This window comes from Lentzea sp. NPDC058450 (assembly GCF_042721395.1).
Taxonomy (GTDB): Bacteria; Actinomycetota; Actinomycetes; order Mycobacteriales; family Pseudonocardiaceae; genus Lentzea.
In genome coordinates this window covers 68,393-124,183 of the sequence record NZ_JBHXLO010000005.1, presented here as the reverse complement: position 1 = coordinate 124,183, position 55,791 = coordinate 68,393, and the positions used below count along the sequence as shown (strand labels likewise).

The following is a 55,791-nucleotide window of genomic DNA, read 5'->3' as shown; positions in this document are numbered from 1 at the left end:
CTTCTTCTTCCCGCCGCCCTCGCGGGCGCCGTCGACATGGCCCTGAGCGGCACGTTCGTACTGGCCACGATCGTGTTCCTGCTCGTCCTCGCGGGTGTCGAGATCTTCGCGGACGCCATCGGCATCGTGCTCGCCGCGAGCATCACCGCCCGCGCCACCGCGTGGTTGCGGCGGCGCCTCACCCAGCAGCTGCTCACCCTCGGTCACCCCCCGAAGTTCGCCGCCGGAGACGCCGTCAGCCGCGTCACAGGCGACTGCGGCAACGCCGGCACCATCGCGACGACCGTGATCGGTCTCGTCGTCACCGTCGTGTCCTCGGTCGGCTCGGTGATCGCGCTCGCGCTGCTGGACTGGCGGCTCGCCGCGGTGTTCCTGGTCAGCGCTCCCCTGGCCGGCTACCTCGTCCGCACGCACATGCGCCTCACCGCCGACGACGTCCTGGCGTACCAGGAGATCTCCGGTGAAGTCTCCGCACGACTCCTCGACTCGGTGTCCGGTCTGCGCACGATCGCGTCCGCCGGCATCGCCGACCGCGAGGCCGGCCGCGTGCTGGAGCCGCTCCCCCGGCTCGCCGCGGCGGGCGCCGGCATGTGGCGCACCCAGGCCAAGATGATGTGGCGAGCCGGGCTCCTACTGCCCGCCGTCGAGGTCGCGGTGCTCGCCGCCGCCGGTTTCGGGGTCATGCAAGGACGACTGAGCACCGGTGACGTGCTGGCCGCCCTCGGTTACGCGGCGCTCGGCATGGGGATCGTCGGCCAGATGACCCAGCTGACCGTGCTGGAACGGACCAGGGCCAGCGCCGCCAGGATCGCCGAGGTCCTGGACACCGAGGCTCCGCGACGCCCGCGGCCCCAGCGCTCCAACGGCGTCATCGAACTCCGGAACGTCCGCGTCGAGGGCGCCCTGCACGGCGTGAACCTGATGATCCCGGCCGGTACGTTCGTCGCGGTCGTCGGCAGTTCCGGCGCGGGCAAGTCGACGCTCGCGGCCGTGCTCGGCGGACTGTCCGCTGTGGACTCCGGCGAGGTCTCGGGCCACGACTCCGTCGGCTACGCCTTCGAACGCCCGGCGCTGCTCGGCACGACGGTCGGCCGTTCCATCGGCTACGGAACGGACTCCGACGAGGTCCAGGTGCGCGACGCCGCCGTCGCCGCCCAGGTCCACGACGTGCTGATCCGGCTGCCGCAGGGCTACGAGACGCCGATGGCCGACGCCCCGCTGTCCGGCGGTGAGGCGCAACGGATCGGGCTCGCCCGCGCGATCGTCCGCGATCCCGACGTGCTCGTGCTCGACGACGCCACCGCCAGTCTGGACACCGTGACCGAGGCCAAAGTGGACAAGGCGCTCACGACCGCGCTGCCCGGACGCACCAGGATCGTGGTCACGCACCGGCCCGCGACGGCCTCCCGGGCGGACTTCGTGGTGTGGCTGGAGAAGGGCCGGATCAGGGGCACGGGCTCGCACCGTGCGCTGTGGCACAACGAGGACTACCGCGCCGTGTTCACCGGGGGCGAGTGATGCGTTTCTACCTCTCCACGCTGGCAGGACACCGCAAGGGCGTGCTGGTCCTGCTCGGCTGGTCGATGCTCGAAGGCATCCCGGCGTTCTTCGGCGGCAGGCTCGTCGGCAGTGCCGTCGACCGGGGTTTCGCCGCGGGGAAGCCGCTGGCCGGCGTGCTGTGGCTGCTGTCGTTCGCGGTGCTCGCGGTGGTCGGGGCGTGGGGGCAGCGGCAGGTGTTCGCCCGGCTCGGCGAGGTCGTCGAACCGATGCGCGACGCACTGGTCACGCGCGTGGTCAAGGGCGTGCTGAACGACCCGTCGCACCGCCGCACCCCGGACGCCAGCGCGGTGGCCATGATCACGCGGCACGTGGAGGTCGTCCGGGACGCCACGGCGGGTGTGCTGGTGCAGGCGCGTGCCCTTCTGGTCACCACGATCGCCGCGCTCGTCGGTCTCGCGACCACCGCGGCGGCGTTGATCTGGCTCGTAGTGCTGCCGATCGTGGCGGCGTTGCTGCTCTTCGGGATGATGCTGCCCTCACTCGCCAAACGGCAGCGCGACGTCGTGATGGCCGACGAGAGCACCGCCGAGGCGTCCGGTTCGGTGCTCACCGGACTGCGCGACGTCGCCGCCTGCCAGGCGTCCGACGAGGCCTACCGCGACATCGCGAAGCAGATCAACCGGCAGGCCAGGGCCACGACCACGGTCGCCTGGGCGAACTCGTTGCGCGCCACGGTGATCGCGATCGGCGGCTTCACCCCGGTCGTGCTGCTGGTGGCGTTCGCTCCCCCGCTGGTCGCGTCCGGGCAGCTCACGACGGGTGCGGTGCTGGCGGCCGTCGTCTACCTGACCAACAGCGTGAACCCCGCGCTGCACGGCCTGGCCCGCACCACCAGCACGGTCGTGATGCGGTTGATGGTCGCCCTCAAACGACTTCAGGAGGCCGCCCCCCGCACGGATCAGAAGCCGGGCACCGAAACGCCGTCCAACGGCACCTTCGTGCTGCAGGACGTCACGTTCGGCTGGAGCCCCGAGTCGGAACCGGTGCTGCGCGGCCTGTCGCTGAACCTGCGTCCCGGCGACCACCTGGCCGTGGTCGGCCCGTCCGGCATCGGCAAGTCCACAATGGCCAGTCTGCTGACCGGTCTGATGCCGCCGGGCCACGGCTGTGTGCTGTTCGGCGGAGTCCCGGTGGACCGGGTGGCGCCGGCGATCCGCCACCACTCGATCGCGTTGATCCCGCAGGAGACGTACCTGTTCACGGGCACCGTGCGGGAGAATCTCGCACTTCTCGCACCGTGGGCGAACGACGAGGACCTGATAGCCGCGGCCACAATGGTTGGCGCCAAACCACTTCTGGACGGGCTGGGTGGCCTCAACGCGTCGATCGGCCACGGCGGTGAGGGACTTTCCGCTGGTGAGGCGCAACTTCTGGCGCTCGCACGGGTCTACGTCACGTCCGCGGGAGTGGTCATCCTGGACGAGGCGACCTCGCACCTGGACCCCGCCGCGGAGGCGCGCGTCGAACGGGCTTTCGCGCAGCGGAACGGAATCCTGGTGGTGATCGCGCACCGGCTGAGCTCGGCGTTGCGGGCGAACCGGGTGCTGGTCATGGACGGCGGGAAGCCGTTGCTCGGCTCCCACGAGCAACTGCTCCGCTCGTCCGCGCTCTACGGACAGCTGATGCTCGCGTGGGATCCCACGCACCGGAAAGAAACCCCGCTGCCCAAACGGTGAGCGGGGGTCCACTCCGGACTAAACAGCGCGTTCAGCCGACACGGTGCAGCCAGGTGACCGGTGCTCCGTCGCCCGCGCGGCGGAACGGTTCCAGCGCGTCGTCCCACGCCGCACCGAGAAGTTCGTCGACACCATGAGCGAAGGACTCACCGCCTCTGGCCCGCACAGCCAGAGAACGCAGCTGGTCCTCGTTCACGACGATGTCGCCGTTGGCCGACGTACGCGCGTGCCACAGGCCCAGAACGGGCGCGAAGCAGAAGCGTTCGCCGTCCTGACCGGAGGAGGGTTCCTCCGTGACCTCGAAGCGAAGCATCGGCCACGCGCGCAGCGCAGCAACGAGCTTGGCGCCGGTGCCGGCGTCTCCGGTCCATGCGCATTCAGCGCGCAACTGGCCTGGTGCCGCGGGTTGCGCTGCCCACCTGAGGTCTACCCGGACACCGAGGGTGCCCGAGATCGCCCACTCGACGTGCGGACAGACCGCAGACGGCGACGAGTGGACGTAAACCACGCCACTGGTGCTGCCACGGGTGCTCACTGCTGACCTCCGCTACTCGACGAGGGACGTCTTCCCCTACGCCTTTGCCGAGAGTGAGGTGATCACCGCGAAACCCGTTCGCTGCATTCTGCCTCGACTTGAGGCATGTCCGCCATAAGAACCAGCTCGATCATCACCCGACCGGGGCAGATACAGGTCTTAAGTCCCGATCTCCCGGCCGAGTGATGCGTGATCGTGATCTACAGAGCGTTTACCGCGGCCACCACGTCGACTAGCCCGGTGCCCTTGTCGAACGACGAGGTGTACGGGCCCGCCGGCACGTAACCGGTGCCGTACTTGTGGGCCGTCGACTTCAGCGCCCGTTCGATGTCGGCGGGGGTCGCGGAAGGCTTGGCCTGGAACAGCTGCGCGACGATGCCCGCGATGTGCGGGGCCGCCATCGACGTGCCGCTGATCGTGTTGAACGTGCCGAGATCCAGCAGGCCAGGGCCGTTCTGCGGCTTCAGGCCGGTCGCGCAGATCGGCAGGTAGAGCCGGCACGACGAGGTGATGTTCTCGCCCGGCGCGGAGATGTCCGGCCACGTCGCGGAGTTCGTCGCGAGACCCCGCGAGGAGAAGTCGGACACGGCGCCGTCGCGGGTGCCGGTCTCCTGGTCGTTGTAGGACGCCACGGAGATCACGCCGGGGGTCGGGTCGGTGCCCGGCGGGTTGGACAGGTTCGCGGACCCGTCGCCGCCGTCGTTGCCGTTCGCCCAGACCACGACGACGCCCTCGGCCACGAGCTGTCGTTGCAGCTTGACAGTGACCGACTCAGGGTCGAACGCACCGCCGCCAGACGGACCATAGGAGTTGTTGATCACCTTGATCGGCGGGCAGGTGGAGGCGGGCACCCCGGCGCCGCACGGGGCGTTGTGGTTCTCCAGCACCCAGTTCAGCGCCGCGTCCGCGCCGAGGATCAGGATCGCCGCGCCGGTCGAGATCACGACGCCCTTCGCACCGGGTGCCGCGCCGCGGATGACGGGGCCGCCGCCGGTCGTCTGCACGTCGCCGCCGATCGCGATGCCGGTGACGTGGGTGCCGTGGCCGCCCAGCGACGTGGTGTCGGTGTCGAGGAAGTTCGGCACCGGCACGATGCAGTTCGTCTGCGTGGAGCCGTCCAGACACAGGCTCTTGAGGTTGCGGACGATCCGGCCTCCGAACGACGGGTGCGTCGGGTCGACGCCGGAGTCGATCACCGCGACCGACACGCCCGCGCCGGTCAGGCCGAGGCTGTTGCGGGCGTCCAGGCCGCGCGTGGCGGTGTGCGAGGTGGAGCCGAGGAACTTGATCGGCTGCTGGACCTCGACGCGCGTCACGCCCGTTTTGGCCCTGGCGGAGGAGATCCGCGCGGAGTCACCCCGCGCGGCGACGACGCCGATCTTGCGGAAGCTGGTGAGCTTCTGCAGCCCCGCGGCCTCGACCGCCGCTTCGGCTGCGGCGATGTCGGTTCCGTGGACGTAGACGGTGGAGGTCGGCGCGGCCGTCGCGACAGGGGAAGCGACGGCCACCAGGAGCACAGCGAGCAGTGCAGCGCGTTTGTACATGGACCCTCCGTGAACATTGGCAGGCAATCCATCTAACGAGTGATCCACATAACGGTGACGGCGATCACGCAATGTCTCGACCGAGTGCGTTTGGCCGACCCCGGACCGCTACGGTGTCCCCCCGTGCGGAAAGGTAGGGACTCGTGCGGCTGATCCGTCTGGGCGCTGAACCTTCGGCCATTGGGGCGGACGTCCGTGCCGCCCTCACGGCGTGCGGCGTGGGCACCGAGGTCCTGGGTGGCGTGGCGCTGGTCGGCGTCCAACCGCCGGACTGCCCCGTGCCTCTCGACGCGATCGTCGTGCTGCCCAAGGGCGTTCTGGTGATCGTCGGCGTCGACCTCCCCGACCCGGCGGTGAAGCTCGAGGCGCCGCTCGGCGGGCAGTGGAAGATCGACGGCTGGCCGCTCGTGTCGCAGGACGGTGCGCCCAACCCGGCGACCGAGGCCGTGGCGGCGGCGACGGCGGTGGCGCAACGCATCCAGGCGATGCGCGCGGAACCGCTCCCGGTGAGCACGGTCGTGGCCGTCGGCCCGTTCGTGAGCCAGGTCGTGCAGCCGACGGTCGACCTCAACCGCGGCGTGCGGGTGCTGCACCCCAAACCGTCCACTTTGCTCAGTGCGGCGCGCGAGCTCGCGACGTCGACGGTGCCGTGCACGGCCGACCACGCCGTGAAGCTGCTCGCGATCCTGCAGACCACCGGCACGCCACCGGACGCGCGGTCGCTGCTGTCGGAGGGGTTCCCCGACGCGGTGTCCGACCTGGCGTCCGCGAACACGATGCTGATCCCGAAGTCGACGATCAAGCCGTTGATCGCGCGCAAACGCTTGCCCGGCAAGCTGACCTGGCCGTACCTCGCGGGCGCCGCACTGGTCGCGTTGATCCTCGTGGTGTGGCTGGTGGTGGCGTTGCCCGGCGACGACAAGCCGGCCGACGCGACCCCCGCGCCGACTTCGGCGCAGCCGACGACGGTGGTCGTGGACGGCACGAACTTCGTGCCGAAGGACATGAAGAAGGACGCGGACTGCCAGACGCAGGCGTTCGGCGACGTGAAGGCGTGGCTGATCGCGAACGACTGCGGTGTGCTGCTGCGCGCCACCTACGAGACGACGGTCCAGGGCAAGCAGGCCACGGTGATGGTCGCGGACATGGACCTGTACGACGCCCCGAGCGCGAAGTCGTTGCACACGGTCGTGGCGCTGCCGGGATCCGGCGGCGTCAACGGCCTGGACGGCAAACCGATGGAGAACGCGGCGTTCGCCAACACCACCAAGGGCAGCCACGTGACGCTGGCGTTCGCGGTGTGGTCCGGCGGGGCGGGCGACGCGGCGCTGGACCCGATCGCCAAGCAAGCGCTGCGGCTGCCCGTCACCCGGTAGAGGATGGCGGGCATGGTCGGACAACTTCGTTCTGTCGTGCTCGACTGCCCTGATCCCTCCGCGCTGGCGTCCTTCTACGAGGAGCTGCTCGGCGCGTCCCGGCTGGACGGCGGCGACGAGACCTGGGTGGTGATCGTCGCCCAGGGCACCCGCGTCGCGTTCCAGCTCGCGCCCGAGTACCGGCCGCCGGTCTTTCCCGATCCCGCCGGGTCCCAGCAGTTCCACCTCGACGTGCTGGTGGACGACATCGAGGTGGCCGAGCCTCAGGTGCTGGCTCTCGGCGCGAAGCTCGTGCAGCGGGACAACGACGACACGTTCCGCGTGTATTCGGACCCCGTCGGGCACCCCTTCTGCCTCGTGTGGCTTCCATGATCGAGGCCTAGGCTTGCCGCCATGGACTTCGATGTCATCGTCATCGGCGGCGGAGCAGTGGGCGAGAACGTGGCCTGGCGGACGGCCGCGGGTGGCCTGTCCACCGCCATGATCGAGAAGGAGCTGGTCGGCGGCGAGTGCTCGTACTGGGCCTGCATGCCGTCCAAGGCGCTGCTGCGCTCCGGTCACGCGGTCGCCGCGGCCAACCGACTCCAGGGGGTCGTCGGCGCGCGGCTCGACCCCATGGCCGTGCTGGAGCGGCGCAACGGCTTCACCTCCAACTGGGACGACGCGGGCCAGGTCAAGTGGGCCGAGTCGGAGAACATCACGGTGCTGCGCGGGGACGGCGAGATCACCGGCGAGCGCGAGGTCACCGTTTCCGGGGCGGACGGGCAGACCGTGTACCGCGCCCGGCAGGCCGTCGTGGTGTGCACCGGCAGCGTGCCGCGGATGCCGTCGCTGGACGGCCTCGCGGACACTCCCGTGTGGACTTCGCGGCAGGCCACGTCGGCGCAGGAGGTGCCGGAGTCGCTGGTGGTGCTGGGTGGCGGTGTCGTCGGCGTCGAGCTCGCGCAGGCGTGGGCACGGCTCGGGTCGAAGGTGACGATCGCGGTGTCGGGCGACCGGCCGTTGCCGAAGCTGGAGGAGTTCGTCGGGCCGCTGGTGGCGGACGGGCTGCGCGAGGACGGTGTCGAGGTCGTGCTGAACGCGCGGGCGTCGGCGATCGCGCCCGGTGAGCTGACCCTCGAGGACGGCCGGGTGCTGAAGGGCAAGGAGATCCTCGTCGCGACCGGGCGGGTGCCGGCGACCAAGGACGCCAAGCCGCTGACCATCGACGACACCGGCCTGGTGTCCGGTGTGGACGGACGGTGGCTGTACGCGGCCGGTGACGTCACGGGCCGGGCGTTGCTGACGCACCAGGGCAAGTACCAGGCGCGGGCGGTCGGGACGGCGATCCTGGAGCGCTCGCGCGGGTTCGAGCCGAAGGACCGGTCGGCCGGGCAGGCGTGGGCCGACCACGTGGCCGTACCGCAGATCGTGTTCACCGACCCCGAGGTGGCGTTCGTCGGGCACACCGCGGCCGAGGCGCGGGCGGCCGGGCGCGACGTCCGGGTGGTCGACCTCGACATCGCGGTCGCCGGGTCGTCGTTGCAGGCCGACGGCTACCAGGGCAAGGCGCGGATGGTCGTGGACGAGCGGACGCGGACGCTGGTCGGTGTCACGTTCGTCGGCCAGGACGTCGCCGAGATGCTGCACGCGGCGACGGTCGCGATCGTCGGCGAGGTCACCGTGGACCAGTTGTGGCACGCGGTGCCCTCGTACCCGACGATGAGCGAGGTCTGGCTACGGCTGCTGGAGGCCTACGGGCTCTGAGCTGCCCTGGGGTTCCAGGACGGACCCCAGCATGCCGGTGAGCAGCTCGTTCGCCGTGCCGACCACGTACGCGCGCTCGTCCTCGTCGACCCGTTCGGCGAGCTTGAACAGCGCGTCCGCGGTCTGCACGGCGATCCGGAACGTCAGCATCACCGGGGCGTCGCCGTGGGCGCCGAACCGGTTGACGAACATCTCCGCCAGCCGTTCGGCCATCAGCTCGTACTGGTCGACGCTCGAGTCGAGGCGGTGGCTGTCCAGCATGTCGCTGAACCGCACCCGCCCGAAGCCGGGCACCTCGGTCAGCATCCGCATGTACACCGCGACGATCTGCTTCATGGCCTCGCGCCACGTGTCCGCGATCAGATCGGAGACGAACAGCTCCTCGACCTCGCGGAGATAGTTCTCCATACCGCGCAGCGCGAGAGCGTGCACAACGGATCTTTTGTCCGGGAAGTACTGATAGAAGGAACCAATGGGCACTCCGGCGACATCCACGATCCGGGCCGTGGTGATGTCGTCGTAGTCGTATTCGTTCAGCAGGCTCGCACAAGCGTCGAGGATCGCCGAAACAGTGGCCGCGCCGCGTTGTTGCACCGGCTGCCGGCGCATCACCCTCGCTAACCTGCCTTTGGCCGGGTCTTCATGCACGTCGACATCTTTATCCATACGTGCGCTTGAGCCCAAGCACAGGTTCCCGACAGGTTCAGCCGGGATCTCCACGGCGTTTGCGGTGGACCACCCAGGCGAAGTCGACGAGGCACACGACGGCGAGTAGCAAAAGCACGATCGCGAGCCACGTGAGGTCAGCTCGCAGCGCCAGCCACCCGGCGACCGAGTTGAAGACCAGGCCGAACCCGGCCAGCCACAACCTCAGGGTCAGCGCACTGCGCGGGGGCGCAGGGGGTGGCAGGTAGTCGCTCACCTCACCCGGTTTCCCGCAGCAACGGCACGTCAACCGCCTTCAGCTGACGCGGCGGTTTCGTCACATAAGGCCTAACGAGACGCGTGAGTGCCAGTCCGACGGCGATCAGCGGCACGACGGCGGTCAGCACGGCGGCCGTGATACCCGCGCGAACGACGTCCTTCGGCATGACGGCGACCCGGTCGACGACGAACGCCCGGCGCCCGGTGATCGACACCGCCGCGAGGACGACGAGGAACGCCACCATGGTGAGCATCGCGCGTTGCACCGCGTGCTCGTACCCGGCCGCCTCCCCCGCGACCAGCACCGCGAGCCAGCCGGCGAGCGCGGGCAGCTGACCCCGTTCGGTGGTGGCCGCCCAGCTCAGGCCGCCGAGCGTGGCGAGCCACGCGAGGACGTCCACGCGCTCCCTCGCCCATAGGGATGCCGAATCGAGGGGAATGCCGGTCCAGGCCAGTAGACCGAGCGGACTCGGGGGTTCCGCGGCGAGCTGGCCGAGCACCCAGGCGAGCACCCACGCGGACAGCGGCACGGCGACGACGAGTTGCCATCGGGGCCGGCGCACCACGCAACGGGCGAGCCGGACGATCTCCGCACGCGTCATACCCCCACCTTGCCGCTTCCAGGTGGTTTGCGGAGAAACGTCACCCCATCGCTCACCCTGTCGGCCCTCGTCCGGGCGTGTTCCTCACGCAGCGCAATCCACTTTCGGGGGACGGATCTTTCCTAGACTTGGGACATGAGCATTGATCAGCTTCTGCGTCTGCCCAGCTACCTGATGCTCGGACTGGTGCGCGAAGCACGCAGGATCGGCCGCGCGGACCTGCGGGGCCCTCACCTGACCGTGCTCGCGTACCTGTCCGAGCAGGAAGCGGTGGCGCAGAAGCGGATCAGCGACCGGGTGCGGATGGACCCGAGCGACCTGGTGTCGGTGCTCGACGACCTGGAGGGGTTCGGGTTCGCCCAGCGCAGACGGGACGAGCGCGACCGGCGGCGGTTCACGGTGTCGATCACCGACGGGGGCAGACAGGCGCTCGGCGAACGGCTGGAGGCGGCGCGGGCTCACGAGGAGGAGCTGCTGGCGCCGTTGACGCCGCACGAGCGGGATACGTTGGCCACACTGCTGCGGAAGGCGTACCTGCACCACGCTGATATGCGTGTAGATTAGACAGTCTGCGCTCAGGCGACCAGAGTGCGGGCAGGAATGTGCGAAACGGTATTAGTACCGACGTCGCATTGTAACGAGAAAAGAGGCAAGTTGTCAAGCCCCTCCGATGACCTCCGGCTTGCCGAAATGGAGCCGGAGCAGGAATACGTGGCCATGTTGTACGGCCGGCTCGACGACCTCCGCGAACAGACGTCGAAACGACTCGCACAATCGTTGCGACAAACCGGCGGCACGCACCAGATGCGGTCCGAGCGCGACACGTCCGTCGCGATGTACACAGATCAATTGGCCCAGTACAGCGCTGTCGAGAACGGACTCGCGTTCGGCCGGCTCGATTTCCACAACGAGGACCGCTTCTACATCGGCCGAATCGGTCTCTTCGACGAGGACAAGGAATACGAGCCGCTGCTGATGGACTGGCGCGCTCCCGCCGCCAGGCCGTTCTACCTCGCCACCGCCGCCTCCCCGGACGGCGTGCGGCGGCGCCGGCACCTGCGGACCCGCTCGCGCAAGGTCATCGGCCTCGACGACGAGGTGCTCGACATCAACTCGGTCGACCGCTCGGCCAAGGACAGCCTGACCGGCGAGGCGACCCTGCTGGCGGCGCTGAACGAGTCGCGCACCGGTCAGATGAGCGACATCGTCGCGACCATCCAGGCCGAGCAGGACAGGATCATCCGGTCCGAGCTCAACGGCGTGGTCGTCGTGCAGGGCGGTCCGGGCACCGGCAAGACCGCCGTGGCCCTGCACCGAGCCGCGTACCTGCTGTACACACACCGTCGGCAGCTGGCGAAACGCGGTGTTCTGGTCGTCGGGCCGAACACGACGTTCCTGCGGTACATCAGTCAGGTCCTCCCCTCCCTGGGTGAGACGGGCGTGCTGCTGTCCACGGTCGGCGAGCTCTACCCGAACCTCACGGCGACGGGTCGCGAGTCGGCGGCCGCCGCCGCGGTCAAGGGCCGGATCCAGATGGCGGACGTGATCGCCGCGGCCGTGCGCGACCGGCAGGAAGCGCCGCCGTTCGTCGAGATCCGCTTCGACAACGACGTGCTGCGCCTCGACCGCCGCGCCATCGCCGACGCGCGGGGCAGGGCGCGCCGCACCCGCCGCGCGCACAACGAGGCCCGCCGCACGTTCGCCCGCGAGATCATCTCGACGCTGTCGGGCATGGTCGTGAGCCGCCTCGGCGGACATCTGCTCGACAAGGAGGACGTCGACGACATCCGCCGCGAGCTGCGCGAGTCCGAGGAGGTGCAGGCCGCGATCTCGTCGCTGTGGCCGGTGCTGACGCCGTTCTCGCTGCTCTCGGAGCTGTACCGGAACCCGAAGCGGCGCAACCGCGCGATGGTGAAGTTCACCCGCGAGGAACGCGATCTGCTCCAGCGGTCCAATGACGACTGGACGCCCGCGGACGTGCCGTTGCTGGACGAGGCCGCGGAACTGCTCGGCGAGGACGACACCGAGGCCAAGGCCCGTGCCGAACGCCAGCGCCGCCAGGCCGTCGAGTACGCGCAGGGGGTGCTCGACATCCTCGACCTGGACGACGACGCGGACCCGGACCTGCTGATGGCCTCGGACCTGATGGACGCGTACAGCCTGGCCCAGCGCCACGGCGTGGACCGCTACGAGACGGCGGCGGAACGAGCCGCCGCGGACCGCACCTGGACGTTCGGCCACATCATCGTGGACGAGGCCCAGGAGCTGTCGGCGATGGCGTGGCGAACGTTGATGCGTCGTTGCCCCAGCAAGTCGATGACGGTCGTGGGCGACATCGCCCAGACCGGCGACATCGGCGGTGCGACCTCATGGGGTTCCGTGCTGTCGGCGTACGTCCAGAACCGTTGGCGCCTGACGGAACTCACGGTCAACTACCGGACGCCCGCGGAGATCATGGAGGTCGCCGCGGACGTGCTCGGCTCCGTCGACGCGGCACTGGTCCCGCCGACGTCCGTGCGCGAGACCGGCGTACCGCCGTGGGTGTCGGCCGTGGCGTCGTACGAGGCAGAGGTCCCCGCGCTGATCTCCCGCGAGGTGGCGGCCGTCGGCGACGGCAAGATCGCGGTGATCGTGCCGGGCGCGCTGCTGGCGTCGGTGGGAACGGCGGTCGCTTCGGGGGTGCCGGGGTCGTCGGTGGGCAACGAGCTCGAAGAGGCACAGGTCGTGGTGCTCGGCGTGACCGACGCCAAGGGCCTGGAGTTCGACTCGGTGGTCGTGGTGGACCCGGAGGGCATCCTCGCGGAGTCGCCGCGCGGCGCGTCGGACCTGTACGTGGCGCTGACCCGTGCCACGCAACGACTCGGCGTCGTGCACACCGGAACGCTCCCCGATGTGCTATCCCGGCTGAAGGACGTTTCGTAACGAACGTGGGGAGTCCTGGGTGGCAAGCGCCGCCCAGGACTGCGCCGTCGGTCGAACAGGAGCCCTTCGTTGCCCAGCATCGAGTCGGCGGTCATCCGGGTCGTCGTGGACGTGAGCGACCAGATCTCCTCCCGCCTGGCGGACACCCTGAAGCTGCCCTCGCCGTCCGCCACGAGCGCGGCGACCGAGGCCCTGTTCGCCGACCTGGACCGCCCGGACACCGAAGCCCTGGAGCGCTACCTCGACTCCCCCGACTTCGCGACCGTCGTGGCCCAGAAGCGCGTCGGCAACATGATGGGCAAGGCCTCCAAGGACCAACTCCACGAAGGCCTCCGCCTGGCCGGCATGTCCGACCACCCCCTGACCAGGGTCACCACCCTCCTGCACGACGCCATGGTCGCCGCCTGCCAGGAGGTGGAACCCCACTACCGCGCCGTGGGCACCAAGAGCGACCGCGCCGACATCTACAACGCGGCCACCACCAACACCGTCATGTTGCGCCGTCTCAAGTCGTCCGCGCGCATCCACGTCTTCGCCGCCCGCATGCGCGACCAGGTGGCCGCCCTGCACAGCAGGATCCGCATGCCGCACATCGGTGTGAGCCGCGCGGTCCGCTACGACCAGCTCTACGTGACACCCACGTTGACGTCGAAGTTCACGATTCGTCTCGGCTCCCCCGGCCACCGAGTGCTGGTGCAGGGCGATCCCGGTGCGGGCAAGTCCACCCTGGCCACGAAGTTCGCGTACGACGTCGCCACCGACGGCACCGGACGTGTGCCGTTCCTGGTGGTGCTGCGCCAGTTCGCCGACGCGTTCGCCGAGGGCGGCCACGACCTCCTGCACTACCTGGAGAAGCTCTGCCAGGAGCCGTACAACGTGAAGCCGCCGCGGGACGGCGTCGAGTACCTCCTGCGCACCGGCCGCGCGGTGGTCGTGCTCGACGGCCTGGACGAACTGGTGCAGATCGAATTACGCCGCCGAGTGGTGTCTTTGGTGGAGGGATTCGCCCACCTCTACCCACTGGTGCCGATCCTGGTGACCGCCCGGAAGGTCGGCTACGAGGACGCCCCGCTGAACGACGAGATGTTCGCGTCGAGCCAGATCGCGGAGTTCGACCGGCACCAGGTCGCCGGCTACGTCTCGCGGTGGTTCCAGCTCGACGAGGCGACCTCCCCCGTGGAACGGGAGCGGCTGGTCGCCTCGTTCCTGGAGGACAGCAGGCAGATCGACGAGCTGCGCAGCAACCCGTTGCTGCTGACCTTGTTGTGCGCCATGTACTCCAGTGATCGGTACCTGCCGCACAACCTCGCCGAGGTGTACGAGCGGTGTGCGTTGATGCTGTTCGAGCAGTGGGACTCCAAGCGCGGCATCGAGCTGCCGGTCAAGTTCCACGGTCGGCTGCGAGGCGCGGTCCAGCACCTCGCCTGGACGATGTTCAGCGCGTCCGAATCCGGCAAGCCCCTGCGGCGCGGCCGAGTCATCAGCACCCTCACGCACTACCTCGACCGGAAGCTCGACGACCACGACAGGTCCGTCGCGGCGGCGGAGGAGTTCCTCGCCTTCTGCACCGGACGGGCGTGGATCCTCACCGACGTCGGTGCGAACGAGTTCGGCTTCACGCACCGGACGTTCCTCGAGTACTTCGCCTCCGAGCACCTGGTGCGCACCCATCGCACGGCCGAGGCGCTCTGGGCCGCGCTCAGGACGGACACCGCCCAGTGGGACGTGGTCGCGCAGATCGTGTTGCAGCTGTTCGAACGCAACTTCGAGGGAGGTGCGGACGAACTGCTGACCGAGGCACTGCACGACGGCGGGCTCGGGTTCGCCGCCCGCGCGCTGCGGCACGTGGCCCCGAGCGACCGCGTGGTCCGGTCGATCACCGTCGCCGCGCTGGAGAAGTTCGTCCGCTTCCCGCTCGGCACGCGCCTGGACAACTACGTCCACGCGACGGACGAACCGCTGAGGGCCTGCGTCGCCGACTCGTCCCCGATCAACAGCGAGGCGATCCGACGGGCGCTGGCCGAGCACTTCGGGGTGCTGATCTCCCAGGGCGAAGCAGGGGCGACGCTCGTGCTCGACGTCGTGCTCCCCCAGGCGTCGTCCGTGCAGTGGCGCGCCGTCCAGCTGGACCTGGGTGAGCGCTACCGCGACGAGATCCGGGAACTCCGGAAGTCGGTCCCCTGGGCGACGTTCGTGCTCGGCGACCCGCAACTCCTCGAATCCCTGTTGCGCGACAGGGGCGCCGGCATCCTCTACCGGAACCTGATCATCGCCGGCATGCGGTGGATGAGCGCGGCCGTGCTGCTCACCGTCGAGCTGCAACACAGGCCCTTCTCGGCGGCCGAGGCGAGGTCGATCGCCATCACGATGACCACCCTCCCGAAGCCGTGGACGACCTCACGCGCCCTCGACGTCGAGGAGTGGGAGCCGCTCAGCCGTCCCGATCCACTTCAGCTGATGCTGTTCCTGCCGTTCCTGGAAGCCCGCGAAAGGAGGGCTCTCCCGCACGGGTGGAACGACGACCCGCAGATCCCGGATGAGGTGCGCGACCACCTCCTCGGCTGGGAACGAGGTGAGTTCAGCGTGCTAGAGCAAGACCCACCGCCGCTGCCGCCACTCCCAGCGCCACGCTGACGACCGCGTTCAGGAAGGCCGAGCGGTACTTCTCGGCCTCCAGCAGCTTCACCGTCTCGTAGCTGAACGTCGAGTAGGTCGTGAGGCCGCCGCAGAAGCCGATGCCCAGCAACGGCATCCAGGACGTGCCGATGACGAACCCGATCAGCAGGCACCCGACGACGTTCACCGTCAGCGTGCCGAACGGGAAGTCGCGCGAGTGCCGCGACTGCACCAACCCGTCGAGCAGGTAGCGGCACGGAGCGCCCAACGCGGCTCCGAGGAAGACCACCAGCACGGTCATCGGCGAGTCACCCGCAGCCCGAGAAACGCCGCCGCCACAGCACAAACCGGCGTGGCCAGCAACGCCCAAGACCAAGCGGCGGCGTACGAGGAGAAGGTCGTGAAGCCGCCCAGCACGCCGACGCCGAAGAAGGCGCGCACCAGAGGCTTGGGCACGGTCCCCATCAGCACGCCGATCAGGAACGACCCCAGCACGTTGATGACGAACAGCCCCCAGGCCCCGGGCACGAGCAACGACAACCCGTACCGGGCCACCCCGCCCAGTCCACCGCCCAACGAAACGAGGCCGACAAAGGCGAGGGAACGGTCAGGCGCTGGGTTCGGCAAGGTGCTCCACCAGGTGGTCCAAAGCCTTCAGAGCGCGCACCACGTCCTCGCGTTCGGAGGCCTCCAGTTTGGCCAGGGCCGAGCCGATCCGCTTCTCGTGTTCGCGCTGCCAGACGAGCAGTTGTTCGTGTCCACGGGGTGAGACGGATAGCCGCGCTACCCGTCTGTCCTTGGGGTCTCCGCCGCGCACCACGAGGCCCGAGTCGATCAGTTGGGAGACGAGGCCGGACACGGTGTTGGGGGCCAGCCGCAGGGCCGCGGCGAGGTCGCCGACCTTCATCGGCGGGCGCTCCGCGAGGGTCTGCAGCAGCTCTACCTGCGCCATCGGCAGGGATTCCCACGGCCAGTCGGCCCGGATGCTCGTCCGCAGCGCCCGGCGCAGGCGAGTGACGACGTCGGTGAGCGTGCGGGCTTCGTCTGACATGCGGAAATCTTACTGAACGCCGAACAATAGCTCTGGGTCAGATATAATCGGCTTACGATGAACTGGTTCGTCACGGAGTCGCCCAGACCGGCGTGGATCGCGCGCCGGTCGTACGCACCTTGGCTGGTCATCGCGACGGTCTGCTTCGGCGCTTTCATGGGGCAGTTGGACGCCTCGATCGTCACGCTGGCGTTCCCCGCGATGAGCGCTCACTTCGGGGCCGATCCGGAGTGGATCTCGCTCAGCTACCTGATCACGCTCGTCGCGCTGCTCGTCCCAATGGGCAGGATCGCGGACAAGGTCGGGCGCAAGATCGTCTACATCTACGGGTTCGCGTTGTTCACGGCGGCGTCCGTCGCGTGCGTGTACGCGCCGAGCTTCGACGCCCTCATCGCGGCCCGGATCGCGCAGGCCGTCGGGGCGGCGATGCTGCAGGCGAACAGCGTCGCGCTGGTGACCACGGCGGTCGTGCCCGAGAAGCGGCGCAGGGCGCTCGGGGTGCAGGCCGCGGCGCAGGCGGCCGGGCTCGCGGCGGGGCCGTTGCTCGGCGGATTCCTCACCGAGCACCACGGGTGGCAGGCGGTGTTCGCGATCAACGTGCCGATCGGCGTCGTCGCGATGGTCGCCGGCCACTACCTGCTCCCCCGCACCAAGACCGCGCGGGACAAGGGAAAGCCGACCTGGCGGGTGCTGCCGGGGCTCCTCGGCGTCCTGCTCACGTACGCCGCGTTGTTCGCGCCCATGACGTTGCTGCCGTTCACCATGAAACAACCCTTGGCACATATAGGACTCACGGTCGCGGCGCTGCCGCTGGGGTTCGCGCTCGCGGCGACGCTGCTGTCCAAGCCGGGCATCCGGACGGGCGCGGCCATCGCGGCCGTCGCGCTGGTTCTGCCTGTGCCGCAACCACTTCAGCTCGTCGTGGCCGGGATCGGGCTCGGGATCATCGCGCCGGCCTGCACGAAACGGGTCATGAGCGCGTTGCCCGAGGGGTCGGCCGGGGTCGGGAGCGGGCTCGTGAACGTCGCGCGCGGACTAGGCACTGCACTGGGTGTAGCGCTGGCCACGCTGCTCATTCACACTTTCCAGTGACATAAGGCATTTCACTAGCCCGAAAGGGCACATGCCCTGCCGAACGAACGGCGTGTCTCAGTAGCCTGGCCCCATGGCTGAACAGGTGAGCTGGGTTCCCGAGGGCGTGGACACGGGCAAGCCGAGTGCCGCACGCCTCTACGACTACCTGCTCGGGGGCGGGCACAACTTCGCGGCCGATCGGGCACTCGCCGAGAAGTTCCTGAAGGCGCAGCCCAACGGCCGCGCGATCGCACGGCTGAACAGGGCGTTCCTGCGCCGGTCGGTGCTGTTCATGATCGACGAGGGCATCCGGCAGTTCCTCGACCTCGGCTCCGGCATCCCCACGGTCGGCAACGTGCACGAGATCGCGCAGAAGGCCGACCCCGAGTCGCACGTCGTGTACGTGGACTTCGAGGAGGTCGCCGTCGCGCACAGCGAGCTCATCCTGGAGCAGGAGCCGCGCGCGACGATCATCCAGGAGGACATGACCAGGCCGGACGCGGTGCTGGCGGCGGCGCGCGAGAGCGGTCTGATCGACTTCACCCGGCCCGTCGGCGTGCTCACGGCCGGCGTCTTCCACTTCGTGCCGCCCCAGGCCGACCCGAACGCCATCGTCGCCGCCTATCGCGACGCGGTGCCGGCGGGCAGCTACCTCGCCGTCTCGCAGTTCACCCAGGACCTCCAGCCCGAGGAGATGGCCGGGATCGTCGAGGTCATGAAGCAGAGCCAGAACCCCATGTACCCGCGCACGAAGAGCGAGATCGAGGCGCTCTTCGCCGGGTTCGAGCTCGTCGAGCCGGGCATCGTGCCGACGCCGTTGTGGCGGCCGGAGGACGGCGACGTCGACGATCCGGCCAAGGCGGGCATCTACGCCGCCGTGGGACGCAAGCTGTAGCGCCTGTCGTTGTTGGCCGTTCGGCGCCGGATCCGTACGCTCTGTGCGCAGGATGGAACTTCCGGAGCTCGCCGCCCGCTGGATGCACGCGTTGACGCCCACCGCGTACATCCCGCTGTCCCACGCCGAAATCGAGCGTGCCCTGCTCGACTCGTTGCGTGAGCTGCCGGACTCACCCGAGTCGGTCGGCAAGCGCTTGGTGTCACTGCACGCAACCGGCCCCGACTCGTTGAGCGCCACCATCGAGGTTCTTTCGACCACGTTCGAACTACCCGTGCTGGCCCGGTTGAGCTCCGCGTACGCGCAGGCCATGCGGATGGACGCGTTCGACCAGCAGGAACAGATCAAGGTCGCGATCGTGCGGGCCAAGCAGCGGGTCGAGCGCACGCTCAAGGTCAGCGAGGCGCGGTTCCAGGAGGTGTTCGACTCCGCCGCGCTGGGCATCGCGATCACCGACCTCACCGGGCGGTGCGTCGAGGCGAACGACACGCTGGCCGAGATCGTGGGCCTCGAGTCAGGCGCGGAGGTCGCCGACCACGACCTGAAGGAGTTCTACCGGCCGGAGGACCTGAAGCCGCTCGGCGCCTCCTACCGCAACCTCAGCGAGGGCCGCCTCGACCGGTTCCGCGACCAGCGCCAACTGATCCGCGCGGACGGCGAGCCGGTGTGGGTGCACCTCGTGGTCTCCGTGCTGCGCGACGCGGACGGCAGGCCGACGCACCACGTGACGATGGTCGAGGACATCAGCGAGCTGCACCTGTTGCAGCGCAGCCTCGACCACCAACTGCTGCACGACTCGCTCACCGGCCTGTCGAACCGCCAGCACTTCGTCTCGCAGGTCGAACGGCAGCTCGACGGCGGCCCGATCACCCTCTACCACCTGGGGCTGGACGCGTTCGCGGTCGTCAACAACGGCCTCGGCCAGGACACCGGCGACAAGCTCCTCAAGATCGTCGCGAGCCGCCTGGGCAAGCTCGCGGCCGAGAGGAACGCCGTGCTGGCGCGGATCGGCGGCGACGAGTTCGGGTTCCTCACCTCGAACGACACCGTCACGTCGACGGTCGAGGAGATCCAGGACGTCCTCGCCGAACCGACCTTTGTGGACGATCACGGCATCGCGCTTTCGGCGAGCATCGGTGTGGTGGACCGGCCGCCGTCGTTCGCGACCGCCGCCGAACTCATGCGGTGCGCCAACGCCGCGCTGCGCCAGGCGAAGGCCCGCGGCAAGCGGCAGTGGGCGTTGCACGACCCGCACGACGACGCGCGCCGCCGCGGCAGGTACGCGCTGGCCGCGTCGATGCCGGGCGCCTGGGAGCACGGCGAGATCGAGATCGTCTACGCGCCCGTCCACGACCTGGAGACCCGCGAGGTGCTCGGCGCCGTCGCCCGGCTGCACTGGGACGACCTGAGCCACAACGACCTCATGGCGCTCGCCGACTCGACGGGCCTGTCCCTGCCGATCGGCCGCTGGCTGCTGCGGGAGGCGTGCGCGCAGGCCGCGGAGTGGGTCGCGGAGTTCGGGGACGGCGCGCCGACGCTGCACATCGCGCTGGGCGCCCTGCAGTCCCGCGACGAGGACCTGGTCGCGGACGTCAAGCGCGCGCTGGACGAAACGGCCCTGCCGCCGGAACGACTGCGGATCGCGCTGGACATCTCGTCGGTGCTCGCGGGCGACGACAACGCGGTGGTGCTGCACGACAGCGGCATCGTGACGGCGCTCGACGGGTTCCGCGGCGGCCACGACGAACTGGCCGTGCTGACCGAGGTGCCGGTCCGCTCGGTGATCACCAGAGCCCCCGCCCCCGCGCCGGACTCCCCGCTGCACCAGGCGATGCGCGCGTTGATCGAGACCGTGCACGGCTTCGGCGTGCGGTTCGGCGTCGACGAGGTGCACACCCTCGCCGACGCCGAGCACTGGCGTCAGGCGGGCGCCGACGGTGTGATCGGTCTGCTGCCCGCGTTGACCGCTCTTGAGGTCACGGACCTGCTCAGAGCTGCTTCACAGCCGCCAGAAGCTTCGTGAGCGAGTCCTTGGCGTCCCCGAACAACAGCGTCGTCTTGGGGTTGTAGAGCAGCTCGTTGTCCACGCCCGCGAACCCCGGCCGCATCGACCGCTTCATGAACACCACGGACTTCGCGCGGTCGACGTCGAAGATCGGCATGCCGTAGATCGGGCTGGACGGCTCGTCCCGCGCCCCCGGATTCACCACGTCGTTCGCCCCGACCACCACCGCCACGTCGACGGACGTGATCCCGGGGTTGACGTCGTCGAGCTCCTTGAGCTGCTCGTACGGCACGTCCGCCTCGGCCAGCAACACGTTCATGTGCCCCGGCATCCGCCCCGCCACCGGATGAATCCCGTACGACACAGCGACTCCACGGCGTTCGAGCTGCGACACCAGCTCCCGCACCGCGTGCTGGGCCTGCGCCACCGCCAGCCCGTACCCCGGCACCACGACGACGTTGTTCGCGTACCCCAACAGGATCGCGACGTCCTCGACCGTCCCGGACTTGACCGTCCGCTGCTCCTCCTCGTGCGCCGTCACGGTCGTCGCCTTGAACGCCCCGAACAGGATGTTGGCGAGCGACCGACCCATCGCCTGGGCCATGAGCCGCGTGAGGATCGTGCCGGACGCGCCGACCAGCGTGCCCGCCACGATGAGCAACGTGTTGGCCAGCACGTACCCGGACGCCGCCACCGCGAGCCCGGTGAACGCGTTGAGCAACGAGATCGCGATCGGCACGTCCGCCCCGCCCACCGGCAGCACGAACAACACGCCGAGCGCGAGCCCGACGACCGCCAGCAACCACAGCAGGAACCCGTTCGGCACCGCCATCGTCAAGGCGCACAAGGCAATCGACGACACACCAGCCGCGATCGCGAGCTGCTGCCCGGCCGGCAACAACACCGGCCTGGTCGTCATCAGCTCCTGCAACTTCAGGAACGTGACCACCGAACCGGAGAAGCTGACCGAGCCGATCAGCACCGTGAGCACGGTCGCCAGCCGGAACATCACGGTCGTGTCGGGCACCGCGAAGAACTCGGCCAGCGCCACGAGGGCCGCCGCCGCGCCACCGACTCCGTTGAACAGGGCCACCATCTGCGGGATCGCGGTCATCTTCACGTTGCGGGCGGCCGGGATGCCCACGGCCACACCGAGTGCGATGGCGATCAGGATCCACAGTCCGTTGTGGACGACGCCGTGCACGTAGGCGGTGACGACGGCGACCAGCATGCCGAACGCGCCGATGAAGTTGCCGTAGCGCGCGTACTTGGGCGAGCTCAGGCCTTTCAGCGCCAGGATGAAGCACACCGACGCGATGAGGTACATCAGTCCGACGGTGCTCACTTCTTGAACATCTCCAGCATCCGGTCCGTCACCACGAACCCGCCCACGACGTTGACCGTGGCCAGGAACACCGCCAGCACACCGAGAACGAGCTCGAGGGTGCTCTCGGCGGACCCCGTGATCAGGATCGCGCCCACCAGGATCACGCCGTGGATGGCGTTCGCACCGGACATCAGGGGCGTGTGCAGGATCGTGGACACCTTCGAGACCACCTCGAAGCCCACGAACACGGCCAGCACGAAGATCGTCAGCAGCTCGATCACGGCAACTCCTTGCGGATCTGGCCGTCGTGGGTGAGGCAGCAGCCGTCGAGCACCTCGTCGCCCAGGTCCGGCGCCACCACCCCGTCCGCGGTCATCAGCTTGAGCAGGTTCAGGACGTTGCGCGAGTACAACTTGCTCGCGTGCACCGGCATGGACGACGGCAGGTTCAGCGCGCCGTGCACGAGCACGTCGCCGACCCAGATCTCCGAGCCCGCGACGGATCCCGCGTAGTTGCCGCCGGACTCCGCCGCCAGGTCGACCACGACCGAGCCCGGGGCCATCGCCTTGAGCATGTCGGTGGTGACCAGGACGGGGGCGCGCCGGCCGGGGATGGCGGCGGTGGTGATCACGACGTCGGACGCGGCGACGTGGTTGCCGATGAGTTCTCGCTGGCGTTCCAGGAACTCCTCGGACTGCACGGAGGCGTAGACGCCGGACTGGGTTTCGAGGTCCAGTTCGAGGAACTTGGCTCCCAGGCTGCGGACCTCCTCGCCCGCGGCCTTGCGGACGTCGTAGGCCTCGACGACGGCGCCCAGGCGGCGAGCCGTGGCGATCGCCTGCAGGCCCGCGACTCCGGCGCCCAGCACGAGCACCTTGGCCGGGGGCACGGTGCCCGCGGCGGTGGTGAACATCGGGAGGAAGCGCGGTAGTCGTTCGGCCGCCACCAGGACGGCGCGGTAGCCGGCCACCAGGGCCTGGGAGGACAGGGCGTCCGCGCTCTGGGCACGGGTCACGCGGGGCAGCAGGTCGAAGCTGAACGACGTGACCCGGCGGTCTCGGTAGACCTCCAGGAGCTCGCGTTCGAGGCCTGGCTGCAGGAAGCTCACGGTGATGGCGCCCGGTTTCAGCGACGAAGCCTGGGCGATGGTCAACGGCTGCACGGACACGACGACGTCGGATTCCGACGTCGGGTCCTCGGGCGTCACGTGGGCCCCGGCCGCTCGGTAAGCGGCGTCGGGGGCGTGGGCGTGACGCCCTGCGCCTTCTTGTACGTGCACGGTCAGTCCAGCGTCGACCAGCGACGACACCGTTTCCGGTACGCAGGCGACTCGGCGCTCGGCGGGCCGCGACTCTGCGGGGGTTCCCACTTTCACCGTACGCACGTTACGCGATCAAAGGTGACCTGGGCCACATCTACAGTTGCCAGAGCACCGCACCGGCGAGGGTCAGGCACCCTGCCAGCCCAATCGCGGGGACGAGGCGCTTACCGAGCGTCCACGCGCTGGCGTTGGCGATCGCGTAGTAGAGCAGCACGCAGAACGAGCTGAACACGATCGCACGCGTGACATCGACCGTGAGTACCAACGCCACGGCGACGAGCCCGGTCGCGATCTCCGCCCACCGGAGGTCGGCCAGCAACGACGGCAACCGGCGGTCGCGCGCCATCGCCAGCGCGGTCCGGCTGACCCCGAGTTGCAGCGAGAGCAACGAACCCAACGCGGCCAGGCACGCGGCCACGCGAATGAGAGGCGCCAGAGAGGGCGACACGTCGGCAAGCGTCGACACGGCCAGACGGCTGCCCAACGCGTTCAACGCGACCAAAGCCACGACCGAGTACACGACCAGCGTGATCGCCAGGGCGATGATCACTGCCCGAGGGATCGTGCGCGCGGGGTCCCGCACCTCCTCTCCGAGAGTCGCAACGCGCGCGTACCCGGCGAACGCGAAGAACAGCAGCGCGGCGGCGGGAAGGATTCCTGACGGCAGGAACTCCGCCGGCTGCACGGCCTCGCGAGCCGTGAACGCCACAAGACACAGCACGAGCAGGACGACAACAACGATGACCCGCGTGACCAGCGCGGATTTCTGCACACCGGTCAGGTTCAGCACGGTCAGCGCCACAATCGCCACCACCGCAACGGTTTTCGGCGCACCGGCGTACACCCCGACCGTCAACGCCATGGCGGCGCACGACGCCGTCTTGCCCAGCACGAACGCCCACCCGGCCAGATCGCCCCACACGCGCCCGAGGCGTTCACGGCCGTAGACGTACGTACCGCCCGACTGCGGATAACGGGCAGCGAGCCACGCGCTCGACAACGCGTTGCACCCGGCCACGACGCCCGCGACCACCAGGCTCACCAGCAACGCGGACCCGGCCGCGGCGGCAGCCGGGGCGAACACCGCGAACACCCCGGCTCCGATCATGGAACCGAGCCCGACGAACACGGCGTCGGTCAACGTCAAACTGCGCGTGAGCTGCACACCTCAGTGTGCGACAGGGCATCCCGACGGCTTCTCGGCGGGGAAGAAGTTCGGCAGCAGTTCATCCGAGTCGTAGTACCGGTGGTAGACCGGTGTCAGCCCGCCCGACACGGGTGGCACGATCCACGACCAGTCAGCAGGACACGAACGTCCGGCCGCCTCTTCCTTCTCCAGGTGCGTCAGGAACCGCTTCGACTCCGTGTGGTGGTCCGTGATCGTGACCCCGGCCTCCGCGAACGAGTGCAGGACGGCGCGGTTGAGCTCCACCAGAGCTCGGTCGCGCCACAACGTCGCCTCCGACGACATGTCCAGGCCCATTCGCTTGGCGAGGTACGGCAGCAGGTCGTAGCGGTCGTGGTCGGCCAGGTTGCGGGCGCCGATCTCGGTGCCCATGTACCAGCCGTTGAACGGCGCCGACGGGTAGTCGATGCCGCCGATGCGCAGGCGCATGTTGCTGATGGCGGGCACGGCGTGCCACTTCACGCCGAGTCCCTTGAGCCACGGGAAGTCCGGGTGCGACAACGGGACTTCCAGCACGTCGTCGGCGGCGATCTCGACGAGCGCGGGCTCGTGGCCCTCACAGGTCACCATCAGCGGCAGCACGTCGAACGGGCCGCGCGTGGCCGGGGGCTTCCAGCCGCGCTTCACCGCGAGGTCGGTCAGCTCGAGGTTGCGGCCGTCGCCGAGCACCCCGCCGTCGGACCCGCGGTAAGCGGCGTACCGGATGATCTGCTCGTTGACGATCACCGGCGCGGGGGTGCCGGGCTCCACCGGGGCGAAGATCGTGATGACGGGCCGGATCTTGCCCTTGTTCGTCGCCACCCGCAGGTGTTCGACGCACTCCTTCGCCACGTCCGCGGGGGCGGACACCTCCCGCTGGTCGCGCACTTTCAAGCTCCGCCAGTACAACCGCCCGATGCAGCGGGAGCTGTTGCGCCAGGCCACCCGCGCGCCGAAGGTCAGTTCGTCGGTGGTGTGCCGGTAGGTGCCGGTCGCGGCGATCTCCGCGTGGACCTCGGCCAGTCTGGCCTCGACCGGGCCGATCTCCGGGTTCTCGGTGTGGTGCTGACGGACGAAGTCCTCAGCCTCGGCGATGTCGATCTCGCCGGTGTTCTCGACCTGCGCCGGGGGAAGCGCCGTGAGGGAACGGGGCATCACGTCAGTCGGGACGGGGGTCATGGCGAGGCACCGTAGTTGCGCTTTCGTGTAGGAGGAACCGCCTGTCGCGCTACGCCATCTGGATCACTGGACCGCGTCCGACACGCTCAGCAGTTACTTGATCCTACAACTGGGTGACAATGGGCGCGACAAAGGGTGGTTCTTGACCGTTACCCCACCGAAATCAAACATTGACCTGTGATTCAGTTCACCGCTGGATTCGACCCGATCGAGTGAACTTGCGGGACCTCCCACGTGGAGAAGCGCGTCATCCCCTGAATTGCCAAGGAAGGTGGCAACACGCGGAACGCGAAGTTGCGCAGCGCCAAGGCGATCGGCGACCGCATCTCGATGCCGAACTTCCCCGCCATCCGCGAACCTTTCCACACCGACTGCGTGCGCGGCCGTCGCAAGGCGTCGTATCGAACCAGATCCCCGCCCACCGCCGCCAGTGTCACCGCGTCCTCCAACGCCATGCACGCCCCCTGCCCGAGGTACGGCGTCATCGCGTGCGCCGCGTCGCCGAGCAACGCCACCCGCCCCTTGACGAACGTCGGCAGCAACGGCAGCTGGTAGATGTCGTGCCGGATCACGTCGGGGGTCGAGGACACCAACTGCGGCAACGGGTCGTGCCAGTCCGCGAACAACGCCACGGGGTCGAGGTCGGCCCCGGCCGGTGCGACGCACGCGACGTACCAGCACACCCGGCCGTCCCCGAGCGGCAGGATCCCCGCCTCCCCACCGGGACCGAGCGTCTGCGAGATCGGCAGGTCGTACGGCCCCGGCGCCACCCCTCGCCACGCCGTCGCGCCCGCGTACTCGGGACCGGGAGCGCCGGGCACGACCTCCGCGCGCAACCGGCTGTTGATGCCGTCCGCCGCCACCACGAGATCGGCGTCCAGCTCGTCGGACGAGAGCACCTCGACGTCGTTGAACAGCACGGACGACGGCAACGCCCGCAGCAGCACGCCGTGCAGGTCGGCGCGGTGCATCGCGATCACCTTCTCCTGCCCCACGTCGGGCAGGTGCACCAGCCAGCGCCCGTCCGAGGCGCGCACCCCACCGGACACCCGAGGCGTGCCGAGCCGCCGGATCTCGGCGTCGACTCCCATCCACTCCAGCGCGCGCATCGCGTTCGGCATCACGCCCACCCCGGCGCCGATCTCCCCGAACGCCGCCGCCCGTTCGCGGACCTCGACCTCCCAGCCGGCCCGGCGCAACGACACCGCCGCCGCCAGCCCGCCGATGCCGCCGCCCACCACGATCGCCTTCATCGCATCCTCCTCTACAGGTGTAGAAGACTCTACATCCGTAGACTACAGCTGTAGAGAGAGATTGGGACCACAGGTGCGCAGAGACCTCATCACCGACGCCGCGATCAAGCTCGTGGCCGCCCAGGGCATGCGCGGCCTCACCCATCGCGCGGTCGACCGCGAGGCCGGCCTGCCGGAGGGCTCGACCAGCGCGTACTTCCGCACGCGCAAGGCGTTGGTCGAGGGCTTCGTGGCGCGGCTCGCCGAGCAGGAACGCCTGGACGTCGCCCCGGATCCGGACGACGTCGCCGGCAGCATCGCGAGGACGCTCGACGGCTGGCTCGTGGAACGCGACCGCACGCTCGCCCGGTACGCGGCGATGCTGGAGGCCACGCACCACCCCGAGCTGAAGTCGATCATGGCCCACTCACCGCGCGAGCAGGCCACGGCGCTCGCGAAGATGCTGGGCCACGCGGACCCCGAACGGGCGGGCGCGCACTTCACCGCGTTCCTCGAAGGCCTGCTCTTCTACCGGCTCGTGGGCGGCGGCAGCACGGTCGGGCCGACGCCGGGCACCGAGGAGAGCCTGCGGGATCTGCGCAAGGCCGTCGAAAAGGCGTTGCGACCGTAAGTACCGTGGGTTTCATGGGATTCGGGTACGGGGTCTTCTACCTCTGATTTCGGACGTGTGCCTCCGCGCAACACGTCCTGATTTCGCGTACTCAAAAAGAGGATCCCCGTGCGTTCGCATGTTCATTTGACGACCCAAGATCTCACCAAGGGCTATGAGGCCGGGCCCGTCGTCGACGGCATCTCGCTCACCGTCTCCGCAGGCCAGCGCCTCGGCATCATCGGCGAGAACGGCCGCGGCAAGACCACCCTCCTCCGCCTGCTCGCCGAGGACCTCGTGCCGGACCAGGGAACTGTCACCCGGCACGGTTCGTTGAGCCTGGTGCAACAGGAAATGCCGTTCTACCAAGGCGAAACGGTGGGGGACCTGCTGTCCGAGGCGCTGCGCGAGAGCCGCGAGGCACTGTCCGAACTGGACGGTGCCGCTGAGCCGTTCGACGAGCAGCGCTACGAGAAGGCCCTGGCACACGCCGAGACCATCGAGGCGTGGGACGCCGAACGGCGGGCCGGCATCGCCCTCAAAGCACTCGACGCCGACCACGACAAGGCCACCGAGCTCGCGCGCCTCAGCGTGGGCCAGCGCTACCGGGTCAGGCTCGCGTGCCTGCTCGCCGAACGCGCCGACGTCCTGCTGCTCGACGAACCGACCAACCACCTCGACGCGGGCGCGCTCGCGTTCCTCACCGAACGCCTCCGGCAGCACCACGGCGTCGTCGTGCTCGTGAGCCACGACCGCACGTTGCTCGACGACGTCTGCACCCAGCTGCTCGACCTCGACCCGACCCCGGACGGCGAGGTGCACCTGCACGGCGGCGGCTACCGGGCGTTCAAGGAGGCGAAACGCGCCGAGCGGCAACGCTGGGAGCAGCGGTTCGCCCAGGAGGAGGCCGAGCACGACGAGCTGGCCGACAAGGTCGAACGCGCCCAGTCCCGGAGGAAGGACAACTGGCGGCCGCCGAAGGGCGCGTTCAAGCACAAGCGCAGCACCCGTGCGGCGAACAAGATGCGCAACGTCGCACGGAGGCTGGACGAGCTGGACGGCCAACGGGTGGACGCTCCCCCGCCGCCGTTGCGCTTCACCCCGCCGGAGCTGGAGGCGAGCGGCGACCTGCTGCACGCCACCCCGCTCGCAGTACCCGGACGGGTGAACCTGACCGAACCGATCTCGCTCAGCGCGGGCGAGAAGCTGCTGATCACCGGCCCGAACGGGGCGGGCAAGTCGACGTTGCTGAACGTCCTGGCCGGCCGCATCACGCCTGCTCGAGGCACGGTGCACCACGTCGGCAAGGTCGCGCTGCTGGCCCAGGAGTCGGTGTTCGAGAACGAGCACGCCACAGCACTGCAGCTGTGCCCGCAGGTGGAGGGCCTCGGTCTGCTCACCGGAACGGACCTGGCCCGCCCGGTCGCGCGGCTGTCCACCGGCCAACGCCGCCGGCTGGAGCTCGCGATCCTGCTCAGCGGCTCCCCGCACGTGCTGCTGCTCGACGAACCGACCAACCACCTGTCGATCGCACTGGTCGACGAGCTGACCGAGGCGTTGAACGACACGAAGGCCGCGGTGGCCGTCGCGACGCACGACCGGCAGATGCGGACAGATTTCGGGTCGTGGCGGTCCGTCACCCTGGATTCACCTTCACGGAGTCATGAAACTTCTGTAGCTTCAGAAGTAGGTCCTCTGCTGAGCACTGGGAGGTGTGCGAGATGACCGAACTGATCTCCGACGAACTGCCCACCAAGCGCCAGACCCCGTTCGACCCGCCGGCCGAGGTCACGGCCATCCGCGAGCAGGCCCGCGTCAGCAGGCTCAAGTTCGCGGACGGCCACCTCGGCTGGCTGGTCACCGGCCACCACCAGGTGCGCGAGATCCTGGGGAGCCCGAAGTTCAGCAACCGCCCGGAGAACCACCACCTGCTCGACCTGCGCTTCCAGGGCGACCTGCCCGAGGACAAGGACAAGCGCAAGGCCGAGCCGGGCATGTTCCTGAGCCAGGACCCACCGGACCACACCCGGCTGCGCAAGATGCTGCAGGGCCAGTTCACCGTCCGGCGGATGAACCAGCTGTCCGAGTGGATCGGCCAGATCGTCGACGACCAGCTGGCGCACCTGCGGACGTTCGACGGCAAGGCGGACCTCGTCAAGGAGTTCGCGATGCCGGTGCCGTCGCTGGTGATCTGCGCCCTGCTCGGCGTCGGGTACGAGGAGAAGTCGCGGTTCCAGGACGACACCGCGAAGATGCTGAGCCTGGACACCTCGTTCAAGGAGTCCATGGAGGCCTTCGGGCGCATCCAGGAGTTCATGCGCGAACTGGTCGCCCGCAAGAAGGAGAACCCGGGCGACGACATGATCAGCGACCTGATCGCCACGGGGGAACCCACGGACCAGGAAGCGTCGAACATGGCGTTGCTCCTGCTGATCGCCGGGCACGAGACCACGGCGAACATGCTGGGCCTCGGCACGTTCACACTGCTCCAGCACCCGGACCAGCTCAAGATCCTGCGCGACGAGCCGGATGTGATCGACAACGCCGTCGAGGAGCTGATGCGGTACCTGTCGATCATCCACTTGGGACCGACGCGCACCGCGCTGGAGGACGTGGAGATCGAGGGCCACCTCATCAGGGCCGGAGACTCCGTGGTGATGCACGTCCCGGCGGCCAACCGCGACCCGGAGAAGTTCCCCGGCAACCCCGAGGAGCTCGACCTGCGCAGGCCGGCGAGCGGGCACGTGGCGTTCGGGCACGGCATCCACCAGTGCCTCGGCCAGCAGCTCGCCCGCATCGAGATGAGGATCGGGTTCGCGAAGCTGTTCGAGGAGTTCCCGGACCTCCGGCTCGACGTCGCCCCCGAGGAGGTGCCGCTGCGCACCGACATGGGGATCTACGGAGTCCACTCGTTGCCAGTAGCGTGGTCGTCATGAGGATTTCCGTCGACCAGACGAAGTGCTGCGGTTCGGGAATGTGCGTTTTGACCGACCCGGACCTGTTCGACCAGAGCGAGGACGACGGCACCGTCGTGCTGCTGCAGGAGAATCCGGACGCCGAGCACGAAGCGGGCGCGAAGGAAGCGGCCGGGCTCTGCCCCGCCGGAGCGATCACGATCAGCTGACGCGCTGAAGACGTGCCGGGCGACAACACCGTGCCCTGTCGCCCGGCGCCAGCGTGTGCCGGAAGTCGTACGCTCCCACCATGAACACAGCGCCGGGGTGGTACCCGGACAACGCCGACCCGCGGTTCGTCCGGTGGTGGGACGGCGTTCAGTGGACGCCGCACGTCCAGCCGCGGCAGGAGCAGTCCGACGCCCACCACACCGAGATGCAGATGGGCGGCACCGGCCAGGACCGCGTGGCCCAGCAGGTGCAACGCGCCGGCGTGCAGGGCGTGGTCTCCGGCGGCGGCGGAACCCTGTTCAGCGAACCGGTCCTGGTGGTGAACCAGAAGGCCAAGCTGATCGAGATGTCCAACTCGTACGTCATCTACGACCAGCACGCGCGCCACCTCGGCACGGTCGAGCAGGTCGGCCAGTCCGGCGCCGCGAAGGCGTTGCGCGCCTTCACGAAGATGGACTCGATGCTGGACGTCCGGCTGGAGATCCGCGACGTGCAGGGGTTGCCGCTGCTGCGCATCACCCGGCCCGCGACGATGTGGAAGTCGAAGGTCCTGGTCGAACGCGGCGACGGCATGCCGATCGGCGAGATCGTGCAGGAGAACGTGTTCGGAAAAGTCCGTTTCGCCTACGTGTGCAACGGAATGCAGGTCGGCGGCATCTACGCGGAGAACTGGCGGGCCTGGAACTTCTCGCTCCAGGACCACACCGGCACCGAGGTCGCCCGGATCACCAAGACCTGGCAGGGGTTCTCGAAGGCCATGTTCTCCACCGCCGACAACTACGTCGTGCAGTTCCACCGGCCGGTGCCGGATCCGTTGCTGAGCATGATCGTGGCCTCCGGGGTCACCGTCGACACGGTCCTGAGCCAGAACCAGGGCTAGGCCCTGTCCTGCAAGTTCGTCAGGTGAGAGACGCGGGCGAGAGTCCCGGAGGCGGTGCCGCCGCGACGACCTCATACCGGGCGTATTCGGGCGTTGCGGCGGTGCCGTCTCCGGGGCCCTCGGCCGCCGCACTCGCCCGGCGAGACTTGCAGGACAGGGGCTAGGAACTCTCAGGACGTCGCCAGGCGGAGCTCGTCGACCTCCGCCTGGAACCCCGCCGCCGTCAGGGTCTCCTCGGCCTGACGCCAGTGCTCGCGGGCCTCCTCGGCACGGCCGGACCGCTCCAGGGCGTTGCCGAGCACGCGCAGCGAACGGCCGAACTCGGGCGGAGAGCCCATTTCGCGCGCCTGGTCCATGGCGAGGGACGCGAGCCGCAGCGCCTCCTCGGGCGTGGCGGCGAGCCCGGACCGCAGGCGCCACACCCAGATGCGGCCCTGCCGGTCGTCGTGCTCCTCGAAGAACTCCCAGGCCTGGCGCAGCTGTTCCTCGGCGAGGGAGTGCTGGCCCGACCGCACCAGCGTGTCCGCGAGGAACAGCCGGACGTTGGCCGCGAGGTCCGGGTCGCCGAGCTTCTGCGCCGCCGCCAGGGACGACCGCAGGAACGCCGCCGACTCGTCCAGCTCGCCGGTGAACTGGTGCAGCCGCCCCAGTTCCAGCGTCGCCATCAGCTCGCTCTGCTCGTCGCCGAGCTGTCCGGCCACGCGCCGGGCACGTTCCAGGTACTCCTGCGCCGCGGCGAGGCCACCGGCACGGCGTTCGATGGCACCCAACGAGCAGAGCACCTCGATCTCGCCGTGCGGGTTGCTCGACGCGACGAACCGTTCCATGGCTTCCCGATGTGCCGCACGGGCTTCCGCGGAACGCCCGCTCCACTCGTGCATCCAGCCCGTGCCGTACCAGGCGTAGGCCTCGCCCCAGACGTCCCCTGCCTCGACGAAACCCTCCTGCGCGGCCTGGAAGTCGGCGGACGCGGCGGCGTAGTCGTGCAGCCGGGCGCGGAGAATCCCCCGCTGCTGGAACAACATCGGCCTGCGATCCGCGGGCGCGCAGGACAGGCCGAGCGCGTTGATGTGCTCCCAGTCGTCGAAACGGGCCCGCAGGTCGCAGAACGCGGCCGACCGGATCGCCAGCTCGGCGGCCAGCGCACCGAGGCCCAGAGCCGCGGCCTGCGTGATCACCGCGTGGACGTTCTGCCACTCCGCGTCGAACCACTCGGCCGCGTCGCCGAGGTCGAACCGTTCCAGCGCAAGGGGTTCGAGCCGCAGCCCCTGGTGCGGCAGCTCGACGTCGGCGCGCATCGCGAGGTCGAGCCACTGCTCGAACAACGCCTTCAGCGCCTCCGCCGGATCCTCCGAAGCCGCCTCACGGCCGAACGCGCGCAGCAGGTCGTGCAGCCGGTAACGCACCTGTCCCAACGCATCGCGCCCGGCGTAGTCGACCAGCCGTGCGTCGACCAGCGCCTCGACGTTGTCCTCGGCGTCGTCCAAGTCCAAGCCCAGCAACGGGGACGCCACCCAGGCCGGGAAGTCCGGGGTGTCCACCAGCGACAGCAACCGGAACGCGGTCCGGTGCGACTCGTCCAGCCCGTCGTAGCTCAGGGCGAGCGACGCCCGCACGTCGAGGTCGCCCAGCGACAGCTCGTCGAACCGCCGCCGTTCGTCGGAGAGCCGCCCGGCGAGCTTCGAGAGCTGCCAGTGCGGCCGCGCCACCAACCGGGCCGCCGCCACCCGCAACGCGAGCGGCAGACTCCCGCAGTACGTCACGATCTGCTGTGCCGCAGCGGGTTCGGCCGCACACCGGGCCTCGCCGACCGCGGCCTGCAGCAACGCCAAAGCGTCCACCGACGGCAGCACGTCCAGCGGCACCACGTGCGCCGCCTCCAGTCCGGCCAGCGCGGCCCGTGACGTCACCAGCGCCGCGCCCGACGTGGTCCCCGGCAGCAACGGCCGGACCTGCGCCTCGTTCACCGCGTTGTCCAGCACGACCAGTATCTTCCGGTCCGACAGCAGGTCGCGGTACAGGTCGACGCGATCCTCCACAGTGGACGGGATCGCGCCGCCGGACACGCCCAGCCCGCGCAGCAACCGGTCCAGCGCCGCGGCGGGTTCGACGGGCTTCTGCTCGCCCCCGCGCAGGTTCAGGTACAGCTGGCCGTCCGGGAACGCGTCCCGCACGAGGTGCGCGCAGTGCACGGCCAGCGAGGTCTTGCCGACGCCACCGGGTCCGGTGATCGTCCACGTGCCCCCGGCGCGCAGCCCGGCCGTGAGCCGCACGACCTCCGCGGCACGACCCGAGAAGTCACCGACGGCGGGCGGCAGCCACGACGGTCCCGTCCCGGTGGCGACGACCGGTGCGGACGAACCCGCCAGCACCTCCATGTGCAGCGCGCGCAGTTCGGCGTTCGGGTCGATGCCGAGCTCGTCGGCGAGCACCTCGCTCGCGCGCCGGAACACGTCCAGGGCCTGCGCCTGCTGGCCGGTGTGGTGCAGGGCGAGCATCAGCTGGAACCAGAAGCGTTCGCGCAGCGGGTGTTCCGCCACCAAGGACCGCAGCTCGTCGACGATCTGGTCGTGCCGGCCGAGTTGCAGCTCCGCGTCGTTGCGGCGTTCCAGCACCTCCCAGCGCTGCTCGTTGAGCCGCTGGACGTCGGTCTGCTCCATGCGCAACGACGACACCTGGTCGAGGGCCGGTCCGCGCCACAACGCGGCCGCCTCGCCGAGCAGCCGTGCCTCGGTCTCCAGGTCCGGCGCGCGGCGGGCCTCGGCCCGCAACCGCTGGAACGTCAGCAGGTCGAGCTGGTCGTCCTCGAGGTGGATCGAGTAGCCGGTCGGCCACGTGCGGACGAGCTTGCGGTCCGCCAGGTCGTCCAGCGACTGTCTCAACCGCATGACGTACGTCTGCAAGGTCGCGCGCGCCGCACCGGAAGGCTCGTCGCCCCAGAGGTGTTCCATCAGCTCGTACGACGACACCGGCGCGTTCGCCTTCATCAGCAACGCGGCGAGCAGCACGCGTTGCTTGGCAGAACGCAGCTCCACGACCCGTCCGGAGTCGATGACCTGCAACGATCCGAGAACCCTGAACCCCCACCGGCGCTGCATGTGACCGATCCTAACCAGCCGGTAACCCCAGGTGTCAGCGAAATGTCAGCGGCGGTCGTGATGCTCACAGCCAGGAAGGGTCAGCGCCCCGAACCCCCCAGGCAGGGTCGCTGACGAACGCCGAGCGGAGCGGCGCCCAGGCCCCCAGCCGGACGTCGCTCCCTCCCAGACGGTGCCGCCGGGGCTCGAACAGCCCAAACCTCTCCTCGGGCCTCGGCGGCGCCTTTCAAGCAGCTCCCTGCGACGCGGTCATGAACTTGCCGAGCCGGGACACGAGGTCGTCGGCGGCCTCGTTGCCCCGCAGGCGTTCCGCTTCCTGCCGCAACGGGCGCATGCGGTCACGGGTGCGGGCGGAACGGATGGGGCCGGACAGCGCGATGGCCTGTTCCCCGACATCACGCGCGTGTTCGGCCTCGTTCTGCACCAGGTAGTTGACCGCCAGCGCGGCGAGCCGGAACGACTGGCTGCGCGACGCGTCCTCGCCGCCCGCCGAGATCGCCCTGGTGAGCAGCGGAATCGCCGACCGCGCGTACTTCACGTCGCAGGTGCGGGCGAGCTCGGTGTGCACCATGCCGCCGATCGACACCAGGTCGGCCAGGTCGAAGAACCTCGCCCACGGCGGCGCGTCCTCGGCCACCGACCGTTCGAACTCGTCCTCGGCGCGTGCGAACTGGCGCAGCGCCTGCCTTTCCGCGCCCATCTTCGCGAACGCCCACGCCTCGTTGGCGTGCAGGATGGACACGGCCAGAGTGGACCCGCTGGCCTGCGCGATCGGCAGTCCTCGTTGGAACGACGCCAGCGCGTCCTCGGCCAGTTCGTAGTGCAGGTGCACGCGACCCATCCGGTAGTGGATGTTCGCCTCCAACGCGCTGTTGCCCGACGCGCGCGCGAGACCCATCGCACGGCCGAAGTGCAGGTGCGCGGACTCCAGCAGTCCCATGTCGAACGACGACCAGCCGGCCAGGTTGTGCAGGTCCGCGATGGCCACCTGGAGCCGGTGCAGCACCTTGCCGGACGAGCCGGTGTCGAGCAGCGGGTTCGCCCAGTTCAGCAGTGCGACGCAGGCGTCGCGGCAGGCGCCGCCGCCGTATTCGTGGTCCAGTGCTCTGAGTGCGCCCGTGAGCGATTCCACGTGCCGCACATCCGTTTTGTCCACACGAGCGGGAAATGCTTCGCCGTCGAACATAGCTGGGCCCTCCTGACGTGCGCCGGTCACCCGTTGTACGGGTACCCGTTACACACCGCCGGTACTCACCGCGCCGCGTCACCATCCCGCTGTCCGGCCTGGTCGGGAAGGGTCTTTCGACCTTCCCGGGACATGTCGGCGCGGCCACCACAACGCCGTGGTGGCCGCGCCTACGATTTCGGACGGTCATGGTGATCGGAAAGGGGCCATCGAGGTGTCAAGCATGTCGGACTGAATCAATTTCCCGTGACGACATCGCACCGGATCGGCCGCTGAATTCACTCTTCCAGGGTGACCACCTGGGCCGGGCACCTGTCCACCGCGTCACGAACGCCCGGCAGCAGGTCCGCGGCCGGCTCGGAGATCAGCACGAGGCCGAGCCCGTCGTCATCCGACTGATCGAACACGTCCGGTGCGGCCAGCACGCACTGACCCGAACCGATGCACCTCTCCTGGTCTATCCGGACCGTCATCACCACACCACCGGAATCGTCGCCGCGCCGTAGGTGATCATGTCCTCGCGGAAGTCCATCTCGGCGACGGGGATCGCCGGCCGGACGTTCGGGAACCGGGTGAACAGCGAGCGGAGCAGGATCTGCAGCTCCGCCCTGGCCAGGTTCGCGCCGAGGCACTGGTGCGGGCCGAACCCGAACCCGAGGTGCGACACCGCCCTGCGCTCCAGGTCGAGCTCACCGGCGTGCGGGCACAGCGCGTCGTCCAGGTTGGCCTGGAACGTCACCGCGACCCACTCGCCCGCGCGGATCGTGACGCCGTCGACCTCGACGTCCTCGAGCGCCTTGCGGGCGAGCCCCGCGCCGCCGAGCCTGCCGACCGTGTAGCGCATCAGCTCCTCGACGATGGCGTCCGCGCGGCCGGGGTCGCGCTGCAGGATCGCCAGCTGGTCCGGCTTCTCGAAGAGCGTGAGCGTGAACAGGCCGAAGAAGTTCGACGTCGTCTCGTGCCCCGCCGCGAGCAGGCCGATGGCGAGGAACAGCAGCTCCTCCACGTCGAAGTCGGTGTCGTTGGCCATCAGGCCGATCAGGTCGTCGGTGGTGCCCGACGCCTTCTTCTCCTCCACGACCTTCATCAGCACTCCGCCCAGTTCGGCGGCCTTCGCCTCGTACTCGGCGCGCGAGCCGTTCTTGCCGAACATCTCCCTGGCCGTGGCCTGGAACAGCTCCTGGTGCTCCGGCGGCACGCCGAGCAGCTCGGCGATCACCAGCGACGGCACCGGCAGGCACACCGACGACACCAGGTCGGCGGGTGCTCCGGCCCGTTCCATCGCGTCGAGGTGCTCGTCGACGATCTCCTGGATGCGCGGGCGCATCTCGTTGAGGCGCTTGACCATGAACGCCCGCGAGAGCGGCCGGCGCAGCCGCAGGTGCTCGGCACCGTCCATCACGTTCATGTTCCCGGGCTCCGGCCGGCCGAGGACCTGCTCCCCCTCGGTGCGCATCTCGGGCTGGCCGTCCTTGTTCGCGCTGAACCGCGGGTCGGAGAGCACCGTGCGGACGCCGGCGTAGCTGCTGACGACCCAGGCCTCGACGCCGTTGGGCCAGAGCATCTTCACCGGGCCGTCGCTGATGGCCTCCTCGAACCCGGCGGGCGCGCCCAGCGGGTGAACGCGGTTCTCGTGCGGGACGGGGCAGACAGCGGCTTCGGTCATGGACATCCCCCTCAACAGAACAGAACTGTTCTTTTGAATCCATGACCGAACGTAGCGCAACGACTACGCCCTGGCGAGTTATTTGGTCCGAAATGTACTGAGGAGTGGTCTCAACAGGCCGTCGACGATGCCCTCGACGACCCCGGGGTCCTCCGACCGCAGCACGAACGTCGAGATCAGCGCGGTGATGAGGAAGTCGGTGTCGAGGCTGTCGGGGAGCTCGCCCCGCGCCTTCGCCCGGTCGACCGCGACCCGCAGGTGCTCGGTGTAGGCGCGGTCGACGTGCTCCTCGCGCAGGCTAGCGAGGTCGGCGTCCTGTCGGCTGCCCTCCAGCAGCCCCAGGAAGATCCCCGCCGTGTCGAACGGCGGCTCGCCCCACGCCCGGATGATCTGGCGGACGTCCTCGGCGAACGCGCCCTCGTCGGGCTGCGGCAGCTGCGGCAGGTTCGCCCTGAGCGCGTCGGTGATGAGCCGCGCCTTGGACGGCCAGCGCTGGTAGAGGCTCGCCTTGCTCGCGCGGGCCCGGCCGGCCACGAGGTCCATGTTGAACCTCGCGTAGCCGACCTCGGCCAGCACGTCGAGGACGGCGGCGAAGACCTCCTGCAGACGCTCCGGCGCGTCCAGCGGCGTGCGACCCAACCCCGTCTCCCGTCGATCAGCTGAACCGCGAGTTCGCGTCGGTCGTCCGGCCTCCTCTTCGGGTCAACCGCCGAAGGCGATTCGGGCCGAAGCGGAGGCCGGACGACCGACTCAAAGGCGAACTCGCCGCCGTCTGCGGAGCAGCGGCCTAGGGCACAGCGACCGTACCGGGCCCGGGCGCGTCCGCTAGCTTGCCCGTCCGCTGCACCGACATCCACCGCAGCTGCGTGCCGTGCAACGCCGTGATCAGCGACTGGATCACCACGACGTACATGAGCTGCCGGTACACCACCTGTTGCAGCGGATAGGCCCACAACGGCTTCAGCGACTCGCCGTCGAGCCTCAGCGCGTACCCGGCGCTCGCCGTCTGGATCAGCAGGAACACCGTCCACACGACCAGCCCGAGCGGTGCGTCCGCGACGAGGAACCCGTACAGCACGAGGAGGTCCATCACGGGTGCGAGCAGGGGCAGCAGCAGGTGGAACGCCAGCAGGTAGAGGAGCCCGAACCGGCCCATCGGTCCTTTCTCGACCAACGCGCCGCGGTGCTTCCACATCGCCTGGAACGTGCCGTACGACCACCGGTACCGCTGCCGGAACAGGCCGCGCACGGTGACCGGCGCCTCCGTCCACGCCCTGGCCTCCGGCCGGTACGCGACCCGCCAGCCCGCGCGCGTCACCGCCATCGTCAGGTCGGTGTCCTCGGCCAGGGTGTCCTCGCTGACGCCGCCCACGTCGGTGAGCGCGGCCCGGCGGAACGCGCCGACCGCGCCCGGCACGGTCGGGATGCAGCGCAGCGCGTGCAGGATCTGCCGGTCCAGGTTGGACCCCGCGCAGTACTCCAGGTGCTGCCAGCGGCCCAGGATCCCCTGCCGGTTGCCGACCTTGGCGTTGCCGGAGACCGCAGCGACCTCCTCGTCCGCGAACGGTTGCACGAGCTGGCCGACGGTCTCCGGTTCGAAGATCGTGTCGCCGTCCACGAGCACCAGGACGTCGTGCCGGGCCGCGCGGACGCCCGCGTTCAGCGCGGCGGGCTTGCCCTGGTTGGCCTGCCGGATCACGGTGAGGCCGGGCAGGTCGAGCTCCTCGGCGAGGTCCCCGGTGCCGTCGGACGAGCCGTCGTCCACGACGATCACCTCGACGTCGGCGAGGTGGTTGTTCGCGGCGATGGACCTGACCGTGGCGGCGATGTTCAACGCCTCGTTGTACGCGGGCACGATCACCGAGACCGGCGGCGCGAACCACGGCGGTGGCTCCTGCTCGCGCCGCAGCCGGCGGTCGGTGTGCGCGAGACCCAGTTGCATCAACGTCCGCAGCAGGCCCAGCAGCGCGGCGATCCCGATGGCCGTGCCGAACAGCACGAGCACCACCCCGCCGTTGCGCTGCGACCACGCCGTGACCGCGCCGGTGAACCGTTCGCTGCCCGAGGCCTCGACCGATGGTGCGTCGCTGACGAGCACGAACCGGTAGCCGGGTTGCTTCGCGAGTTCACGGGCGATGTCGCCGCCGATGCTGCCGTCGTCGTGCAGCCGGACGACGCCTTTGCCCTCCTGCAACGACATCCGCACCAGCGTGCCGATGTCCTGGTGCTCGCGGTCGCCGCTGTCGACCTCCTCAGGCGCGCCGACCAGGCTCGTGTGGACGCCCAGCGCGTCGGCGAGGGCCGCCTGCGCGAGGGCGAGGTTCAGCGGGTCGCCGAGGTCGCCCTCGGTCCGGAACCCGTCGAGCCCGATCCGGTGGCCCTCGGCGACGACCCGGCGCGCGACGTCGGGATGGCGCGTGACCTGGGCGCCGGTGACGTAGAAGGTCGCCCTGATCCCCGCGTCCCGCAGGCGGTCCAGGGTGCGCGGCGTCCACTTCGGGTCCGGGCCGCCGTGGAACGCGAGCGCGAGCGTGCCCGCGGGCAGCTCGTTACGTTCACCCTCGTGCGGAACGGCTTCGGGCTTGACCGCGGCGTAGGCGTGCAACGACACCACGCTCATCAGCACGAGCAACCCGAGCAGGATGGAGATCCAGTGCAGCCTGGGCGTGCGCGTCACCAGGCTCCCAGCAACGTGCCGCCGACCACGGCGGCGAACACGATCAGTCCACTCGCGACGGTCCAGCTGACCAGCCTCGCCGCTACCCGTCTGCCGCCGCTTCGATCGACGAAGACCTGCATTTCCGCTTCCCCCCAGAGAAAAGACGGACGACCGCGACCACCAGTGCCGCGCCGACCGCCGCCGCCATCCACGGGAACCCGTTCACCAGCCACGGGACCGCGTCAGCCGCGAACTCCTTGCTGCTTCCCCAAAGCGGGAGTCTCTTCGTCTGCCGTTCCCACGCCGCGTCAGCCACCGCGACGACGACGAACACGAGAGGTGGCGCCGGTGCCACCGTCCAGAGACCTACCCGCCTGACCAGCGCCGAGGCCACGAGCGTGCCGCTCACGAGCCACGCGCCGAAGACCCAGCCGAACCCTTCACCGTCCACCCAGACCCCCGTCTGCGTGAACACCGCCAGCACCGCGAGCGCGGCGAGACTGGGCAGTTGAACCCCCATGACCACCTAGAATAGTGGAGGGGGTGTCTCGTTCATGCAATCACGTGGTGGCCATCACCGCACCGTCTTTCTGGTCCTCACCCGCTTCGCCTGGACGGCCCTGAGCCTCGTCGTGCTGGCCGCCTCGGCGTTCGCCTGGTCCACTGTGTCCACCATCGCGACGGGCGTCGAGCGGTCCTCCGCGATCCCGGACGACGCGCCGCGCTCCGAGTCCGGCCGCAACATCCTGGTCATGGGCCTGACCACCCGCCTGGACCTGCACGGCGACCCGCTGCCCGACGACGTGCTGCGCCGCATGCAGGCGGGCGAGAGCGACCGCGGCGGCTACAACGCGAACACGCTGATCCTGTTGCACATCCCCGAAACCGGGCCGGCCGTGGCGATGTCGGTGCCCCGCGACAACCTCGTGGCGCTGGAGTCGGGCGGCGAGGGCAAGATCAAGGAGGCGTACGGGCGGGCCAAGATCGCCGAGGAGGACCGGCTGCGCGCCGCCGGCACGCACGACAAGCGGGAGCTCGAACGCGCCGGGCGCGAGGCCGGTCGGCGCGCGCAGGTGCGGACCGTGTCGGCGTTCCTCAACCAGCCGGTCGACCACCTGGTGGAGATCTCGCTGATCGGCTTCTTCCACATCGCCGAAGGCCTCGGCGGCGTCGACGTGTGCCTGCAGCACGCCACCAAGGACCCGTTGTCCGGCGCGGACTTCCCGGCCGGGCCGCAGCACCTCGACGCCGGCCAGGCGTTGTCGTTCGTGCGGCAACGGCACGGGCTGCGCGACGGCGACCTCGGCCGCACCCGGCGGCAGCAGGCGTTCCTGTCCGCCGTCACGAAGCGGCTCAAGGGCGCGGACGTGGGCGCGGTGCAGGCGATGATCGACATGGCGAAGCAGGACGTCGTGCTGGACGCGCGGTTCGACCTGGTGGAGTTCGCCAGGAACCTGCCCACCGAGGTGCGGTTCGACACCCTGCCGATCGAGGGCGGCGCGCACCTCGGCGGGCTCGACGTGAACAAGGTGGACCGGGAGAAGGTGCGGGCGAAGGTGACCGAACTGGCCTCCGCGCCGCCACCACCGCCGCCCAACGACGGAATCCCTTGCGTGGACTAGTTTCGAAACAAGCCCCTAGGCGCGGCGCTCCGTCACCCAGGTCGCGATCTGCGTCCGTGAGCTGAACCCGAGCTTCTGCAGGATCCGCTCCACGTGTCCCTCCGCGGTCCGGCGCGCGATCACCAGCCGGGCCGCGATCTCCTTGTTCGACATGCCCCCCGCGATCAGGTCGGCCACCTGCTGCTCGCGGCGGGTCAGCGGCGCGAGCAGTGCGGCCGGTGCCGGAGCGGCGCGCTCCTCCTCCCCGATGGCGAACGCGATGGCGTCCTCCAGTTCGAGGTCCATGCCCTTGCGGAACACGGCGCGGAACTCCTGCTCGCCGAGCGCGGACACCGTCGCCGACTCGCACTCGCCGTGCGGCGCGCCGAAGTACCGCGACCCGAACATCGGGTAGCCCACCGACTGCCAGATCTCGTTGGTGGCGCCCAGCAACGTCGCCGCGCGCACGGCGTCACGCCGCGAGGCCGCGATCCAGGCGAGCAGCTCGATCGCGAGCACGATGCCCAGCAGGTCGTGGAACGAGCGCTTGATCCGCAGGCACTCGCGGCCGAGCTGGTCGGCGCGGACGAGGTCGCCGCTGACCCACGCGCACAACGCCAGCACCCAGATCGCGTACGCCTGCGCCCACAGCTCGCCGTGCTCCTCGCCGACGGCCTTGGCCTCGACGCACAGCCGTTCGGCGGCGGCGAAGTCACGCCGGAACGTCGCGGAGATCGCGAGCTCGATGCCCGCGAGCATGGTGTGGCTGTTGACCGTGCCCTGGCCCCGGTACAGGCGCATGGCCTCGGCGAACCCGCTGTCGGCCAGGTCGAGGTCGTCGCCGACGAGGTGCGTGCAGGCGATGCGGTGGGTCGCGTAGGCGAGGGCGGTCCCATCACCGGACGAGAGGGCGTACTCGCGGCACTCGTCGAGCATCCGGACCGACGCGGGCAGGTCGCCCTGCAACGTCGACACGTAGCCGTTGACCCACAGCGCCTTGGCCCGCCGGGGGCCGGGTTTCGCGCCCGCCACGGCCCGGTCGAGCCAGTGCCGGCCCTCGCCGAGCATGCCGCAGCCCGCCCAGTAGAACCACAGCGTGCTCGCGAGGTGCACGCAGTGGTCGCCGTCCTGCTCGAAGCAGAAGTCCAGGGCCGACCGCAGGTTCGCGTGCTCCAGGCGGGTGCGGCCGAAGATCTGCGCCTGGGCCGGGCCGAACCACTCGGCCTCGCGGCGCTCGGCCCAGTCGATGAAGTGGTCCCGGTGCCGTTCGCGCATCACCTGCTCGCGACCGGCGGCGCGGAGCTTCTCCAGGCCGTACTGGCGCAGCGGTTCCAGCAGCCGGAAGCGGGTGCCGGCCGGGTGCTGCTCGGACACGACGACGGACTTGTCGACCAGTCCCTGCAGCGACCGCAGGACCTCCTCGGCCGGGACGCTCTCGCCCGCGCACACCCGTTCCGCCGCCTCCAGGTCGAACGTGCCGGCGAAGACCGACGCCCGTGCCCACAGGATCTGCTCGTCGCGGGTGCAGAGGTGGAAGCTCCAGTCGACTGCCGCGTGCAACGTCTGGTGCCTCGGGTCGCCGCCGCGCTTGCCGTCGACGAGGACCCGGAAGGTGTTGTCCAATCTGGACAACAAGTGGTCAAGGCTCAACACGCGCAGGCGCACGGCGGCCAGTTCGATCGCCAGTGGAATGCCGCCGAGCAACGCGCAGATCTGGCTGACCTGCCGGTGGTTGCGCTCGTCGACGACGAAACCCGGTTCGACGGCGGCCGCCCGTTCGGCGAACAACGCCAGCGCCGGTTCGTCCGGCAGCGGCAGAACCTGCCAGAGGTGTTCGCCGTCGACACCCAGGCGTTCCCGGCTCGTAACGAGAACGCGCAGGCCGGGCACACCGCGCAACAACGCGTCGACCAGATCGGCCGCCGATTCGATGACGTGCTCGCAGTTGTCCAGAACCATCAGCATCTGGCGGTCGCGCAGGTGTTCCACCAGGACGGTGCGGTGCATGCGAACGGTGTCGTCGTGGACGCCGAGCTGCTCCAGGACCGTGTGCACGACCAGGTCCGGATCGGTGACTCCGCCCAGGTCGACGCACCACACCCCGTCGCGGAACGCCCGGTGCGTCTCGGCGGCCGCGCGCAACGCCAGCCGCGTCTTGCCGACGCCACCAACACCCGTAAGAGTGACAAGGCGCGACCCGGACAGCAGCCTGCGCACCTCGGCGACGTCGTGCTTGCGGCCGACGAAAGTAGTTGTGTCAGCAGGCAAATTGCCTTTCCGACCAGGGTGTAGCGAACCTCCCACAGCCGCACCCTAGGTCGGTGCGATCTCTCGCTGCAACGCGGTCCCCCGGAGGTACCAACGCCGAAACACGGGTAGTTACCCCCTAGGGCGCATGCGGTCACATCGACAGTCTTGAAAGCTTGGGGACGCTCGTCGGCGGGAGGGGTCATGGCGATGAACAGCCTTGAGGTCGACGTCCGGGAGCAGAACGGCGTGCTCGTCGTGAGGTTCAGCGGGCGGCTCGACTGGGCGACGTACATGCGCGCGCAGGACGTGCTGCTCGACCACGCCACGAAGGAGCTCGTCGGCGTCGTCGTGGAGCTGGACGAGCTCGTCGCCGAGTCCCCCGCGCTGCTCGTGCTGTTCGACGTCGTGTGGCTGTCCGCGGCGCGCTGGCCGGGCATTTCGCTCAGCATCGTGGTGAGCGACCACCGGCTGCGGTCCACGCTGGAGTCGCGCGGGCTGCCCCGGCACATCCCGATGTACACGACCACGTCCGAAGCCGTGGGCGCGGTCGTCCGGCACCGGCAGGAGGACCGGGTGGACGCGCCGCTGCCGACGTGCCGCTGCCTGCCGCACGTGGCCGAGCGGATCACCGAGCGCGCCTGCGAGCGGTGGGGTGTCCAGTCGTTGCTCGACGTCGCGCCCCAGGTGGCCGTGGAGCTCGTGTCGCACGTCGAGGACGACAACTCGCTCGCGCTGCTGCTGCGCATGCGTGGCGACCAGATGTCCGTCGCGGTGCGCACGACCGCACGGTTCGACCTCAAGCAGTGGCACGTCATGAGGCACAACGTCGCGTCCATCGCCGTCTGCAACTTCACGATGGGCGAGACACCCGCCGGAGGTGGACGGCACATCATCTGGGCGTTGCTGGACGTGCCCGAGGACAGCCGGCGGCCGCCGATCCCCGCGTCCGAGGCCATCTACACCTATCAGGCGTGATCTTTGCAGAACCCGAACATTCGGCGGACCGTGCTCTGACCGTGAGCGGTCATCGTTCTGTGCCATGAACATTTCGCGAATCGGTGGGCTGGTGGCGGGACTGCTGCTGCTCGGCGCGGGGACCGCGTCGGCGCAGGAACCGATCACGATCAGCCCGGAGAAGGTCCAGAAGATCTGCTCGGAGCGCGTGCCGAGGGTGGAAGCCAAGGTCAAGGCGCTGACGGACAAGATCAACGGCACCGCGGAGACCCTCGGCTCGAAGAAGTGGATCGAGCAGAAGTCCGCCGACGCCCGCAAGAACGGCAACACCGCGCGGGCGGACGTGCTGGACGCCCGGCTGAAGCTGCGCGACGCCCAGCTCGTGAAGATCGCCAAGGCGGGCGAGCGGGTCGCCAAGTTCAAGACCGAGCACTGCGGGTCGAAGTGAGGTGGGTCGCCGCGGTCGTCCTGCTGTTCGCCCTGACGGCGTGCCGGGGCGAAGAGGCGCCCAACGACCTCGATGATGTGGAATCTACGTTGAACAGCATCGAGTCGGACCTCAACCAGCCGGGGTGAACGCGTGGAACGTGGCCTGGTGCTCGTCGTGGAGGACGAACCGGCGATCGCCGAGCTCGTGTCGCTCTACCTGCGGCGCGACGGCTTCGGCGTGCACCTGGAGTCCTCGGGAGACGCGGCACTGGCCGCGGTCCGCGCACTCTCGCCCGTGGCCGTCGTGCTCGACGTCGGTCTGCCGGTCATGAACGGCATCGAGGTCTGCCGGGCGATGCGGGCTTCGGGCGACTGGACACCCGTGTTGTTCGTGACGGCGCGTGACGACGAGGTCGACCGCCTGCTCGGGCTGGAGCTGGGCGCCGACGACTACATCACCAAGCCTTTCAGCCCACGCGAGTTGGCGCTTCGCGTGCGCACGGTGCTGCGTCGGTCGTCCGGTGTCGTGTCGGACGTTCTGCAGGTGGGTTCCATCCGGCTCGATGTGGGCGAACGGCGTGCGTTCGCCGGTTCGGCCGAGGTCGCCTTGACGTCAACGGAGTTCGGATTGCTCTCGTACCTCATGAAGAACCCACGTCAGGTGTTCTCGCGTGAGCAACTCCTCTCCGCCGTGTGGGGCTACTCGTCCGTTGCCGGCACACGCACGGTGGACGTGCACGTAGCCCAGCTGCGCGCGAAGTTCGGTGCTTCGAGTCCTATTCGGACGGTGCGAGGCGTCGGCTACTCGGCGGACGCCTCATGAACCTCGCGGGCAGAATCGCGTTGCTGTGCCTGGGAGTGGCGTTCGTGGCGGTGTCCGTGGCGGGCTTCGTCTCGATCCGCCAGGTCACCACCACCTCCCAGCAGGTGAGCCAGGAGTTCCTGCGCGCGCAGGCCGACGTCGTCGCGCCGCAGATCTCGAACAACCGCGTGGAGCAGATCCTGGAGGGTCAGGGCATCGCGATCGTCCGGATCACCGCGTCGGGTGACGTGACCGGCGCCGACCGCGCGGCCGTGCGAGCGGTCCGGTCGATCGACTACCAGCGCGTCCTGTCCGGCTCTGCCGCGTCCGGGGTGAGCGGCCGTCTGAACGTGGAGGCCCGTCCGTCGGGGGCGGGCGGCTTCGCCCTGGTCCAGCAGACCGAGAACAGCGGTACCTACCGCAAGCTGATCCGCAACATCCTCCTGGCGCTGACCGTGGGCCTGGCCGTCGCGGTCCTCGCCGGCCTGGCCCTCGGCACCTTCCTGGCCCGCCCGCTGCGCCGGGTGGCCTCCGTCGCGCACGCCATGGCGGCGGGCCGCCGGGACCTGCGCGTTCCTCCCGTCGGCACCCACGAACTGGCCGAGGTGAGTCACGCGATCAACTCCCTGGCGGACGCCCTGCACCGCAGCGAGTCCCGCCAGCGCGACTTCCTGCTCTCCGTCTCCCACGAGCTCCGCACCCCGCTGACCGCCGTGACGGGCTTCGCCGAGTCGCTGGCCGACGGCGTGGTCACCGGCACCCAGGTCGCCCCCGTCGGCACCGTGATCCTGGACGAGGCCCGCCGGTTGGACCGCCTGGTCACCGACCTGCTCGACCTGGCCCGGCTGGGCGCCGACGACTTCAGCCTGGACATGGCCACCGTGTCGCTGGAACCCGTCGTGCGCTCGGCCGCCGAGGTCTGGCACGCCCGCTGCAATGCACGCGGTGTGCAGTTCTCGCTGGAGGTGTCGTCGTCTCCGGTCGTACGCGCTGATGCCCGCCGTCTGCGTCAGGTGATCGACGGCCTGATGGAGAACGCGCTGCGCGTCACGCCCGCCGGCCTGCCCGTGGTGCTGTCGCTGTCGTCCGTGCTGGAGGTGCGCGACGGCGGGCCGGGGCTGGCGCCCGAGGACTACCCCGTGGCGTTCGACCGCGGGGTGCTGCACGCGCGCTACCAGGAGACGCGGCCGGTGGGGACCGGCGTCGGGCTCGCGCTGGTGCACGGGCTGGTGACGCGGATGGGCGGCACGATCGTGGCGGGGCCTGCGGCGGAGGGCGGCGCGGCCTTCACCGTGACGCTGCAGCCCGCCTGAGCTACTTCGCCTGGGGCAGCTTGACCTTCTTCTTCGACCCCGGCGACGACGGTGGCGGCACCACGGGCCCGATGTCGCCGTCCGGCGCCTCGTCCAGGTCCACGATCACCGGCGCGTGGTCGCTCGGCCCCGTGCCCTTGCGGGCGTGCCGGTCGATCCACGCCGCCTTGGTGCGCGGCGCGACCGACTCCGACGCCAGGATCAGGTCGATCCGCATGCCGAGGTCGCGGTGGAACATGCCGGCGCGGTAGTCCCAGTAGCTGAAGATGCGCTCGTTGGGCCACCGTTCGCGCACCACGTCGTGGAAGCCCAACGACTCGATGGCCTGCAACGCGGCGCGTTCGGGTTCGGTGACGTGGGTCTGGCCGATGTAGGCCTCGGGGTCGAACAGGTCGGCGTCGGCGGGGGCGATGTTGATGTCGCCGCACACCAGGGCGTCCGCCGGTCCGGCCTCCAGGACGTCGCGGAGGGCCGCCAGCCATTCGAGCTTGTACTTGTAGTGGTCCGATTCGGGCTCACGGCCGTTCGGGACGTACAGCGAGTGGACGCGCACGCCGCCGCACGTGGCTGCCACGGCTCGTGCCTCCACGTGCGGGAAACCCGGTGCACCGGCCACGCCGACGGCGACGTCCTCCAGACCCACCTTGGACAGCAGGGCGACGCCGTTCCACTGGGTCTCGCCGAAGAGCGCTACCTCGTAGCCGCGTTCCTTCAGGGCGTCGCCGAGCAGCGCGGTGAAGGCGTCGTCGGCCAGCTTGGTCTCCTGCAGGCACACGACGTCAGGCTGCCGCTGGTCGAGCCACGGCAGAAGCCTCGGCACGCGCTGCTTGACTGAGTTCACGTTCCACGTCGCCACTCGCACGCCGTCAACCGTAGTCACCGGCACTCAAGCCCGCATCGAACCCGGTGAGCGCAGGCCGCGCGCCGCGACCGCCGCGACGACCGGCATGAGCACCAGCGACAGCAGGCCCCACCGCAGGTCGGAGGCACCGGCGATGGCGCCGACGACCGGGGAGCCGAGGCCGCCGATGCTGACCGCGAGGCCGAGCGTGACGCCGCTGGCCGTGCCCACGCGGTTCGGCAGGTAGTCCTGGCCAAGAGTGACGTGCAGCGAGAACGGCACGTAGAGCGCCACGGCCGTGAGCGCCACCATCAGGTACACGGCGGGTCCGGGCACTAGTGCGACGCCCGCGACAGCAGGCACCGCCAGTGCGTACGAAACCTGTAGTACGCGGACACGCCCCCATCGTCCGGCCAGCACACCGCCCAGCAACGTGCTCGCGGCACCGGCCCCGAACAGCACCACCAGTGCCGCCGCTCCGGCCGCCGGACCACCGCCGACCCGCTGGGTCACCCAGATCGCCAGGAACGTGCCGAGCCCGAACGTCACCATCGACCGCGCCACGATGATCACCGTCAGCCTGCTGAACTGCCCCCAGTCGTCCCGCCCCTCTCTTGTTGTGGCCGCTGCCGACGCACCGTGCACCCCGCGCAGCGCGGCGAGCGTGAAAGCACCCCCGACCAGCGCGGGAACGGCCAGCAGGGGACTCCACGCCAGCCCGCCGAACGCCAGCACGGGCGTCACGAGCACGGGCCCGAGCGCGAACCCGACGTTGCCGCCCACCGCGAACCAGCTCATGCCGACGTGGCTGTCCTGCGCGACGCGGCGCGCGAGCCGGGCCGCCTCCGGGTGGTACGCGGCGACGCCGAGCCCGGACAGCGCGATCGCGAGCCACGTCAGCACGTACGAGTCGCTCAGCCCGGACAGCCCGACGCCCACCCCGGCGAGCGTCATGCCGAGCGGCACCAGCCACGGCACCGGGCGCCGGTCGATCAGCACGCCGAACAGCGGCTGCACCACCGACGACAACAGCGTCGCGGCGACCGTGATGCCGGCCGCCGCGAGGTAGCTGTAGCCGCGTTCGAGCACGAGGAACGGCACGACGGCGGGGACGGCCCCTTGGTACAGGTCGTCCACCGCGTGGCCGGCGACGAGGACGGACATCCGCCAGCGGGAGTTGGTCACGTGCTCGATCGTGGCCCCGCCCCGGCGTTCCCGATTCCGATAATCTGCCGATGTATGTCGAATTCTCGCCACATGCCGGCGGCGCCGACCACGAGCCGCGACCTGGCGGCCACCGGTGGCGTCACCGCGCACTGGCACGACGAGCACCAGATCGTCTACGCCAGCCGCGGCGTCGTGGCCGTGCACACGGAGACGTCACGCTGGATCGCGCCGGTGCACCGTGCGTTGTGGATCCCCGCTGGCGCCGTGCACTCCCATCGCGCGTACGGCGTCACACGGCTGCACTTCCTCGGACTGACGCAAAACCCGTTGAAGCTCAACGAACCCACAGCGCTGGCCGTCTCACCACTACTACGTGAGCTGCTCATCACCTACACAGAGCTCACCGACCGAGAAACCCCTGCGGGCAAACGAATGCGTTCGGTGCTCCTCGACCAACTCGCCACCACAGCCGAACGCCCGGTCCGCGTCCCCGCCGCCCGCGACCCGAGACTCGCGACCGTGTGCACCGCGCTCGAGACCGACCCCTCGGACAACCGCGGTCTCGAAGCGCTCGGCCGCGAGGCGGGCGCGAGCGGCAGGACGTTGACGAGACTGTTCCGCGACGAGATGGGCATGACGTTCCCCCAGTGGCGCACCCAACTGCGCCTCTACCACGCCCTGCGCCTGCTCGCCGAGGGCAAGCCCGTCACCACCGTGGCCCTGCGCTGCGGCTTCGCCAGCGCCAGCGCGTTCATCGACGTGTTCCGCCGCTCGCTGGGCCACACCCCCGGCTCGTACCTCTAGAGCACCGAGAAGATCTCCTCGGCCCGGTCCCGCTGCACGAACATCCGCCACGCGGTCTCGGCGATCTCGTCCGGGTCCAGCGTCTTGTCCGCCAAGCCGCCGAACTGATCGGGATTCGCCTTCACCACCTGGTGGATGTCACTGCGCCCGATGACACCGCCGATCGTGAGCGTCCCCGCGTACACGCCCTTCTCGGCGAGCGAAGCGTTGAGCGTCACCGCGTAGTTGCGAATGGCCGCGGACGACAACGCCAGCGCCCCCAGCACCGGCATCGGCTGCACCGAGCTGAGCCCACCGGCGAACAACAAGCCACCCCCGCGTTCGATCACACCCGGCAACACCAGCTGAGTGATGTCGATCCCCGCGTACACCGAGTCCATCGCGGCCCGCACCTCGTCGGACGTCGTCGCCGAGATCTCGGGCGGCAACACGTCCATGTTGATGGCCGCCGGCCCGTAGTACAGGACGTCGACCGGCCCGACAGCGTCCAAAGTGGACTTCACCTGCTCGCGGTCGAACAGGTCCACCGCGAACGCCCGAGCCTTCACCCCGGCCGCGGCCAACTCCCCGAGAAACCCGGCATGCCGCTCACCGCGCCGCGAAATCAACACGACCTCGTACCCCTCGCGCCCGAACCGATGCGCGATGGACATCCCGAGCCCAGGACCCGCCCCGAGCACAACCGCCGTGGGAGACATGACTTCCGTCCTTCCGAACGCTAATTCGAGGCAACCCTCGACTTACGCCCGCCGACGCTACCACAAAACTTGAGGGCACCCTCGACTTAACCGCCCCGTACTATCCCGCACATGGTCACCGCGTCGAGGCCCCTGCGTGCGGACGCGGCACGCAACAGGGAGAAACTGCTGGCAGCAGCCACCGAACTGTTCGCGGAACGCGGCCTCGACGTCCCCACGGAACACATCGCCCGCCGCGCGGAAGTCAGCATCGGCACGCTCTACAAGCACTTCCCGACCCGCGAGGACATCGTGGAGGCGATCTTCCCCGACCGCCTGGCCGCCCTCGACGTCATCGGCGACAAGGCCCTGGCCGACGACGACCCGTGGCACGCGTTCACGACCTACCTCGAAGACCTCTACGGCCTCCAGGCGGAAGACCGCGGCCTCAACGACATCCTGGCCCGCGACCTCCCGAACGCACCGGAGGTCGTCACCGCCTGCCACCGGGGCGCGGGCCACGCCGAGATCCTGATCATGCGCGCCATCGCGGCCGGCACTCTCCGCGCCGACTACTCGATCACCGACATGGCCACGCTCACCCGAGCCATGGCCCAGGTGATCCGGGACTCGCCCGGCGAGTGGCGCCGCTTCCTGTCGATCTACGTCGAAGGCCTGCACGCGTAGGGCCCGATAGCAGTTCAGGCAGGCGCCGACGACCGATGCGGTCCGCGCGTGCTGTCCACCGATGCCGCCTCGCGTCCGGCGGCCCCAGGGCCGTTCGACCTGGCCACGACCTCGCGGTCACCCCGGCGTCATGGACGACGGCATGGACAGGTGATCGCTCGTAGACCCTGAACGCCACCGTCCGTGCCGGCCGGATTGGTGGGGCAGGTCGGATTCGAACCGACAACCTGACAGATTATGAGTCTGCTGCTCTGACCGGTTGAGCTACTGCCCCCTCGCAGGCCACGAGTCCCCCGACCCGCTGACGCTGCGTGGTGGAGGATACCGATCACGCCGAACGGGCCTTGCGCGCCCCCGTGGCGAGCGACACATAGGCTGGGCGCGTGCGTTTGACCCTCCGCGACTTCACCCCGGCGGACGAGCCCGAGGTGCTGCGGCTGTTCGCCGACTGCGACGACTGGTTCCAGGCCGCGACGGGCCACCCGTCCGGGCCCGGTGACGTGCAGGGCCTCTTCTACTCGGTGCCGGAGGGGGCCTCGTTCGAGCAGAAGCACCTGCTGGTGGCGCAGGCCGAGGGCATGATCGGGTTCGTGGACCTCACGATCGACCACCCCGCGCCCCACCAGGCGAGCATCGGGTTCTTCCTGGTGCCGAAGGATCTGCGCAGGTGGGGCATCGGCCGGGAGATGACCAGAAAACTCCAGGAGCGCTTCCCCGGCGTCACACAGGTGCACGTGCGGCTCGACGACTTCAAGCCCGGCACCGAGTTCCTCAAGGCGATGGGGTTCGTGCTCAACGGTCAGCGGGCCGTGCTGGAGATCGCGCCAAGGTCCGACGGCCGGTAGCCGCGCGGGTAGCCCGGGTAGGTGCGGTTCGGGGTGCTGGTGAGCTTCAGGACCTTGCGGACGGGCAGGTGGCGCACCACGAAAGCACGGAACCTCAGCGCACGCCGCCCCACCGCACCCACCCACGCCGGGGGTGCCGCGAAGCCGAACGCGCGCACCATCAGGGGATCCAGCATCCCGACCACGGCGCGCGAGACCACCGGACGCGCCACGGACGGGTACCAGGAGCAGAACAGGTCGAGCGTGTACTGGCCGATGCGGCGGTTCGACGGCGCGTACACGAAGTGCTGACGTTCGTACGCGGTCTTGAAGGCGAGGAACTCGTCGTAGCCGGCCGGGATGTCGCGGATGCCCATGCGGGCGCCGACCGCGCGGTAGAAGTGGAACGCGGCCAGGCGCTCGACGGCGGTCAGCGGGCGCCAGCCGTACGCGGAAATCCACTCGATCGGGTCGTAGATGAACGTCGACAGCACGTAGAGCATGTCGTCGTTCGAGATGTCGTAGCGGCCGTGCTGGCGGTTCACCACCCGCAACGCCTCGCGGCCGCGCGGGGAGTCGTAGCCGTGCTCGACCAGCTCGGCCATCAGGATCGCGGTGTCGTCGTAGCGCTTCTGGGGGCGGCGGGCGAACTCGCCGGTGCGGTCGAGCAGGCCGGAGATCGTCGGCACGCAGTACGTGCGGAACAGCGCCAGCTCCAGCGACTTCTGGTAGTCCCACGGGAACTCCAGGCCCGCGGAGATGCGCAGGATCTCCTCGTGGTCGGTGACCGGGTCCAGCGACGAGATGCGGCGGAGGTTCGCGAAGCGGGCGGCCATCCACCCACGCTGACCCACACCCGCCGAAAGCAAAAGACCCCAGTCGGTGGACTAGGGTCTCTGCGGAAGCTCCCCCAACTGGACTCGAACCAGTAACCCTGCGATTAACAGTCGCATGCTCTGCCAATTGAGCTATGGGGGAATGTTCTGTTGTGTCTTGCCTGTCAGGCTTGGTTCCTCCTGACAGTGGGTAACTCTACATGAGCCTCAAAAGGGGTTTTGCAGGCACCCCCCGCTTTGCGGCAACATGGGCTCTGACCAGGCACGATGCGAGAGGAGAAGCCACATGAAGGGCATCTTGGTCGGTGTGGCCATCGGCTACGTGCTCGGCGCGAAGGCCGGGCGGGAGCGTTACGACCAGATCGTGCGCCTCTGGCACCGCTTCATCGAGAACCCCACCGTGCGCAGGACGGCGGCGCAGGCGAAGGACAAGGCGTTCGAAGCCGCAGTTCAGGCCAAGGATCTTGCCGCCGACGCGGCGGAGAAGGCCGCCGAGAAGGCGCCGTGGCGACACCAGGACGAGACCAACGGAAAGGTCACCACGCCGCCCCGCTTGTGACGGGCTTCACACCTGGGCCACCGCGAAGATCCTCCTGAACGGGAACCACGTGGTGCCGTCGGCTCGCCGCGGGTACGCCTCGCGCAGCCGCGGCGCCAGTTCCGCCCGGTACGCCTCCCAGTCCTCAACGGACAGTGCGGCGCGCACCGGGCGCAAAGCCGTGCCGGTGACCCATTCGAGCACCGGATCAGGGCCGTCCAACCGCTGCACGTACGTCGTCTCCCAGACGTCCACAGTGGAGCAGTCGCCGAGCAGGTCCGCGTACGCCACGGGGTCCAGCACCGGCTTCTCCGCCCGGAAGACGTGCTCCAGCGACGCTCCGGCGACCTCGCGGATCAGCCGGTGCGACGGGTCCCGGTAGTTGCCGGGGACCTGGAACGCGAGCCACGCGCCGGAGGACAGCGCCGACAGCCAGGAGGACACGACCGCGGGATGCGACGGCACCCACTGCAGGACCGCGTTCGACACCACGACATCGGTGTCGGGCAACGGTTTCCACGTCGTCACGTCGTCCACCCGGGCGTCCACGCCGGCCGCTTGGGCCGCCTCGACCATCTCAACCGACGAATCGAAGGCCTCGATGACCGCCGACGGCCACCGCGACGACAGCGACGCGGTCAGGTTGCCGGGCCCGCAGCCCACGTCGACGACACGACGCGGCGACGAAGCCCGCACGCGCCCAACGAGTTCGTAGAACGGCCGCGCCCGGTGATCGGCGAAGGCCAGGTACTGCGCCGGATCCCACATGCGGCTAACAGTACACGCGTACTGCTAGCCCGCAAGCCTCGTGACGAACGGCCCCACGGCCTCGCGCACCGCCGCCAGGTCCACCCCGGCGTCGCCCCGCGCCTGCCACACCACGCCGTCTTGACCGGGGATCTTGCGCTGCAGGATCCACACACCAGGCGACTCGACGCGTTCCCGCGCCCGGATCGACCCCTCGACGCGCTGGCTGATCGCCCTCATTACCCGATCCGGCCGGTCGACCTGGAACCGCACGGCGGGAAGGTCCTCGAGCAGCACCACGGGCCCCTCGGCGGAGGCCTCGACGGCCTCCACGACCCGCAGCGAGCCCTCCCACTTGACCTTGCTGACCAGGTGCCAGCCGATCCGCCGCGGCGGCTCCTCCGGCACCCACAGCCCGAGCGACGTCACCACGAGGTGCCCGCCGGACGCCACCGGGGCGAACGCGATCACGGTCTCGTCCTTCTCCAACTCGCCCGCGAACCCGTCGGGCGCACCGTCGCCGAACAACCGCCTGAACAGCCCCACTACAGCACTCCAGCGCTCTGCTGCAGGAGCGCCTTGCGGTACTCCTCCAGCGCCACCAGGTCGCCCCACAGCGCCCGGTACTCGTCGGCGTCCTTGATCGGGGACAGCCGCCGCAGCCGCGACTTCACGTCCTCGACCTGCTTGCCGACCTGCACCTCCTGCAGCCGCGCGATCACCATCGACACGTAGCGGAACTCGTCGTTCTGCTTGACCGCCAACGGTTCCACGGCGAGCTCGGTCAGCACCGACCGCACCGACGCGTGCGAGCACGCCTGCGAGATCGCGTCCAGGTACGCCGTGCCCGCGAGACCGCAGGACGCGCCACCGGCGTCGCGGATCGCCCGGTGCAGCGCGACGTACGCGGGGTCGGTGAAGGACTCGTCCGGCAGCGAGTCGTACAGCGGGCCCGCGTACTCGGGCAGCCGCAGCGCGATCTTGAGCACCTCGCGTTCGAAGATCAGCTTGGGGTCGCGCGGGCTCGGCCGGGCCGGGCCGTCGACCTCCACGCCGAGTGCGATCTGGTTCGGGTCGACGCGCTGCGCCACCGCGACGGGCGCCTTGCCGCCGGCGGTCTGCCGCACCCGGCGCACGACCATCGCCTCGTCGTCCCAGCCCACCCACCAAGCGAGCCGCGTCGCGTAGCCGTCGCGCTTGGCGCGGTCCTTGATCTGCGCGACGAACGGCACCATCTTCTTCAACGCCTCGACGCGCCCGTCCACGGAGTCGAGGTCGTACGACTTGAGCTGCGCCTTGATCGCGAACTCGATCAGCGGGATGCGCCGCGCCACCAGGTCGCGCACC

55 protein-coding genes and 2 tRNA genes (2 of these 57 only partly in view) are annotated in these 55,791 nt (G+C 69.7%); 26 read left to right on the top strand and 31 right to left on the bottom strand.

The window, feature by feature from the left end; translation table 11 throughout:
• A protein-coding gene (locus ACFWNN_RS10490; RefSeq protein WP_382439617.1) for an ABC transporter ATP-binding protein crosses the window boundary here: on the top strand, positions 1–1,518 show its 3' portion. 99 nt of this gene lie to the left of the window's left edge; the window shows 1,518 of its 1,617 coding nt (coding positions 100–1,617); the start codon falls outside the window, past its left edge; the stop codon is at positions 1,516–1,518.
• Positions 1,518–3,236, top strand: a complete 1,719-nt coding sequence (locus tag ACFWNN_RS10485) for an ABC transporter ATP-binding protein (protein ID WP_382439616.1) — start codon at positions 1,518–1,520, stop codon at positions 3,234–3,236. Before ACFWNN_RS10490 ends, ACFWNN_RS10485 begins: the two co-directional genes overlap by 1 nt.
• Positions 3,237–3,267: 31 nt before the next feature.
• Here the strand turns inward: ACFWNN_RS10485 and ACFWNN_RS10480 are convergent, their stop codons facing one another.
• Together ACFWNN_RS10480 and ACFWNN_RS10475 are read right to left on the bottom strand one after the other, a co-directional pair.
• The gene (locus ACFWNN_RS10480) at positions 3,268–3,771 is read right to left on the bottom strand and encodes a DUF3145 domain-containing protein (protein ID WP_030474501.1); all 504 of its coding nucleotides are present in this window, start codon (positions 3,769–3,771) and stop codon (positions 3,268–3,270) included.
• 200 nt (positions 3,772–3,971) lie between these two features.
• Positions 3,972–5,315 (bottom strand): S8 family serine peptidase, encoded by a 1,344-nt coding sequence (locus ACFWNN_RS10475; RefSeq protein ID WP_382439615.1) that lies wholly within the window; start codon positions 5,313–5,315, stop codon positions 3,972–3,974.
• A 143-nt stretch (positions 5,316–5,458) separates the two neighbouring features.
• On the opposite strand from ACFWNN_RS10475, the gene ACFWNN_RS10470 reads away from it, so the two are divergent.
• From ACFWNN_RS10470 to ACFWNN_RS10460, 3 genes are read left to right on the top strand one after another with little or no spacing between them, the layout of a single operon-like run.
• Entirely contained in the window at positions 5,459–6,691 is a 1,233-nt protein-coding gene (locus ACFWNN_RS10470; protein ID WP_382439614.1) for a hypothetical protein, read from the top strand.
• Between the two features lie 12 nt (positions 6,692–6,703).
• Complete coding sequence (locus ACFWNN_RS10465) at positions 6,704–7,063, top strand: VOC family protein (RefSeq protein ID WP_382439613.1); 360 nt, start codon at positions 6,704–6,706, stop codon at positions 7,061–7,063.
• A gap of 21 nt (positions 7,064–7,084) precedes the next feature.
• Positions 7,085–8,437: a dihydrolipoyl dehydrogenase family protein gene (locus ACFWNN_RS10460; RefSeq protein ID WP_382439612.1), complete on the top strand. Its 1,353-nt coding sequence runs from the start codon at positions 7,085–7,087 to the stop codon at positions 8,435–8,437.
• On the opposite strand, the gene ACFWNN_RS10455 is transcribed toward ACFWNN_RS10460, so the two are convergent.
• The 3 genes from ACFWNN_RS10455 to ACFWNN_RS10445 form a co-directional block, all read right to left on the bottom strand.
• Positions 8,408–9,046, bottom strand: a complete 639-nt coding sequence (locus ACFWNN_RS10455) for a TetR/AcrR family transcriptional regulator (protein WP_382439611.1) — start codon at positions 9,044–9,046, stop codon at positions 8,408–8,410. The genes ACFWNN_RS10460 and ACFWNN_RS10455 overlap by 30 nt on opposite strands.
• A gap of 94 nt (positions 9,047–9,140) precedes the next feature.
• On the bottom strand, positions 9,141–9,359 hold the full coding sequence (locus tag ACFWNN_RS10450; RefSeq protein WP_382439610.1) for a DUF6343 family protein: 219 nt from the start codon (positions 9,357–9,359) through the stop codon (positions 9,141–9,143).
• 1 nt (position 9,360) lies between these two features.
• Positions 9,361–9,963 (bottom strand): hypothetical protein, encoded by a 603-nt coding sequence (locus ACFWNN_RS10445; RefSeq protein ID WP_382439609.1) that lies wholly within the window; start codon positions 9,961–9,963, stop codon positions 9,361–9,363.
• Between the two features lie 135 nt (positions 9,964–10,098).
• Between ACFWNN_RS10445 and ACFWNN_RS10440 the strand changes: the two genes are divergently transcribed.
• From ACFWNN_RS10440 to ACFWNN_RS10430, 3 genes are all read left to right on the top strand, one after another.
• Positions 10,099–10,527, top strand: a complete 429-nt coding sequence (locus tag ACFWNN_RS10440) for a MarR family winged helix-turn-helix transcriptional regulator (protein WP_382439608.1) — start codon at positions 10,099–10,101, stop codon at positions 10,525–10,527.
• 126 nt (positions 10,528–10,653) lie between these two features.
• Entirely contained in the window at positions 10,654–12,885 is a 2,232-nt protein-coding gene (locus ACFWNN_RS10435; protein WP_382439607.1) for a HelD family protein, read from the top strand.
• A 69-nt stretch (positions 12,886–12,954) separates the two neighbouring features.
• Complete coding sequence (locus ACFWNN_RS10430) at positions 12,955–15,519, top strand: NACHT domain-containing protein (protein WP_382439606.1); 2,565 nt, start codon at positions 12,955–12,957, stop codon at positions 15,517–15,519.
• Here ACFWNN_RS10430 and crcB read toward each other — a convergent pair.
• Genes crcB through ACFWNN_RS10415 form a run of 3 tightly spaced genes read right to left on the bottom strand, consistent with a single transcriptional unit; the run spans position 15,464 to position 16,552 of the window.
• Complete coding sequence (crcB, locus tag ACFWNN_RS10425; RefSeq protein ID WP_382439605.1) at positions 15,464–15,802, bottom strand: fluoride efflux transporter CrcB; 339 nt, start codon at positions 15,800–15,802, stop codon at positions 15,464–15,466. The two genes, ACFWNN_RS10430 and crcB, sit on opposite strands and share 56 nt — an antisense overlap.
• Complete coding sequence (locus ACFWNN_RS10420; RefSeq protein WP_382439604.1) at positions 15,799–16,077, bottom strand: fluoride efflux transporter FluC; 279 nt, start codon at positions 16,075–16,077, stop codon at positions 15,799–15,801. Before ACFWNN_RS10420 ends, crcB begins: the two co-directional genes overlap by 4 nt.
• Before the next feature lie 31 nt (positions 16,078–16,108).
• Complete coding sequence (locus ACFWNN_RS10415) at positions 16,109–16,552, bottom strand: MarR family winged helix-turn-helix transcriptional regulator (protein WP_382439603.1); 444 nt, start codon at positions 16,550–16,552, stop codon at positions 16,109–16,111.
• 57 nt (positions 16,553–16,609) lie between these two features.
• Between ACFWNN_RS10415 and ACFWNN_RS10410 the strand changes: the two genes are divergently transcribed.
• The 3 genes from ACFWNN_RS10410 to ACFWNN_RS10400 all read left to right on the top strand — a co-directional run bounded on the left by ACFWNN_RS10410 (position 16,610) and on the right by ACFWNN_RS10400 (position 20,544).
• Positions 16,610–17,644, top strand: a complete 1,035-nt coding sequence (locus ACFWNN_RS10410; protein WP_382439602.1) for an MFS transporter — start codon at positions 16,610–16,612, stop codon at positions 17,642–17,644.
• Between the two features lie 73 nt (positions 17,645–17,717).
• Positions 17,718–18,521 (top strand): SAM-dependent methyltransferase, encoded by an 804-nt coding sequence (locus tag ACFWNN_RS10405; protein WP_382439601.1) that lies wholly within the window; start codon positions 17,718–17,720, stop codon positions 18,519–18,521.
• Positions 18,522–18,573: 52 nt separating this feature from the next.
• On the top strand, positions 18,574–20,544 hold the full coding sequence (locus ACFWNN_RS10400) for a diguanylate cyclase domain-containing protein (protein WP_382439600.1): 1,971 nt from the start codon (positions 18,574–18,576) through the stop codon (positions 20,542–20,544).
• Here ACFWNN_RS10400 and ACFWNN_RS10395 read toward each other — a convergent pair.
• From ACFWNN_RS10395 to ACFWNN_RS10370, 6 genes are all read right to left on the bottom strand, one after another.
• Complete coding sequence (locus tag ACFWNN_RS10395) at positions 20,510–21,853, bottom strand: NAD(P)(+) transhydrogenase (Re/Si-specific) subunit beta (RefSeq protein ID WP_382439816.1); 1,344 nt, start codon at positions 21,851–21,853, stop codon at positions 20,510–20,512. The genes ACFWNN_RS10400 and ACFWNN_RS10395 overlap by 35 nt on opposite strands.
• A gap of 14 nt (positions 21,854–21,867) precedes the next feature.
• Positions 21,868–22,134, bottom strand: a complete 267-nt coding sequence (locus ACFWNN_RS10390) for an NAD(P) transhydrogenase subunit alpha (protein ID WP_382439599.1) — start codon at positions 22,132–22,134, stop codon at positions 21,868–21,870.
• Positions 22,131–23,228: an NAD(P) transhydrogenase subunit alpha gene (locus ACFWNN_RS10385; RefSeq protein ID WP_382439598.1), complete on the bottom strand. Its 1,098-nt coding sequence runs from the start codon at positions 23,226–23,228 to the stop codon at positions 22,131–22,133. The genes ACFWNN_RS10390 and ACFWNN_RS10385 overlap by 4 nt, the downstream gene beginning before the upstream one ends.
• Before the next feature lie 40 nt (positions 23,229–23,268).
• Positions 23,269–24,315 carry an APC family permease gene (locus ACFWNN_RS10380; RefSeq protein ID WP_382439597.1) on the bottom strand — a complete coding sequence of 349 codons (1,047 nt, stop codon included), beginning with the start codon at positions 24,313–24,315 and terminating at the stop codon, positions 23,269–23,271.
• Positions 24,316–24,342: 27 nt separating this feature from the next.
• Positions 24,343–25,518, bottom strand: a complete 1,176-nt coding sequence (locus ACFWNN_RS10375; RefSeq protein ID WP_382439596.1) for a nitric oxide synthase oxygenase — start codon at positions 25,516–25,518, stop codon at positions 24,343–24,345.
• 182 nt (positions 25,519–25,700) lie between these two features.
• Complete coding sequence (locus tag ACFWNN_RS10370; protein WP_382439595.1) at positions 25,701–26,771, bottom strand: FAD-dependent monooxygenase; 1,071 nt, start codon at positions 26,769–26,771, stop codon at positions 25,701–25,703.
• 73 nt (positions 26,772–26,844) lie between these two features.
• Here ACFWNN_RS10370 and ACFWNN_RS10365 point away from each other — a divergent pair, with 73 nt between their 5' ends.
• The 5 genes from ACFWNN_RS10365 (at position 26,845) to ACFWNN_RS10345 (ending at position 31,365) form a co-directional block, all read left to right on the top strand.
• Complete coding sequence (locus ACFWNN_RS10365; RefSeq protein WP_382439594.1) at positions 26,845–27,381, top strand: TetR/AcrR family transcriptional regulator; 537 nt, start codon at positions 26,845–26,847, stop codon at positions 27,379–27,381.
• A gap of 126 nt (positions 27,382–27,507) precedes the next feature.
• Positions 27,508–29,085 carry an ABC-F family ATP-binding cassette domain-containing protein gene (locus ACFWNN_RS10360; protein ID WP_382439593.1) on the top strand — a complete coding sequence of 526 codons (1,578 nt, stop codon included), beginning with the start codon at positions 27,508–27,510 and terminating at the stop codon, positions 29,083–29,085.
• Complete coding sequence (locus ACFWNN_RS10355; RefSeq protein WP_382439592.1) at positions 29,082–30,296, top strand: cytochrome P450; 1,215 nt, start codon at positions 29,082–29,084, stop codon at positions 30,294–30,296. The genes ACFWNN_RS10360 and ACFWNN_RS10355 overlap by 4 nt, the downstream gene beginning before the upstream one ends.
• Positions 30,293–30,484, top strand: a complete 192-nt coding sequence (locus ACFWNN_RS10350; RefSeq protein ID WP_382439591.1) for a ferredoxin — start codon at positions 30,293–30,295, stop codon at positions 30,482–30,484. The genes ACFWNN_RS10355 and ACFWNN_RS10350 overlap by 4 nt, the downstream gene beginning before the upstream one ends.
• Positions 30,485–30,564: 80 nt before the next feature.
• Positions 30,565–31,365, top strand: coding sequence for a phospholipid scramblase-related protein (locus ACFWNN_RS10345; protein WP_382439590.1), 801 nt, complete (start codon positions 30,565–30,567; stop codon positions 31,363–31,365).
• Between the two features lie 170 nt (positions 31,366–31,535).
• Here the strand turns inward: ACFWNN_RS10345 and ACFWNN_RS10340 are convergent, their stop codons facing one another.
• From ACFWNN_RS10340 to ACFWNN_RS10310, 7 genes are all read right to left on the bottom strand, one after another.
• The gene (locus ACFWNN_RS10340) at positions 31,536–34,463 is read right to left on the bottom strand and encodes a BTAD domain-containing putative transcriptional regulator (protein WP_382439589.1); all 2,928 of its coding nucleotides are present in this window, start codon (positions 34,461–34,463) and stop codon (positions 31,536–31,538) included.
• A 226-nt stretch (positions 34,464–34,689) separates the two neighbouring features.
• Complete coding sequence (locus ACFWNN_RS10335; protein WP_382439588.1) at positions 34,690–35,595, bottom strand: hypothetical protein; 906 nt, start codon at positions 35,593–35,595, stop codon at positions 34,690–34,692.
• 332 nt (positions 35,596–35,927) lie between these two features.
• Entirely contained in the window at positions 35,928–36,122 is a 195-nt protein-coding gene (locus ACFWNN_RS10330) for a ferredoxin (RefSeq protein WP_382439587.1), read from the bottom strand.
• Positions 36,122–37,315: a cytochrome P450 gene (locus ACFWNN_RS10325; RefSeq protein WP_382439586.1), complete on the bottom strand. Its 1,194-nt coding sequence runs from the start codon at positions 37,313–37,315 to the stop codon at positions 36,122–36,124. Before ACFWNN_RS10325 ends, ACFWNN_RS10330 begins: the two co-directional genes overlap by 1 nt.
• Before the next feature lie 78 nt (positions 37,316–37,393).
• Positions 37,394–37,954 (bottom strand): TetR/AcrR family transcriptional regulator, encoded by a 561-nt coding sequence (locus tag ACFWNN_RS10320; protein ID WP_382439585.1) that lies wholly within the window; start codon positions 37,952–37,954, stop codon positions 37,394–37,396.
• A gap of 148 nt (positions 37,955–38,102) precedes the next feature.
• The gene (locus ACFWNN_RS10315; protein ID WP_382439584.1) at positions 38,103–39,992 is read right to left on the bottom strand and encodes a glycosyltransferase; all 1,890 of its coding nucleotides are present in this window, start codon (positions 39,990–39,992) and stop codon (positions 38,103–38,105) included.
• 82 nt (positions 39,993–40,074) lie between these two features.
• Complete coding sequence (locus ACFWNN_RS10310; RefSeq protein WP_382439583.1) at positions 40,075–40,494, bottom strand: DUF6542 domain-containing protein; 420 nt, start codon at positions 40,492–40,494, stop codon at positions 40,075–40,077.
• Between the two features lie 34 nt (positions 40,495–40,528).
• On the opposite strand from ACFWNN_RS10310, the gene ACFWNN_RS10305 reads away from it, so the two are divergent.
• Positions 40,529–41,596, top strand: a complete 1,068-nt coding sequence (locus ACFWNN_RS10305) for an LCP family protein (RefSeq protein ID WP_382439582.1) — start codon at positions 40,529–40,531, stop codon at positions 41,594–41,596.
• A 15-nt stretch (positions 41,597–41,611) separates the two neighbouring features.
• Here the strand turns inward: ACFWNN_RS10305 and ACFWNN_RS10300 are convergent, their stop codons facing one another.
• On the bottom strand, positions 41,612–43,843 hold the full coding sequence (locus ACFWNN_RS10300; RefSeq protein ID WP_382439581.1) for an ATP-binding protein: 2,232 nt from the start codon (positions 43,841–43,843) through the stop codon (positions 41,612–41,614).
• 189 nt (positions 43,844–44,032) lie between these two features.
• Here ACFWNN_RS10300 and ACFWNN_RS10295 point away from each other — a divergent pair, with 189 nt between their 5' ends.
• The 5 genes from ACFWNN_RS10295 (at position 44,033) to ACFWNN_RS10275 (ending at position 47,323) form a co-directional block, all read left to right on the top strand.
• Entirely contained in the window at positions 44,033–44,800 is a 768-nt protein-coding gene (locus ACFWNN_RS10295) for an STAS domain-containing protein (protein ID WP_382439580.1), read from the top strand.
• A 64-nt stretch (positions 44,801–44,864) separates the two neighbouring features.
• Entirely contained in the window at positions 44,865–45,227 is a 363-nt protein-coding gene (locus tag ACFWNN_RS10290; protein ID WP_382439579.1) for a hypothetical protein, read from the top strand.
• Positions 45,224–45,355: a hypothetical protein gene (locus ACFWNN_RS10285; RefSeq protein ID WP_382439578.1), complete on the top strand. Its 132-nt coding sequence runs from the start codon at positions 45,224–45,226 to the stop codon at positions 45,353–45,355. Before ACFWNN_RS10290 ends, ACFWNN_RS10285 begins: the two co-directional genes overlap by 4 nt.
• Before the next feature lie 4 nt (positions 45,356–45,359).
• Positions 45,360–46,031, top strand: coding sequence for a response regulator transcription factor (locus ACFWNN_RS10280; RefSeq protein WP_382439577.1), 672 nt, complete (start codon positions 45,360–45,362; stop codon positions 46,029–46,031).
• Positions 46,028–47,323 carry a histidine kinase dimerization/phospho-acceptor domain-containing protein gene (locus tag ACFWNN_RS10275; protein ID WP_382439576.1) on the top strand — a complete coding sequence of 432 codons (1,296 nt, stop codon included), beginning with the start codon at positions 46,028–46,030 and terminating at the stop codon, positions 47,321–47,323. Before ACFWNN_RS10280 ends, ACFWNN_RS10275 begins: the two co-directional genes overlap by 4 nt.
• 1 nt (position 47,324) lies before the next feature.
• Here the strand turns inward: ACFWNN_RS10275 and ACFWNN_RS10270 are convergent, their stop codons facing one another.
• Both ACFWNN_RS10270 and ACFWNN_RS10265 read right to left on the bottom strand, forming a co-directional pair.
• On the bottom strand, positions 47,325–48,185 hold the full coding sequence (locus ACFWNN_RS10270) for an exodeoxyribonuclease III (RefSeq protein WP_382439575.1): 861 nt from the start codon (positions 48,183–48,185) through the stop codon (positions 47,325–47,327).
• 24 nt (positions 48,186–48,209) lie between these two features.
• On the bottom strand, positions 48,210–49,349 hold the full coding sequence (locus ACFWNN_RS10265) for an MFS transporter (RefSeq protein WP_382439574.1): 1,140 nt from the start codon (positions 49,347–49,349) through the stop codon (positions 48,210–48,212).
• 54 nt (positions 49,350–49,403) lie between these two features.
• Here ACFWNN_RS10265 and ACFWNN_RS10260 point away from each other — a divergent pair, with 54 nt between their 5' ends.
• Positions 49,404–50,135 (top strand): AraC family transcriptional regulator, encoded by a 732-nt coding sequence (locus ACFWNN_RS10260; protein WP_382439573.1) that lies wholly within the window; start codon positions 49,404–49,406, stop codon positions 50,133–50,135.
• On the opposite strand, the gene ACFWNN_RS10255 is transcribed toward ACFWNN_RS10260, so the two are convergent.
• Positions 50,132–50,833 carry an SDR family NAD(P)-dependent oxidoreductase gene (locus ACFWNN_RS10255; RefSeq protein WP_382439572.1) on the bottom strand — a complete coding sequence of 234 codons (702 nt, stop codon included), beginning with the start codon at positions 50,831–50,833 and terminating at the stop codon, positions 50,132–50,134. The two genes, ACFWNN_RS10260 and ACFWNN_RS10255, sit on opposite strands and share 4 nt — an antisense overlap.
• A 111-nt stretch (positions 50,834–50,944) precedes the next feature.
• On the opposite strand from ACFWNN_RS10255, the gene ACFWNN_RS10250 reads away from it, so the two are divergent.
• Complete coding sequence (locus tag ACFWNN_RS10250) at positions 50,945–51,499, top strand: TetR/AcrR family transcriptional regulator (RefSeq protein ID WP_382439571.1); 555 nt, start codon at positions 50,945–50,947, stop codon at positions 51,497–51,499.
• A 196-nt stretch (positions 51,500–51,695) separates the two neighbouring features.
• Here the strand turns inward: ACFWNN_RS10250 and ACFWNN_RS10245 are convergent.
• Positions 51,696–51,773: transfer RNA gene (locus tag ACFWNN_RS10245), tRNA-Ile, on the bottom strand.
• A gap of 109 nt (positions 51,774–51,882) precedes the next feature.
• On the opposite strand from ACFWNN_RS10245, the gene ACFWNN_RS10240 reads away from it, so the two are divergent.
• Complete coding sequence (locus ACFWNN_RS10240) at positions 51,883–52,344, top strand: GNAT family N-acetyltransferase (RefSeq protein ID WP_382439570.1); 462 nt, start codon at positions 51,883–51,885, stop codon at positions 52,342–52,344.
• On the opposite strand, the gene ACFWNN_RS10235 is transcribed toward ACFWNN_RS10240, so the two are convergent.
• A complete protein-coding gene (locus tag ACFWNN_RS10235; protein ID WP_382439569.1) occupies positions 52,299–53,159 on the bottom strand; it encodes an oxygenase MpaB family protein in 861 nt (286 codons plus the stop codon). The two genes, ACFWNN_RS10240 and ACFWNN_RS10235, sit on opposite strands and share 46 nt — an antisense overlap.
• A 69-nt stretch (positions 53,160–53,228) precedes the next feature.
• Positions 53,229–53,301 (bottom strand) — tRNA-Asn (locus ACFWNN_RS10230).
• A gap of 144 nt (positions 53,302–53,445) precedes the next feature.
• Between ACFWNN_RS10230 and ACFWNN_RS10225 the strand changes: the two genes are divergently transcribed.
• Positions 53,446–53,718 (top strand): hypothetical protein, encoded by a 273-nt coding sequence (locus tag ACFWNN_RS10225; RefSeq protein ID WP_382439568.1) that lies wholly within the window; start codon positions 53,446–53,448, stop codon positions 53,716–53,718.
• 6 nt (positions 53,719–53,724) lie between these two features.
• On the opposite strand, the gene ACFWNN_RS10220 is transcribed toward ACFWNN_RS10225, so the two are convergent.
• The 3 genes in view from ACFWNN_RS10220 to dnaG are tightly spaced (at most 24 nt apart) and all read right to left on the bottom strand, a layout consistent with a single transcriptional unit that may run on beyond the window.
• Complete coding sequence (locus ACFWNN_RS10220) at positions 53,725–54,465, bottom strand: trans-aconitate 2-methyltransferase (RefSeq protein ID WP_382439567.1); 741 nt, start codon at positions 54,463–54,465, stop codon at positions 53,725–53,727.
• A 24-nt stretch (positions 54,466–54,489) separates the two neighbouring features.
• Positions 54,490–54,990: a hypothetical protein gene (locus ACFWNN_RS10215; RefSeq protein WP_382439566.1), complete on the bottom strand. Its 501-nt coding sequence runs from the start codon at positions 54,988–54,990 to the stop codon at positions 54,490–54,492.
• On the bottom strand, positions 54,990–55,791 hold the end of the coding sequence (dnaG, locus tag ACFWNN_RS10210; protein ID WP_382439565.1) for a DNA primase. It continues 1,088 nt past the right edge of the window; the window shows 802 of its 1,890 coding nt (coding positions 1,089–1,890); the start codon falls outside the window, past its right edge; the stop codon is at positions 54,990–54,992. The genes ACFWNN_RS10215 and dnaG overlap by 1 nt, the downstream gene beginning before the upstream one ends.

What these genes read in the sequence shown, in the direction of transcription:
- ACFWNN_RS10340 (WP_382439589.1), bottom strand. Translation starts at nt 34,463, where the DNA reads ATGCAGCGCCGGTGGGGGTTCAGGGTTCTCGGATCGTTGCAGGTCATC.
- ACFWNN_RS10310 (WP_382439583.1), bottom strand. Translation starts at nt 40,494, where the DNA reads ATGGGGGTTCAACTGCCCAGTCTCGCCGCGCTCGCGGTGCTGGCGGTG.
- ACFWNN_RS10250 (WP_382439571.1), top strand. Translation starts at nt 50,945, where the DNA reads ATGGTCACCGCGTCGAGGCCCCTGCGTGCGGACGCGGCACGCAACAGG.
- ACFWNN_RS10350 (WP_382439591.1), top strand. Translation starts at nt 30,293, where the DNA reads ATGAGGATTTCCGTCGACCAGACGAAGTGCTGCGGTTCGGGAATGTGC.
- ACFWNN_RS10475 (WP_382439615.1), bottom strand. Translation starts at nt 5,315, where the DNA reads ATGTACAAACGCGCTGCACTGCTCGCTGTGCTCCTGGTGGCCGTCGCT.
- ACFWNN_RS10260 (WP_382439573.1), top strand. Translation starts at nt 49,404, where the DNA reads ATGTCGAATTCTCGCCACATGCCGGCGGCGCCGACCACGAGCCGCGAC.
- ACFWNN_RS10225 (WP_382439568.1), top strand. Translation starts at nt 53,446, where the DNA reads ATGAAGGGCATCTTGGTCGGTGTGGCCATCGGCTACGTGCTCGGCGCG.
- ACFWNN_RS10375 (WP_382439596.1), bottom strand. Translation starts at nt 25,518, where the DNA reads ATGACCCCCGTCCCGACTGACGTGATGCCCCGTTCCCTCACGGCGCTT.
- ACFWNN_RS10455 (WP_382439611.1), bottom strand. Translation starts at nt 9,046, where the DNA reads ATGCGCCGGCAGCCGGTGCAACAACGCGGCGCGGCCACTGTTTCGGCG.
- ACFWNN_RS10255 (WP_382439572.1), bottom strand. Translation starts at nt 50,833, where the DNA reads ATGTCTCCCACGGCGGTTGTGCTCGGGGCGGGTCCTGGGCTCGGGATG.
- ACFWNN_RS10235 (WP_382439569.1), bottom strand. Translation starts at nt 53,159, where the DNA reads ATGGCCGCCCGCTTCGCGAACCTCCGCCGCATCTCGTCGCTGGACCCG.
- ACFWNN_RS10400 (WP_382439600.1), top strand. Translation starts at nt 18,574, where the DNA reads ATGGAACTTCCGGAGCTCGCCGCCCGCTGGATGCACGCGTTGACGCCC.
- ACFWNN_RS10485 (WP_382439616.1), top strand. Translation starts at nt 1,518, where the DNA reads ATGCGTTTCTACCTCTCCACGCTGGCAGGACACCGCAAGGGCGTGCTG.
- ACFWNN_RS10355 (WP_382439592.1), top strand. Translation starts at nt 29,082, where the DNA reads ATGACCGAACTGATCTCCGACGAACTGCCCACCAAGCGCCAGACCCCG.
- ACFWNN_RS10370 (WP_382439595.1), bottom strand. Translation starts at nt 26,771, where the DNA reads ATGAAGGCGATCGTGGTGGGCGGCGGCATCGGCGGGCTGGCGGCGGCG.
- ACFWNN_RS10395 (WP_382439816.1), bottom strand. Translation starts at nt 21,853, where the DNA reads ATGTACCTCATCGCGTCGGTGTGCTTCATCCTGGCGCTGAAAGGCCTG.
- ACFWNN_RS10465 (WP_382439613.1), top strand. Translation starts at nt 6,704, where the DNA reads ATGGTCGGACAACTTCGTTCTGTCGTGCTCGACTGCCCTGATCCCTCC.
- ACFWNN_RS10325 (WP_382439586.1), bottom strand. Translation starts at nt 37,315, where the DNA reads ATGACCGAAGCCGCTGTCTGCCCCGTCCCGCACGAGAACCGCGTTCAC.
- ACFWNN_RS10305 (WP_382439582.1), top strand. Translation starts at nt 40,529, where the DNA reads ATGCAATCACGTGGTGGCCATCACCGCACCGTCTTTCTGGTCCTCACC.
- ACFWNN_RS10295 (WP_382439580.1), top strand. Translation starts at nt 44,033, where the DNA reads ATGAACAGCCTTGAGGTCGACGTCCGGGAGCAGAACGGCGTGCTCGTC.
- ACFWNN_RS10440 (WP_382439608.1), top strand. Translation starts at nt 10,099, where the DNA reads ATGAGCATTGATCAGCTTCTGCGTCTGCCCAGCTACCTGATGCTCGGA.
- ACFWNN_RS10405 (WP_382439601.1), top strand. Translation starts at nt 17,718, where the DNA reads ATGGCTGAACAGGTGAGCTGGGTTCCCGAGGGCGTGGACACGGGCAAG.
- ACFWNN_RS10220 (WP_382439567.1), bottom strand. Translation starts at nt 54,465, where the DNA reads ATGTGGGATCCGGCGCAGTACCTGGCCTTCGCCGATCACCGGGCGCGG.
- ACFWNN_RS10435 (WP_382439607.1), top strand. Translation starts at nt 10,654, where the DNA reads ATGGAGCCGGAGCAGGAATACGTGGCCATGTTGTACGGCCGGCTCGAC.
- ACFWNN_RS10330 (WP_382439587.1), bottom strand. Translation starts at nt 36,122, where the DNA reads ATGACGGTCCGGATAGACCAGGAGAGGTGCATCGGTTCGGGTCAGTGC.
- ACFWNN_RS10415 (WP_382439603.1), bottom strand. Translation starts at nt 16,552, where the DNA reads ATGTCAGACGAAGCCCGCACGCTCACCGACGTCGTCACTCGCCTGCGC.
- crcB (WP_382439605.1), bottom strand. Translation starts at nt 15,802, where the DNA reads ATGACCGTGCTGGTGGTCTTCCTCGGAGCCGCGTTGGGCGCTCCGTGC.
- ACFWNN_RS10460 (WP_382439612.1), top strand. Translation starts at nt 7,085, where the DNA reads ATGGACTTCGATGTCATCGTCATCGGCGGCGGAGCAGTGGGCGAGAAC.
- ACFWNN_RS10345 (WP_382439590.1), top strand. Translation starts at nt 30,565, where the DNA reads ATGAACACAGCGCCGGGGTGGTACCCGGACAACGCCGACCCGCGGTTC.
- ACFWNN_RS10275 (WP_382439576.1), top strand. Translation starts at nt 46,028, where the DNA reads ATGAACCTCGCGGGCAGAATCGCGTTGCTGTGCCTGGGAGTGGCGTTC.
- ACFWNN_RS10290 (WP_382439579.1), top strand. Translation starts at nt 44,865, where the DNA reads ATGAACATTTCGCGAATCGGTGGGCTGGTGGCGGGACTGCTGCTGCTC.
- ACFWNN_RS10445 (WP_382439609.1), bottom strand. Translation starts at nt 9,963, where the DNA reads ATGACGCGTGCGGAGATCGTCCGGCTCGCCCGTTGCGTGGTGCGCCGG.
- ACFWNN_RS10410 (WP_382439602.1), top strand. Translation starts at nt 16,610, where the DNA reads ATGAACTGGTTCGTCACGGAGTCGCCCAGACCGGCGTGGATCGCGCGC.